Source organism: Castellaniella sp. (genome assembly GCF_036379515.1).
Taxonomy (GTDB): domain Bacteria; phylum Pseudomonadota; class Gammaproteobacteria; order Burkholderiales; family Burkholderiaceae_B; genus Castellaniella.
The window spans coordinates 1-55,298 of the sequence record NZ_DASVGN010000008.1 but is presented as its reverse complement, the minus strand read 5'-3'; the positions used below and the strand labels follow the sequence as shown (position 1 = coordinate 55,298).

The 55,298-nt window shown below is 61.5% G+C and carries 56 protein-coding genes (1 of these 56 running past the window's edge); 29 read left to right on the top strand and 27 right to left on the bottom strand.

The window, feature by feature from the left end:
- Both atpD and VF285_RS02300 read left to right on the top strand, forming a co-directional pair.
- On the top strand, nt 1-273 hold the end of the coding sequence (gene atpD, locus VF285_RS02305) for a F0F1 ATP synthase subunit beta (RefSeq protein ID WP_346951000.1). It extends 1,149 nt beyond the left edge of the window; the window shows 273 of its 1,422 coding nt (coding positions 1,150-1,422); the start codon falls outside the window, past its left edge; the stop codon is at nt 271-273.
- Between the two features lie 9 nt (nt 274-282).
- A complete protein-coding gene (locus VF285_RS02300; protein WP_346950999.1) occupies nt 283-708 on the top strand; it encodes a F0F1 ATP synthase subunit epsilon in 426 nt (141 codons plus the stop codon).
- Between the two features lie 99 nt (nt 709-807).
- On the opposite strand, the gene VF285_RS02295 is transcribed toward VF285_RS02300, so the two are convergent.
- The 4 genes from VF285_RS02295 to VF285_RS02280 are packed head-to-tail and all read right to left on the bottom strand — an operon-like array spanning nt 808 to nt 4,608.
- The gene (locus VF285_RS02295) at nt 808-2,160 is read right to left on the bottom strand and encodes an amino acid permease (protein ID WP_346950998.1); all 1,353 of its coding nucleotides are present in this window, start codon (nt 2,158-2,160) and stop codon (nt 808-810) included.
- Nucleotides 2,161-2,186: 26 nt separating this feature from the next.
- Nucleotides 2,187-2,981: an indole-3-glycerol phosphate synthase TrpC gene (gene trpC / locus VF285_RS02290; protein WP_346950997.1), complete on the bottom strand. Its 795-nt coding sequence runs from the start codon at nt 2,979-2,981 to the stop codon at nt 2,187-2,189.
- Nucleotides 2,978-4,012 carry an anthranilate phosphoribosyltransferase gene (gene trpD, locus VF285_RS02285; protein ID WP_346950996.1) on the bottom strand — a complete coding sequence of 345 codons (1,035 nt, stop codon included), beginning with the start codon at nt 4,010-4,012 and terminating at the stop codon, nt 2,978-2,980. The genes trpC and trpD overlap by 4 nt, the downstream gene beginning before the upstream one ends.
- Before the next feature lie 29 nt (nt 4,013-4,041).
- Nucleotides 4,042-4,608, bottom strand: coding sequence for an aminodeoxychorismate/anthranilate synthase component II (locus VF285_RS02280; protein WP_346950995.1), 567 nt, complete (start codon nt 4,606-4,608; stop codon nt 4,042-4,044).
- Between the two features lie 688 nt (nt 4,609-5,296).
- On the opposite strand from VF285_RS02280, the gene lldP reads away from it, so the two are divergent.
- The 3 genes from lldP to lldD are packed head-to-tail and all read left to right on the top strand — an operon-like array spanning nt 5,297 to nt 8,902.
- Nucleotides 5,297-6,982: an L-lactate permease gene (gene lldP, locus VF285_RS02275; RefSeq protein WP_346950994.1), complete on the top strand. Its 1,686-nt coding sequence runs from the start codon at nt 5,297-5,299 to the stop codon at nt 6,980-6,982.
- Between the two features lie 21 nt (nt 6,983-7,003).
- A complete protein-coding gene (gene lldR / locus VF285_RS02270; protein ID WP_346950993.1) occupies nt 7,004-7,762 on the top strand; it encodes a transcriptional regulator LldR in 759 nt (252 codons plus the stop codon).
- A 3-nt stretch (nt 7,763-7,765) separates the two neighbouring features.
- The gene (gene lldD, locus VF285_RS02265) at nt 7,766-8,902 is read left to right on the top strand and encodes an FMN-dependent L-lactate dehydrogenase LldD (protein ID WP_346950992.1); all 1,137 of its coding nucleotides are present in this window, start codon (nt 7,766-7,768) and stop codon (nt 8,900-8,902) included.
- Between the two features lie 49 nt (nt 8,903-8,951).
- Here the strand turns inward: lldD and trpE are convergent, their stop codons facing one another.
- From trpE to rpe, 3 genes are all read right to left on the bottom strand, one after another.
- On the bottom strand, nt 8,952-10,472 hold the full coding sequence (gene trpE, locus VF285_RS02260) for an anthranilate synthase component I (RefSeq protein ID WP_346950991.1): 1,521 nt from the start codon (nt 10,470-10,472) through the stop codon (nt 8,952-8,954).
- 178 nt (nt 10,473-10,650) lie between these two features.
- On the bottom strand, nt 10,651-11,337 hold the full coding sequence (locus tag VF285_RS02255; RefSeq protein ID WP_346950990.1) for a phosphoglycolate phosphatase: 687 nt from the start codon (nt 11,335-11,337) through the stop codon (nt 10,651-10,653).
- Nucleotides 11,338-11,351: 14 nt separating this feature from the next.
- Complete coding sequence (gene rpe, locus VF285_RS02250; protein WP_346950989.1) at nt 11,352-12,059, bottom strand: ribulose-phosphate 3-epimerase; 708 nt, start codon at nt 12,057-12,059, stop codon at nt 11,352-11,354.
- A gap of 73 nt (nt 12,060-12,132) precedes the next feature.
- On the opposite strand from rpe, the gene VF285_RS02245 reads away from it, so the two are divergent.
- From VF285_RS02245 to VF285_RS02235, 3 genes are all read left to right on the top strand, one after another.
- Entirely contained in the window at nt 12,133-13,401 is a 1,269-nt protein-coding gene (locus VF285_RS02245; RefSeq protein ID WP_346950988.1) for a murein transglycosylase A, read from the top strand.
- Between the two features lie 78 nt (nt 13,402-13,479).
- Complete coding sequence (locus tag VF285_RS02240; protein ID WP_346950987.1) at nt 13,480-14,667, top strand: FAD-dependent monooxygenase; 1,188 nt, start codon at nt 13,480-13,482, stop codon at nt 14,665-14,667.
- A gap of 59 nt (nt 14,668-14,726) precedes the next feature.
- Complete coding sequence (locus VF285_RS02235; protein WP_414648049.1) at nt 14,727-15,563, top strand: DsbC family protein; 837 nt, start codon at nt 14,727-14,729, stop codon at nt 15,561-15,563.
- A 60-nt stretch (nt 15,564-15,623) separates the two neighbouring features.
- Here the strand turns inward: VF285_RS02235 and VF285_RS02230 are convergent, their stop codons facing one another.
- The 5 genes from VF285_RS02230 to VF285_RS02210 form a co-directional block, all read right to left on the bottom strand.
- On the bottom strand, nt 15,624-16,778 hold the full coding sequence (locus tag VF285_RS02230; protein WP_414648048.1) for an ABC transporter substrate-binding protein: 1,155 nt from the start codon (nt 16,776-16,778) through the stop codon (nt 15,624-15,626).
- A 123-nt stretch (nt 16,779-16,901) separates the two neighbouring features.
- On the bottom strand, nt 16,902-18,683 hold the full coding sequence (locus VF285_RS02225) for a methyl-accepting chemotaxis protein (RefSeq protein WP_346950984.1): 1,782 nt from the start codon (nt 18,681-18,683) through the stop codon (nt 16,902-16,904).
- Between the two features lie 146 nt (nt 18,684-18,829).
- Nucleotides 18,830-19,846 (bottom strand): UDP-glucose 4-epimerase GalE, encoded by a 1,017-nt coding sequence (gene galE / locus VF285_RS02220; protein WP_346950983.1) that lies wholly within the window; start codon nt 19,844-19,846, stop codon nt 18,830-18,832.
- 58 nt (nt 19,847-19,904) lie between these two features.
- A complete protein-coding gene (locus tag VF285_RS02215) occupies nt 19,905-20,228 on the bottom strand; it encodes a high-potential iron-sulfur protein (protein WP_346950982.1) in 324 nt (107 codons plus the stop codon).
- 98 nt (nt 20,229-20,326) lie between these two features.
- Nucleotides 20,327-20,983: a thiopurine S-methyltransferase gene (locus tag VF285_RS02210; RefSeq protein WP_346950981.1), complete on the bottom strand. Its 657-nt coding sequence runs from the start codon at nt 20,981-20,983 to the stop codon at nt 20,327-20,329.
- Nucleotides 20,984-21,182: 199 nt separating this feature from the next.
- On the opposite strand from VF285_RS02210, the gene dapA reads away from it, so the two are divergent.
- From dapA to VF285_RS02175, 7 genes are all read left to right on the top strand, one after another.
- A complete protein-coding gene (gene dapA / locus VF285_RS02205) occupies nt 21,183-22,058 on the top strand; it encodes a 4-hydroxy-tetrahydrodipicolinate synthase (RefSeq protein ID WP_346950980.1) in 876 nt (291 codons plus the stop codon).
- 9 nt (nt 22,059-22,067) lie between these two features.
- On the top strand, nt 22,068-23,552 hold the full coding sequence (locus VF285_RS02200) for an aldehyde dehydrogenase (protein ID WP_346950979.1): 1,485 nt from the start codon (nt 22,068-22,070) through the stop codon (nt 23,550-23,552).
- A gap of 184 nt (nt 23,553-23,736) precedes the next feature.
- Nucleotides 23,737-25,101: an ABC transporter substrate-binding protein gene (locus VF285_RS02195; RefSeq protein ID WP_346950978.1), complete on the top strand. Its 1,365-nt coding sequence runs from the start codon at nt 23,737-23,739 to the stop codon at nt 25,099-25,101.
- A 49-nt stretch (nt 25,102-25,150) separates the two neighbouring features.
- Entirely contained in the window at nt 25,151-25,999 is an 849-nt protein-coding gene (locus VF285_RS02190; RefSeq protein WP_346950977.1) for a sugar ABC transporter permease, read from the top strand.
- The gene (locus VF285_RS02185) at nt 25,996-26,838 is read left to right on the top strand and encodes a carbohydrate ABC transporter permease (protein ID WP_346950976.1); all 843 of its coding nucleotides are present in this window, start codon (nt 25,996-25,998) and stop codon (nt 26,836-26,838) included. The genes VF285_RS02190 and VF285_RS02185 overlap by 4 nt, the downstream gene beginning before the upstream one ends.
- Before the next feature lie 72 nt (nt 26,839-26,910).
- Entirely contained in the window at nt 26,911-28,002 is a 1,092-nt protein-coding gene (locus VF285_RS02180) for a sn-glycerol-3-phosphate ABC transporter ATP-binding protein UgpC (RefSeq protein ID WP_346950975.1), read from the top strand.
- Nucleotides 27,999-29,171: an alpha-hydroxy acid oxidase gene (locus VF285_RS02175; protein ID WP_346950974.1), complete on the top strand. Its 1,173-nt coding sequence runs from the start codon at nt 27,999-28,001 to the stop codon at nt 29,169-29,171. Before VF285_RS02180 ends, VF285_RS02175 begins: the two co-directional genes overlap by 4 nt.
- A 17-nt stretch (nt 29,172-29,188) precedes the next feature.
- On the opposite strand, the gene VF285_RS02170 is transcribed toward VF285_RS02175, so the two are convergent.
- The 7 genes from VF285_RS02170 to VF285_RS02140 all read right to left on the bottom strand — a co-directional run bounded on the left by VF285_RS02170 (nt 29,189) and on the right by VF285_RS02140 (nt 35,818).
- Nucleotides 29,189-29,845 (bottom strand): GntR family transcriptional regulator, encoded by a 657-nt coding sequence (locus tag VF285_RS02170; RefSeq protein ID WP_346950973.1) that lies wholly within the window; start codon nt 29,843-29,845, stop codon nt 29,189-29,191.
- The gene (locus VF285_RS02165; RefSeq protein WP_346950972.1) at nt 29,842-30,780 is read right to left on the bottom strand and encodes a 4-hydroxyproline epimerase; all 939 of its coding nucleotides are present in this window, start codon (nt 30,778-30,780) and stop codon (nt 29,842-29,844) included. Before VF285_RS02165 ends, VF285_RS02170 begins: the two co-directional genes overlap by 4 nt.
- Nucleotides 30,777-32,045, bottom strand: a complete 1,269-nt coding sequence (locus tag VF285_RS02160; RefSeq protein ID WP_346950971.1) for an FAD-binding oxidoreductase — start codon at nt 32,043-32,045, stop codon at nt 30,777-30,779. The genes VF285_RS02165 and VF285_RS02160 overlap by 4 nt, the downstream gene beginning before the upstream one ends.
- Nucleotides 32,046-32,109: 64 nt before the next feature.
- Nucleotides 32,110-32,847 (bottom strand): flagellar brake protein, encoded by a 738-nt coding sequence (locus VF285_RS02155; protein ID WP_346950970.1) that lies wholly within the window; start codon nt 32,845-32,847, stop codon nt 32,110-32,112.
- A 111-nt stretch (nt 32,848-32,958) separates the two neighbouring features.
- The gene (locus tag VF285_RS02150; protein WP_346950969.1) at nt 32,959-34,395 is read right to left on the bottom strand and encodes an NAD(P)(+) transhydrogenase (Re/Si-specific) subunit beta; all 1,437 of its coding nucleotides are present in this window, start codon (nt 34,393-34,395) and stop codon (nt 32,959-32,961) included.
- The gene (locus VF285_RS02145) at nt 34,392-34,700 is read right to left on the bottom strand and encodes an NAD(P) transhydrogenase subunit alpha (protein WP_346951047.1); all 309 of its coding nucleotides are present in this window, start codon (nt 34,698-34,700) and stop codon (nt 34,392-34,394) included. Before VF285_RS02145 ends, VF285_RS02150 begins: the two co-directional genes overlap by 4 nt.
- Nucleotides 34,700-35,818 carry a Re/Si-specific NAD(P)(+) transhydrogenase subunit alpha gene (locus VF285_RS02140; RefSeq protein ID WP_346950968.1) on the bottom strand — a complete coding sequence of 373 codons (1,119 nt, stop codon included), beginning with the start codon at nt 35,816-35,818 and terminating at the stop codon, nt 34,700-34,702. Before VF285_RS02140 ends, VF285_RS02145 begins: the two co-directional genes overlap by 1 nt.
- Before the next feature lie 287 nt (nt 35,819-36,105).
- On the opposite strand from VF285_RS02140, the gene VF285_RS02135 reads away from it, so the two are divergent.
- A complete protein-coding gene (locus VF285_RS02135) occupies nt 36,106-38,676 on the top strand; it encodes an AsmA family protein (protein WP_346950967.1) in 2,571 nt (856 codons plus the stop codon).
- Nucleotides 38,677-38,690: 14 nt separating this feature from the next.
- Nucleotides 38,691-39,074: an MOSC N-terminal beta barrel domain-containing protein gene (locus VF285_RS02130; RefSeq protein WP_346950966.1), complete on the top strand. Its 384-nt coding sequence runs from the start codon at nt 38,691-38,693 to the stop codon at nt 39,072-39,074.
- A 52-nt stretch (nt 39,075-39,126) separates the two neighbouring features.
- On the opposite strand, the gene coaD is transcribed toward VF285_RS02130, so the two are convergent.
- Both coaD and rsmD read right to left on the bottom strand, forming a co-directional pair.
- Entirely contained in the window at nt 39,127-39,636 is a 510-nt protein-coding gene (coaD, locus tag VF285_RS02125; protein ID WP_346950965.1) for a pantetheine-phosphate adenylyltransferase, read from the bottom strand.
- The gene (gene rsmD / locus VF285_RS02120) at nt 39,633-40,238 is read right to left on the bottom strand and encodes a 16S rRNA (guanine(966)-N(2))-methyltransferase RsmD (protein ID WP_346950964.1); all 606 of its coding nucleotides are present in this window, start codon (nt 40,236-40,238) and stop codon (nt 39,633-39,635) included. Before rsmD ends, coaD begins: the two co-directional genes overlap by 4 nt.
- Before the next feature lie 85 nt (nt 40,239-40,323).
- On the opposite strand from rsmD, the gene ftsY reads away from it, so the two are divergent.
- The 7 genes from ftsY to VF285_RS02085 are packed head-to-tail and all read left to right on the top strand — an operon-like array spanning nt 40,324 to nt 45,895.
- The gene (gene ftsY / locus VF285_RS02115; protein ID WP_346950963.1) at nt 40,324-41,592 is read left to right on the top strand and encodes a signal recognition particle-docking protein FtsY; all 1,269 of its coding nucleotides are present in this window, start codon (nt 40,324-40,326) and stop codon (nt 41,590-41,592) included.
- 55 nt (nt 41,593-41,647) lie between these two features.
- Nucleotides 41,648-42,829 (top strand): bifunctional 3,4-dihydroxy-2-butanone-4-phosphate synthase/GTP cyclohydrolase II, encoded by a 1,182-nt coding sequence (gene ribBA, locus VF285_RS02110; protein ID WP_346951046.1) that lies wholly within the window; start codon nt 41,648-41,650, stop codon nt 42,827-42,829.
- Between the two features lie 14 nt (nt 42,830-42,843).
- Complete coding sequence (ribH, locus tag VF285_RS02105) at nt 42,844-43,368, top strand: 6,7-dimethyl-8-ribityllumazine synthase (RefSeq protein WP_346950962.1); 525 nt, start codon at nt 42,844-42,846, stop codon at nt 43,366-43,368.
- Nucleotides 43,361-43,846 (top strand): transcription antitermination factor NusB, encoded by a 486-nt coding sequence (nusB, locus tag VF285_RS02100; RefSeq protein WP_346950961.1) that lies wholly within the window; start codon nt 43,361-43,363, stop codon nt 43,844-43,846. Before ribH ends, nusB begins: the two co-directional genes overlap by 8 nt.
- A 20-nt stretch (nt 43,847-43,866) precedes the next feature.
- Nucleotides 43,867-44,871 (top strand): thiamine-phosphate kinase, encoded by a 1,005-nt coding sequence (thiL, locus tag VF285_RS02095; protein WP_346950960.1) that lies wholly within the window; start codon nt 43,867-43,869, stop codon nt 44,869-44,871.
- Nucleotides 44,868-45,386: a phosphatidylglycerophosphatase A gene (locus VF285_RS02090; protein ID WP_346950959.1), complete on the top strand. Its 519-nt coding sequence runs from the start codon at nt 44,868-44,870 to the stop codon at nt 45,384-45,386. The genes thiL and VF285_RS02090 overlap by 4 nt, the downstream gene beginning before the upstream one ends.
- Nucleotides 45,383-45,895, top strand: a complete 513-nt coding sequence (locus VF285_RS02085) for a CinA family protein (RefSeq protein ID WP_346950958.1) — start codon at nt 45,383-45,385, stop codon at nt 45,893-45,895. The genes VF285_RS02090 and VF285_RS02085 overlap by 4 nt, the downstream gene beginning before the upstream one ends.
- Nucleotides 45,896-45,958: 63 nt before the next feature.
- On the opposite strand, the gene pyrF is transcribed toward VF285_RS02085, so the two are convergent.
- A complete protein-coding gene (gene pyrF / locus VF285_RS02080; protein WP_346950957.1) occupies nt 45,959-46,780 on the bottom strand; it encodes an orotidine-5'-phosphate decarboxylase in 822 nt (273 codons plus the stop codon).
- A gap of 147 nt (nt 46,781-46,927) precedes the next feature.
- A complete protein-coding gene (locus VF285_RS02075) occupies nt 46,928-47,863 on the bottom strand; it encodes a LysR substrate-binding domain-containing protein (RefSeq protein ID WP_346950956.1) in 936 nt (311 codons plus the stop codon).
- A 130-nt stretch (nt 47,864-47,993) separates the two neighbouring features.
- On the opposite strand from VF285_RS02075, the gene VF285_RS02070 reads away from it, so the two are divergent.
- The 5 genes from VF285_RS02070 to VF285_RS02050 are packed head-to-tail and all read left to right on the top strand — an operon-like array spanning nt 47,994 to nt 52,448.
- Nucleotides 47,994-49,289: a hypothetical protein gene (locus tag VF285_RS02070; RefSeq protein WP_346950955.1), complete on the top strand. Its 1,296-nt coding sequence runs from the start codon at nt 47,994-47,996 to the stop codon at nt 49,287-49,289.
- A gap of 36 nt (nt 49,290-49,325) precedes the next feature.
- Nucleotides 49,326-50,264: a glutamate/aspartate ABC transporter substrate-binding protein gene (locus tag VF285_RS02065; RefSeq protein ID WP_346950954.1), complete on the top strand. Its 939-nt coding sequence runs from the start codon at nt 49,326-49,328 to the stop codon at nt 50,262-50,264.
- On the top strand, nt 50,261-50,998 hold the full coding sequence (locus VF285_RS02060) for an amino acid ABC transporter permease (protein ID WP_346950953.1): 738 nt from the start codon (nt 50,261-50,263) through the stop codon (nt 50,996-50,998). Before VF285_RS02065 ends, VF285_RS02060 begins: the two co-directional genes overlap by 4 nt.
- An 11-nt stretch (nt 50,999-51,009) precedes the next feature.
- Nucleotides 51,010-51,690, top strand: a complete 681-nt coding sequence (locus tag VF285_RS02055; protein ID WP_346950952.1) for an ABC transporter permease subunit — start codon at nt 51,010-51,012, stop codon at nt 51,688-51,690.
- A 32-nt stretch (nt 51,691-51,722) separates the two neighbouring features.
- The gene (locus VF285_RS02050; protein ID WP_346950951.1) at nt 51,723-52,448 is read left to right on the top strand and encodes an amino acid ABC transporter ATP-binding protein; all 726 of its coding nucleotides are present in this window, start codon (nt 51,723-51,725) and stop codon (nt 52,446-52,448) included.
- A 43-nt stretch (nt 52,449-52,491) separates the two neighbouring features.
- Here the strand turns inward: VF285_RS02050 and VF285_RS02045 are convergent, their stop codons facing one another.
- The 4 genes from VF285_RS02045 to VF285_RS02030 form a co-directional block, all read right to left on the bottom strand.
- A complete protein-coding gene (locus tag VF285_RS02045; protein WP_346950950.1) occupies nt 52,492-52,866 on the bottom strand; it encodes a diacylglycerol kinase in 375 nt (124 codons plus the stop codon).
- Nucleotides 52,867-53,025: 159 nt separating this feature from the next.
- Entirely contained in the window at nt 53,026-54,675 is a 1,650-nt protein-coding gene (gene groL / locus VF285_RS02040) for a chaperonin GroEL (protein ID WP_346950949.1), read from the bottom strand.
- Between the two features lie 33 nt (nt 54,676-54,708).
- A complete protein-coding gene (locus VF285_RS02035) occupies nt 54,709-54,996 on the bottom strand; it encodes a co-chaperone GroES (protein ID WP_346950948.1) in 288 nt (95 codons plus the stop codon).
- Between the two features lie 56 nt (nt 54,997-55,052).
- Nucleotides 55,053-55,298 (bottom strand): hypothetical protein (locus VF285_RS02030; protein ID WP_346950947.1); only part of this gene is annotated, 246 nt, incomplete at its 5' end.

Sequence of the window (55,298 nt, the reverse complement as noted above, 5' to 3'; positions counted from 1 at the left end):
CGCGACATTATCGCGATTCTGGGCATGGACGAGCTGTCTCCCGAAGACAAGCAGGCTGTGGCCCGTGCTCGCAAGATCCAGCGCTTCCTGTCGCAGCCGTTCCACGTGGCCGAAGTCTTCACGGGTTCGCCTGGCAAATACGTGCCGCTGTCGGAAACGCTGCGCGGCTTCAAGATGATCGTGGAAGGCGAGTGCGATGCACTCCCCGAGCAGGCGTTCTATATGGTCGGAACGATCGACGAGGCCTTCGAGAAGGCCAAGACGATCCAATAAGGAGACGACATGGCGACTCTGCAAATTGATGTGGTCAGCGCGGAGGCCTCGATCTTCAGTGGCGAGGCGACGTTTGTCGCCCTGCCGGGCGAATCGGGCGACCTTGGCATTCTGCCGGGGCATACGCCGCTGATTTCCCGGATTCGTCCGGGGACGCTGAAGGTGAAGCAGGCAGACGGCACGGAGCAGCACATTTTCGTGGCAGGCGGCATCCTCGAGGTTCAGCCGCATGCGGTGACGGTGTTGTCCGATACGGCAATCCGGGCTGAAGATCTGGATGAGGCCAAGGCAATCGCTGCGCGTGACCGGGCCGAAGAGGCTCTGCGCAACACGAAGGAAAAGGCGGACATCGCCGTGGTCGAAGCCGAGCTCGCGATGTTGGCAGCTCAGGCAGAAGCCGCGCGCAAGTTCAGTCACAAGCGGACTTCGCATTAGGTGGTCCTGGCTTGAGAAAAAGGCGCTCATTGGGGCGCCTTTTTCTTGCGCGGCGGCCAAGTCCTCTGCACCTCAACTGCAGGTTGCATAGGCGTGGGACTAGAATGCGTTGATCCTATTACCCCGCATTCGGTACCCCGCGTAAAGCACCACCACCCACGCCGGCAGCACGTACACTGCCGCCCGGGTGTCATCCAGCTGGGTCATCAGCGCCACCACCCCCAGCAGGAACGCGACACACAGATAATTGGCCCACGGGTACCACGGCGACGCAAAATGCAGGGCTGAACGCTCGTGCGCCTGCCGAAACCTCAAATGCACCAGTACGATCATCAGCCACGTCAGTGCTGCCGCGGCCGTGGCCACCGCCATCACCTGCATGAACGCGCCCTTGGGCACCAGAAAATTGATGATCACGATCCCCAACGTGCAGGCCGATGAAAACAGCACTCCCACCCAGGGCACGTGCCGCGCGCTCAGGCGCAGAAAGACGCGCGGCGCATTGCCTTGCTCGGCCAGGCTGTAGAGCATGCGGCCGTTACTGTACATGCCGCTGTTGTAAACCGAAATTGCAGCAGTGAGCACCACCAGATTCAGAATGTCGGGTGCCGCCGGGATGCCGAGCCGCGAAAAGATCAGCACGAAAGGCGAACCCTGTGTGCCGATCTCGTTCCAGGGGTACAGGATCACCAACACGGCCAGCGCCCCGATGTAGAAGATCAGGATGCGCCAGATCACCTGGTTGATCGCCCGCGGGATACTGTGGCGCGGATTGTCCGCTTCGCCTGCCGTGATACCGATCAGCTCGGTACCACCAAACGAAAACATCACCACCACCAGTGACAGCAGCAGACCATGAACCCCATTGGGCAAGAATCCACCGTGGGCCCACAGGTTGGAAAGCCCGGCTGCCTTGTGATCCACGCCGGCCACGATCAGGATCAGTCCAAGCAGAATCATCCCGATGATGGCCGCAATCTTGAGAAGCGCGAGCCAGAACTCGCTCTCGCCATAAGACCGTACGTTGAGCAGATTGAGCAGCGTGACCGCCACGAGGACGATCAGAGCACTGGCCCACGAGGGGAAATCGGGTAGCCAGTAGCTGACGTAGATGCCCACCACCGATAGTTCTGCCATGCTCACCAGCACGTACAGCAGCCAGTAATTCCAGCCTGACAGAAAACCTGCGAATCCGCCCCAGTATCGGTACGCGAAATAGCTGAAGGCGCCGGCGACCGGCTCTTCGGTGGACATCTCGCCCAGCATCCGCATGATGAGATAGATGGCCAGCCCGCCGATCAGGTAGGACAGGATGATGCCAGGCCCGACCAACTGAATGGAGGCCGCCGACCCATAGAACAGGCCGGTGCCGATCGCGCCGCCGAGCGCAATCATCTGGATGTGACGGTTCTTGAGGCTGCGCGAAAGCGCCTCGGGATGCGAGGAGGTCATGGATCTAGGTACAGGGAGGTAGGGACTCAACGGGCGAAGAACAGCTCGTGCAGGGCCACGCCAGGGTCTTTTGCGCGCATGAATGCCTCGCCTACCAGGAAGGCTTGCACCCCGTGCTCGCGCATGCGATCCGCATCAGCGGGTGCGAGAATGCCGCTTTCTGTGACCACGCGCTTGTCTGCAGGCAGCTCGGCCAGCATGGAGAGCGTGGTCTCGAGCCGGGTCTCGAAGGTGCGCAGGTTGCGGTTGTTGATGCCCAGAAGCGGTGTCTGCAAGGTGAGGGCCACGTCCAGTTCGCTGCGATCGTGAATCTCGACCAGTACGTCCATGCCCAGTTCCTGCGCGACCGCTTCGAGTTCTTGCAACTGCGGGCCCGTGAGTGCAGCGGCAATGAGCAGCACGCAATCGGCGCCCAGAGCCCGCGCGTGGATGACCTGGTAGGGGTCGATCATGAAATCTTTGCGCAGCACGGGCAGGCTGCAGGCTGCGCGCGCCTGGCGCAAGTGGTCGTACCCCCCCTGGAAGTACTGCACGTCGGTGAGCACTGACAGGCAGGTGGCACCGTGGCAAGCGTAGCTTGCCGCGATGTCGGCGGGATTGAAATCGGGGCGGATCACGCCCTTGGACGGTGATGCCTTCTTGATCTCGGCAATCACGGCAGGCTTGCCCTGTGCGATCTTGTCTTCGATGGCGCGTGCGAACCCCCGGATGTCCTTGCGGCTCTTGGCCTCGCGCAGCAGATCGGCTTCGCTGCGCATCTGGCGCGCGGCAATGATTTCGGTGCGCTTGGTTTCCAGAATGGTGCTGAGGATATCGGTCATTTTTTGAAGCTTTGTGTGTAGCGTCGGAATTGTTCGAGTTTTTCGTGGGCAGCGCCCGATGCGATCAGTTCGAAGGCCTGAGTGATGCCGGCCTGGATCGAGTCGGCGACATTGCCCGCGTAGAGCGCCAGTCCCGCGTTGAGCGCGACGATGTCGCGTGCGGTACCGGCCGTATTGCCCAGAGCGGCCAAGACGAGCTGAGCGGATTCTTCTCGGTTGGCCACCTTGATGCTGCGGTTCGACACCATGGCCATGCCGAAGTCTTCGGGGTGGATTTCGTATTCTCGCACCTCGCCGTCCTTGAGTTCGCCGATGAGCGTCGAGGCGCCCAGGGACGCTTCGTCCATGCCGTCCTTGCCGTGCACGATGAGCACGTGCCGCGAGCCCAGCCGTTGCAGCACCCGCACCTGGATACCCACCAGATCGGGGTGGAATACCCCCATGAGCTGGTTTTCAGCGCCCGCCGGATTGGTGAGTGGGCCCAGGATGTTGAACATGGTGCGCACGCCCAGTTCACGGCGCACCGCTGCCACGTTCTTCATGGCGCCGTGGTGGGCAGGCGCAAACATGAAGCCGATGTGGGTGGCTTCGATGGACTCGGCGACCTGCTCGGGGGTGGCCTGGATGTTTACGCCCAGCGCCTCGAGCACGTCGGCGCTGCCAGAAGACGAAGAGGCGCTGCGGTTGCCGTGCTTGGCGACTTTGACGCCGCCTGCGGCGGCCACGAACATCGCGGCGGTCGAAATATTGAAGGTGTGCGAACTGTCGCCCCCGGTACCGCACATGTCGAGCAGATCCTGTGGGTAGGGCGTGGTCACCCCCAAGGCGAATTCGCGCATGACCTGGGCGGCCGCCGTGATCTCGCCCACGGTTTCTTTTTTGACCCTCAGCCCCATCAGCAACGCGCTTGCGAGCTGCGGAGACATTTCGCCTCGCATCAGCATGCGCATCAGTTCGAGCATCTCGTCGTGGAAGATTTCGCGGTGCTCGATACAGCGCACCAGGGCTTCAGTCGGTGTGATCAACGGCATGACTTGGGTTCCTCGTTAAGGGGTCGGGTTCACAGTTCCAGGAAATTGCGCAGCAGCGCGTGGCCGTGTTCACTCAGGACTGACTCCGGGTGAAACTGCACGCCGTAGACGGGGAGTGTCTTGTGGGCGACACCCATGATCTCGCCGTCCGCCGTTTGCGCCGTCACGGTCAGGCATTCCGGCAGGCTTGCCCGTTCGATGGCCAGAGAGTGGTAGCGCGTGACGTTGAAGGGCGAGGGCAGGCCTTTGAAGACGTCGGTGCCCGTGTGGGTGACAGGTGAGACCTTGCCGTGCATCACTTGCTGCGCGCGCACGACTTTGCCACCGAAGGCGGCTCCGATGGCCTGGTGCCCCAGGCAGACGCCCAGAATGGGCTTGCGACCGGCGAAGGCGCGGATCAATTCGACCGTGATGCCTGCTTCTGCGGGTGTGCAGGGGCCTGGAGACAGGCAGATCTTGTCGATGTCCATGGCTTCAACTCCTGCGAGGTCGGTCTGATCGTTTCTGACGACCTGAACCTCGGCACCTAGTTCACCCAGGTATTGCACCAGGTTATAGGTGAACGAGTCGTAATTGTCGATCATCAGAAGTTTCATTCCGGGCTCCTGAACGCAGCAGGGCGAACGGCTGTGGCGCGCAGACGTGCCGCGCGTGCGGACTGCTGGAGTGCGCGCGATGCTCGGGTCGGCGAAGCGCCGTACGGGGGAATGAAACAGAATCCGGTCATGGTCTTCCTTGGTCAGGAGCCGCCGCACCGGAGACAGATTCTTGAGAACGTTTGCCTGCCAGAACGGCGGCAAAGTGTGCGATGAATCACGCAGAAGGGTGCCGCCCCTAAGAGAGGCGCCACCAAGACGATACGTGTGTGCTCGCGTGAAAATGCATGCAGGGATTCTACTGTGCGTTCGTGGTGTTGTCGAGAAGGGTAAATACTGACCTTGGTGCAGCCTTGGGGGGCAGGGGACAATGCCATCGAGGCGGAGGTTTTGGAGCGATTTATCGATTTAAATGGTATTACCATTTAGCAACTCTAGTTGAAATGGTCAAACCATACAAGATTGACGTTTAAAATCTCATTACACACGTAATTCGTTGAATTCAAATGAGCAATTTTATAGAAAGCATCGGTAGTAAGGGTAAGTACTAGGTATGATTGCTGTTGACCTCCCCATGAGGACATCCTTAAAATCCGCGCAACGTTGAATAGAACTATAACTGGTCAGTCCAATCTACAGGCGCTGTAGAGCGGGCTGGCCGCACTTTTACTGCTCGGAGCTTCAAAGGATGTCACCCATCTGGCAACAAAATTACGATCCAAGCGGCCACATCTGGTTGTCGGCCCTGGTTGCCTGCCTGCCCATCTTGGTCTTCTTCGTGTGCCTGACCGCCTTGCGCCTGAAGGGCTGGCTGGCCGGCACCTTGACGGTCCTGTCCGCACTGGCCGTGGCGTTGTTTTTCTACGGTATGCCGGTCGATCAGGCCCTGGCATCAGCGGTTTACGGTTTCTTCTATGGTTTGTGGCCTATTGCCTGGATCATCATCGGTGCGGTGTTCCTCTACAAAATCTCGGTGAAGACCGGGCAGTTCGACACTATTCGCGAGTCGGTCCTGAGCCTGACGGCAGACCAGAGACTGCAAATGCTGCTGGTGGGGTTTGCGTTCGGGTCCTTCCTGGAGGGGGCAGCGGGTTTTGGCGCGCCTGTGGCCATCACGGCGGCCCTGTTGGTAGGCTTGGGATTTCAGCCGCTGTATGCCGCTGGCCTGTGCCTGGTGGCCAATACAGCTCCCGTGGCCTTTGGTGCCTTGGGCATCCCCATTATTGTGGCCGGGCAGGTCACGGGCATCCCGGCATTCTCCATTGGCGAGATGGCGGGTCGCCAGTTGCCGTTCCTCACGATCTTCGTACTCTTCGTGATCATGGCGATCATGGATGGCTGGCGCGGTGTGAAAGAAACCTGGCCAGCCGTGGTCGTGGCGGGTGGCAGCTTTGCCGGCACCCAGTACCTGACGTCGAACTTCATCGGCCCCGAGCTGCCTGACATCACGTCGGCATTGGTCTCGCTGGTGGTCTTGTCCGCGTTCTTGAAAGTCTGGCGGCCGGCCTCGATTTTCCGCTTCTCATCCAGCGGCAAGGGGGCGGAACACCTGGCCCCCGATGCGCAAGAAGCGCAGGCTTCCGGGCGGCGCTTCACCACGGGCGAAATCGCGGCAGCCTGGTCGCCGTTCATCGTGCTCACCATCATGGTGACGGTGTGGTCGATTCCGCCCTTCAAGCATTTGTTTGCGGCGGGCGGCCCCCTGCAGGGCTGGATCGCCAGTCTTCCCGTGCCGTACCTCGATGGCCTGGTGCAAAAGATGCCGCCCATCGTGTCACAGGCGACTGCCTACGGTGCCGTCTACAAGTTCGATTGGTTTTCGGCGACCGGGTCAGCCATCTTTATTGCTGCCTTGGTCTCGATCGGTCTGGCTCGCTTGAAGGTGTCCACCGCGGCGGGGGTGTTTGCTGAAACCCTGAAGGAACTGGCCGTTCCGGTCTACACCATCGGCATGGTGCTGGCCTTTGCCTTCATTGCGAACTATTCTGGCTTGTCGGTCACGATCGCGCTTGCGTTGTCGTACTCGGGGCATGCTTTTACGTTCTTTTCGCCATTCCTGGGGTGGCTGGGTGTGTTCCTTACCGGGTCTGATACGTCGTCCAACGCGCTGTTTGCAGCCTTGCAGGCGGCCACGGCGCATCAGATCGGAGTGCCCGAGGTTCTCCTCGTGGCGGCCAACTCCACGGGTGGTGTGACTGGCAAGATGATTTCTCCGCAGTCGATTGCGATTGCCTGCGCTGCCGTGGGTCTGGTGGGGCGCGAATCGGATCTGTTGCGGTTCACGCTGAAATACAGCCTGCTGTTTGCCGCCATCGTGGGTGCGATGACCACCTTGCAGGCCTATGTATTGCCGTGGATGATCCCTGCGGTGTGAGATATTCAATCATGAGGTCGCATGCGCTTGTCTGATCGCCTTGCCGAGCAGTTGCTGGTCTTGATCGATGAACAAGGTCTGGCACCGGGTGCCCGTCTGCCGTCCGAACGGCAGCTGGCGCTTGACCTGGGGGCCTCTCGCCCCTCGATCCGAGAGGCTATCCAGCAACTGGCGAGCCGTGGCCTGCTCGAGAGCCAGCAAGGCGGCGGGACCTTCGTTCGGTCAAGTGCTGCGTCCCTGGCCGGAGGCTCCCGACGGCAACTGGTGCAGTCGCTCAACGAGCTTGTATCCGACGATCTCGAATATCGCTATGACGTGCTCGAGGCGCGTTACGCGCTCGAGGGTGGTACGGCCTGGCATGCTGCACTGCGTGCGACTCCCATGGATCGAAGCCGTATCCAGGACCGGTTCGACGACATGCTGCGCTTTCAGAGCAGTGACGATCCGGGGCAGTCGGCGAAGGCGGATGCGCAGTTTCATCTGGCGATCGCCGAGGCTTCGCATAATCTGGTGCTGATCCAGATGATGCGAGGAGTCTTCGAACTCCTGCGCGCCACCGTCACCGAAAATCGCCAGCGCATGTACACGCGCCGGTTCACGCTGGACCAGCTTACGGCCCAGCATAGGGCCCTGATGCAGGCCATTCTCGATGGAGACCCCGAGATGGCTCGGGCCACCGTCTGGCAGCATCTGGATTTCGTGCACCAAAGTGTGCGGGCATTGGATGAAGACGAGGCCCGTCGGGCGCGTTCGTCTCGCCTGCCTTCTTTTTATGACTGACTCATGATCATTTCTGCTTCCACGGATTACCGTGCGGCCGCCAAGCGCCGCATTCCTCCCTTCCTGTTCCATTACGCGGACGGCGGCGCCTATGCCGAATACACCTTGCAGCACAACGTCAGCGACCTGTCGGGGATTGCGCTGCGTCAGCGGGTGTTGCGGGACATGTCGTCTTTGGACTTGAGCACCCGGGTGTTTGGCGAATCGCTGGCGATGCCGGTGGCTCTGGGGCCGGTGGGCTTGTGTGGCATGTATGCGCGCCGGGGCGAAGTCCAGGCCGCGCGCGCTGCCGACAAGCACGGCATTCCGTTCACGATGTCGACGGTCTCCGTATGCCCGATCGAAGAGGTGGCGCCAGCCATCAGTCGGCCCATGTGGTTCCAGCTCTATGTCCTGAAAGATCGCGGCTTCATGAAGAGCGTGCTCGAGCGGGCGCAGGCAGCGGGCGTGTCCACGCTGGTTTTCACGGTGGACATGCCAGTCCCGGGGGCGCGCTATCGTGATGCACATGCGGGCATGAGCGGGCCGTATGCAAAGTGGCGTCGGTACTGGCAAGCGATGACGCATCCGTGCTGGTCCTGGGATGTCGGGCTATGGGGGCGTCCGCACGATCTCGGAAACGTGTCCCACTACCTGGGCAAGCCCACGGGGCTTGAAGACTACATCGGCTGGTTGGGCGCCAATTTCGATCCGTCGATTTCCTGGAAAGACCTGGAATGGATTCGCGATTTCTGGAAGGGGCCCATGGTGATCAAGGGAATTCTCGATCCGGACGATGCGCGCGACGCCGTGCGCTTTGGTGCCGACGGCATCATTGTGTCCAATCATGGCGGCCGTCAGCTCGACGGTGTGCTGTCTTCGGTCCGAGCCTTGCCGCCCATCGCGGACGCGGTGAAAGGGCAGCTGGCGCTGTTTGCCGATTCGGGCGTTCGCACGGGGCTGGACGTGGTGCGCATGCTGGCGCTGGGCGCGGACATGGTGCTCCTGGGCCGGGCTTTCCTGTTCGCGTTGGGAGTGGGCGGCGAGGCAGGGGTCTCGAACCTGTTGTCTCTGATCGAAAAAGAAATGCGTGTGGCCATGACACTCACGGGTGCCCGCACGATCGCCGACATTACGGCCGATTCGCTGGTTCGCGCGTAAGCACGCCTTCACGGGCCGCCATTGCGGCGGCTCGAGAAGGCAGCCGGCTTCAGATGGGCTCGTCCAGGCCGAACTGGACCTGTTCTGCGGCCCGTAGCAGGGCGCGCGCCTTGGCCTCGGTTTCCAGATATTCTTTCTCGGGATCCGAATCAGCCACGATGCCGGCCGCGGCCTGCACGTACAGCATGCCGTCGCGGATGATGCCGGTGCGGATCGCGATGGCCAGATCCATCTCGCCGCCGTAGCTCATGTAGCCGGCAGCGCCCCCGTATATGCCGCGCCGCACGGGTTCGAGCTCGTCGATGATTTCCATGGCGCGCACTTTGGGTGCGCCCGTGAGGGTTCCGGCCGGGAAAGTAGCCCGCAGCACGTCGATGTTGCTCATCCCGTCGTTGAGTTCACCGCGCACGTTGGACACCAGATGCATGACGTGCGAGTAGCGCTCGATGGTCATGGTGTCGGTGACTTCGACTGTGCCGGTCTTGGCGACGCGACCGATGTCGTTGCGCGCCAGGTCGATGAGCATGACGTGCTCGGCGCGCTCCTTGGGATCGGCGAGCAGTTCCTTTTCCAGACGCAGATCTTCTTCCTGGGTGGTACCGCGCTTGCGCGTACCGGCCAGTGGACGGATGGTCACGGTTTCGTGGGTCTTGCCCTCCAGGGTCTCGTGGTCCTTGCGCACCAGGATTTCCGGCGAAGCGCCCACGATGTGGAAGCTGTCGAAATTCCAGTAGTACATATAGGGCGACGGGTTGAGCGAGCGCAGCGCCCGATAGAGTGACAGCGGTGAATCACGGAAGGGCTTGGCAATCACTTGCCCCACTTGAACCTGCATCAGGTCGCCAGCGGCGATGTATTCCTTGGCCTTGTGTACGGCGGCCAGATAGTCTTCCTTCTTGAAGTCCCGCTCGGTAGGTGTCTGCATGCTGGCATAGGCGTAGGGGATCACCACCGGGGTGCGCAGCTTTTCGCGCAATGCCTTCAGGCGGCGGCGAGCCAGGGCATAGGCTTCAGGCTGCTGTGGGTCTGCGTAGACGATCAAGTAGGTGCGCCCGGCCAGATTGTCCACGATCACCAGTTCGTCCACGTGCATGAGCATGATGTCGGGGGTTCCGGGCTGCTGACTCGCAGGCAGCGGCTTGACGCAGGGGCCCAGGCGGGGTTCGATGTGGCGCACCGTGTCGTAGCCGAAGTAACCCGCCAGTCCCCCCGCAAAGCGCGGCATGCCGGGGCGCAGTGCCACCTTGAAGCGGGCCTGATAGGCCTCGATGAAGGCGAGCGGGTCGCCCTCGTGGGTTTCCACGACTTGCCCTTTGGTGACGACTTCCGTGGTGGTCCCTGTGGCGCGGATGAGCGTCTTGGCCGGCAATCCGATGAACGAATAGCGTCCGAACCGCTCGCCGCCGACGACGGATTCCAGCAGGCAGCTGTTGCGACCGGCCTCGGGACCGGCGTGCGCCAGCTTTAGGTAGATGGCCAGCGGCGTGTCCAGATCGGCGTACGTTTCCGCGATCAGCGGAATGCGGTTATAGCCTTGGGCGGCCAGTGCGTTGAATTCGATTTCTGTCATAGGGGTCTCTGGGTGGAAGAGGGGCCGGGACAGAATGAAAAACCCGGCCAGTCTGTGGTCCGGGTTTGGAGTGTGCGGTCAGACGATGTTGCGCGCCGACCAAGTGCTCATTGCCCGGATCAGGAATGCCACCAGCGCCAGTAGGCGCCAGAGGTGATCGGGTAATAGCGAAGCAGTTTCATGCGGGTTCGGTAGGCCTGGTCGCGCAGCCTGCCCATTGGGCGGCCTCGATAAGGGAGCCCACTATAGCATCCGCAGGGAGGCTCTGCACGGGGCGCCCTTCATTGTAGCCGTAAGGAAGCGCCAGCATGGGGATGCCGGCGGCCTGCGCAGCCAGTGCGTCGTTGATGGAATCGCCGATGAACAGGGCTTGGTCCGGGGGCACATCGAGCTGCTTGCAGGCGTACAGCACGGGCATGGGGTCGGGCTTCTTTTGTGTGCAGGTATCGCCGCACACGACCACATCGAAGAAGTCGACCAGTCCGTGATGGCGCAGAAGCGGACCAGTAAATTCGGTGCTTTTGTTGGTCACCACCGCCATCTGGCAGCCTGCTGCGCGGAACAGGTTCAAGCCTTCCAGGACCCCAGGGTACGGGTGGCTCTGTGTGCCGCTGAGTCGGCGGTAGTGCTGTGTGTAGCAGGCCAGGCCGCGTGCGACGAGTGCATCATCGGCTGTAGCGCCGTCGTGTTGCAGGGCACGAATCACCAGCTGCTCCGCGCCTTTGCCCACGTAAGTAGCCAGGATGTCCTGGGCAACAGGTGCCATCCCGAGATCGTGGCGCATGGCGTTGGCCGCGCCCGCCAGGTCGGGGATGGTGTTGAGCAGGGTGCCGTCCAGGTCGAACAAAATGGCGGAAAAACGCATGAGGACTCCAGTGTTCAGGCGCTGCGGCGGCGTGCGTCGCCTTGGGCGATCCCGGCCCGCAGCGCGGCAATGGTGGCAGTGTAGTCGGGTTGCCCGAAGATGGCCGAACCCGCCACGAAGGTGTCGGCCCCAGCCGCGCGGATGTCGGCAATGTTGTCGACCTTCACGCCACCGTCCACTTCCAGTGCAATGACCTGGCCGCCTTCTGCGGTCCAGCGGTCGATGCGGTGGCGTGCCTCGGCAATCTTGGCAAGTGTGTGCGGGATGAAGGATTGGCCGCCGAACCCGGGGTTGACGGACATGAGCAGGACCAGGTCCAGGCGTTCCATGACGTGGTCCAGCCAGTGAAGCGGCGTGGCGGGGTTGAGCACCAGCCCTGCGCGGCAGCCGTGGTCGCGGATCAACGCCAGAGTGCGGTCCACGTGGTGCGAGGCTTCCGGATGAAAGCTGATGACGTTGGCACCCGCTTTGGCAAAGGCGGGAACCAGTGCGTCGACGGGTTCTACCATCAGGTGCACATCGATGGGGGCTGTGGTGTGTGGACGCAGGGCGGCGCACACCATGGGCCCCATGGTCAGATTGGGCACGAAGTGGTTGTCCATCACGTCGAAGTGGATCCAATCGGCGCCAGCGGCCATGACCTGCGCGACTTCTTCTCCCAGGCGGGCAAAATCGGCAGACAGCAGACTGGGGGCAATGTGAGCAACGGGCAGGTCGGTCATGGCAAAAGCAGTTCTCGGTGTGTCATGATGTAGGATTGCGATCTGCTCGCATTTTAGTGCACCCTCTTTCAGCATGAAGAAGCTTTTGTGGTCTGCGGTGTTGCTTGCCGCCCTGAGCGCCTGCAGTACGGTTCCCGTCAAGGAGTCTGGTGCGCCAGGACCCGCAGCTGCGGTCCCCGAAGGGCCCCTGGTCGTTCCCGCGCTTTCTGCGCTCCCCGATACACCTGCGCGCGTGCTGCAGGGGCGGTATGCCCCCGTGGGCTGGCAGAACCTGCCAGGCTGGTCGGCCGACGACCTGTCCCACGTCTGGAAGGGCCTTCTGAACGATTGTCGGGGCCTGATGCGCCCGGCCGGGTCGTTGGCAAGCCCGGCGCGCGCCAATCCGCGTGCCTGGCAGCCGGTTTGCCAGGCGGCGGTGCAATCCGGCCTGGGTCCGGATGCCCCGGGTGACGTGGTTCGCCAGTTCCTGCAGGCTCAGCTGCGGCCGTGGCGCCTGGAGCTCGCCTCCGGCCGGCCAGCCAGTGGCATGGTCACGGGTTATTACGAACCCCTGATCCACGCTTCGCGCACGCGGGGCGGTGTCTATCAATGGCCGCTGTATGCGACGCCGGCGGATTTGCTCACGATTGACCTGGGATCGGTCTATCCCGAACTTGCGGGCAAGCGGGTGCGCGGCAAGCTCGAAGGCAAGCGCGTCGTGCCCTACGACACGCGGGCCGAGATCGCCGCAGATCCGGCACGCCAGCCTCCCGTCATCGTCTGGGCCAATGACCCGGTCGAGGCTTTTTTCCTGCAGATTCAAGGGTCTGGCCGTGCCATTTTGCCTGATGGTTCCGTGATTCGTCTGGCGTACGCCGATCACAACGGCCGGCCTTATGTGTCGATTGGGCAGTGGTTGGCCCGCCAGGGGGCGATGCCGCTGGCGCAGACTTCCATGCAGAACATCAAGCGGTGGGCACGCGCGCACCCTGATCGCGTGCAGCAGATGCTCAACGTGAACCCGGCCATGGTATTTTTCCGTGAAGAAGCCATCACGGACTCCGAGCTGGGGCCGAATGGGGCCTATGGCGTACCTCTGCAACCGCAGCGTGCGATTGCGGTGGATACGCGCTTTGTGCCGCTGGGCACCCCCGTCTATCTGGACACCCAGCGGCCAGGAGGAGGTCCTTTACGGCGCCTGGTGTACGCCCTGGATACCGGGGCGGCGATCCAGGGGGCCGGTCGGGCGGACTTCTACTGGGGGACCGGTCCCGAGGCCGGTGCGCTGGCGGGTCGCATGAAGCAGACGGGCGAAATGTGGCTGTTGTGGCCCACTGCTGCGGGCGCGCCTTCGGCCCGATGAACGCAGGGTGCTTGAACCTGCCATATGGCGTTGCAAATCCTGGCCGGTGGGGGCTGGGGTGCAGGTTAATATGAGCGCATGAAAACTCAGGAATCCATCCTCGTCGTCGGGACCGGTATTGTGGGTCTGGCCTGTGCGCTGGCGCTGGCGCGCCAGGGGCAAGAGGTCCGCCTGCTGGGGCCCCGGCAGGCGCTGGCCGATCCCGCAGAGGATGTGTATTGCCCCCGGGTGTACGCCTTGTCCGAGTCCAGTCGGGTGTTGCTGGATCGCCTGGGTGCCTGGCGCCTGCTGGATGCGCGGCGCATGTGTCCGGTCGAAGCCATGGAAATCTACGGAGACGCCGACGGTGCCGTCAATCTGTCTGCCTGGCAGGATGCGCGCTCGGCGATGGCCTGGATCGTTGAATCCAGCGCGATCGAGCGGGCGTTGCGACAGGCAGTTGACGTGTTTGGAGTGCCTTGGGTCGAAGACACGTTTGCGTCGCTGCAGACGGTGTCGGGTGGGGTTCAGGTGACGACGGTGGGCGGGCAGGCCTTGGCGGTCAGCCTGCTGGTCGGTGCCGATGGCGCACGATCTTCCGTGCGCCAGGCAGCCGCCATCGAGCACACCTATGTGCCGTATGGCCACATGGGTGTAGTGGCGCATCTCGATCTTGAGCGTCCTCACCAAAATCGCGCTTTCCAGTGGTTTACGGGCGACAGCGTATTTGCGGTGCTCCCCATGCCGGATACGGCGCAGGGCTCGCAAGGGTCGCTGGTCTGGTCGCTGCGCGAAGGCCGCGCTCGCGAATGGCTGGCAATGTCGTCCGAGGCGCAGCAATCTTTCCTGGCAATGCATGCGCAGGCCATCTGTGCGGGCCGCTTGGGCCATCTTGGCCTGCGGGCGCGTCCACAGGGGTTTTCGCTCAGTCTGGAGCGTAGTGCGCTGGTTGCATCTCACGTGGCCTTGGTCGGGGATGCGGCGCATCGCGTGCATCCGCTGGCGGGTCAGGGCTTGAATCTGGGACTGAGCGACGTGCAGGCGCTGGCCGATGTCATCGAGCAGCGCGAGTCGTTCCGCGCGCTGGGCGATGAACGTGTCCTGGCACGGTACCGTCGTTCGAGGGCCGAGCCTGTCTGGGCCATGGTGCTGGTCACCGATGGCCTGCAAAAATTGTTCGACGTGCCCTATGCACCGGTTGCTTGGGCGCGCAACGCTGGCATGCGGGTAGTGGATACGCTGCCATTTCTGAAACGCCGCCTGGTTCGGGCGGCTGCGGGCCGCTAGGCGGCTGTTTTTCTCGAGGTTCTTACATGCGGTTTTCTTTGATTCTGGCAGCGCTCTTGATGGGTGTCAGCGGTGCTGTGTGGGCGCAGCCGGCGGCCACTCCAGCCCCTGCGACCACCCCCGCCCCTGCGACCACCCCCGCCCCTGCGGCTGCCCCTGCTCCAAGCGCGGTTCCCGCGACAGAAACGACGCCTGCCGAGTCCATGTCTCCGGCTGCAAAAGCGGCTGACGATGCGGCGCTGCCCGCAGCGCAGACGCAGGCCATCACCAAGGCGTTTGAAGCTCAGTTTCCGGGCATTCACGTCGACGGGGTGAGATCCACGCCTGTGCCAGGTATCTTCGAGGTCCAGGTGGGGATGGATCTGCTGTATACCAACGCCACTGCCACTTACGTGTTTCAGGGGTCGCTCATCGATGCCAAGGCCAAGCGTGATCTGACGGCAGAACGGCTGGAAACCTTGCAACAGGTGGCATTCGACACCTTGCCGCTGAAAGACGCCATCAAGATCGTGAAGGGCGACGGATCACGCAAACTGGCGACCTTCGAAGACCCGAACTGCCCCTATTGCAAACAGCTGCACCAGACCATGCAAAGCGTGGACAACGTCACGGTCTACGTGTTCCTGTATCCCATCCTGGCGCCAGATTCCATGAGCAAGTCGCGCGACATCTGGTGTGCCAAAGACCCCGCCAAGGCATGGACCGACTGGATGGTCGACGGCAAGCCTGCCGCCAAGGCCGATTGCAAGACGCCGTTGCAGGCCAACCTGGCGTTGGGTCAGAAGCTGAACGTGCAGGGGACCCCGGCCTTGTTCTTTGCCAATGGCACGCGGGTCAATGGCGCGTTGCCTCTGGATTCCCTGAAGCAGAAGCTGGACGCCGAAGGCAAGAGCTGAGGCAGGCACGCTGCTGCCACGCGGCAGCGCAAAGGCCACCCTCGAGGGTGGCCTTGTTGTTTACTTGAGCAAAGTCCAGGCCCCGTTCTTCACGGTGATCATCTCGCGGCCGCGTTGGTCAAAGCCGCTGTGGTCTTCGGGGCTCATGTTGTAGACGCCCTGGGTAGCGACCAGTTCATGCGTCTGTTCCAGTGCGTCGCGCAGCGCGCTGCGAAACGCTGGTGTGCCTGGCTGTGCCTTTTTGGCGGCAATGGGAATGGCGTGTTGCAACAGCAGCCCTGCATCGTAGACGTTGGCACCGAACGTAGCGGGGCGTTCGTGATAGCGTGCTTCGTAGCGGTGGATGTAGTCTTCGGCGATGGCCCTGGAAGGATTGCTGTCCGAGATCTCGGGCAACACCAGCATCAGGCTGGCAGCCAGGATAGTACCGTTCACCGCCTTGCCGCCGAATTTCAGGAAGGCGGGCAGCGCCGCCCCGTGTGTCTGGTAGAACTGGCCCTTGTAGCCTTGTTGCACGAGCGTGGTTTCAGGAAGCGCGGCAGCGGCGCCGGTGCCGGCCACCAGGATCGCATCCGGGCGTGCGGCCAGGAGCTTCAGCGCCTGGCCCGTCACGGAGCTGTCGGTGCGCTGGTATCGTTCGGCCACAGTCAGCTTGAGGCCGTTTTCTTTGGCCAGCTTGCTGAACACCTGATACCAATCGTCGCCGTAGGCATCGGCAAAGCCTATGAACCCTACGGTGTGGATGCCACGCTTGACCATGTCCTTGACCAGAGCGTGCGCGATGATGCCCGTGTTCTGCGTGGTCTTGAACACCCATTTCTTTTGCGGCGTCATGGGGAGCACCACAGCTGCCGTGCCCACCGGCGCCAGCATGGGCGTGCCGGATTCGGCCACGAATTGCAGCACGCTCATGGCGTTGGGAGACCCGGTGGGTCCGATGATGGCATCGACGTGGTCGTCTGAAATGAGTTTCTTGAAGTCAGTGACGGTCTGTGTGGGGTCGCTGGCGTCGTCCAGCGAAATGTACTGGATGGTTTGGTCGCCTGCGCGAGCAGGCAGGAGCGGTACGGTGTTCTTCTGGGGAATGCCGACCAGTGCGGTAGGCCCCGTGGCGGAGGTCACCACCCCGATCTTGACCTGCGCCTGAGCGGCCAGCGGCTCTGCTGCGAGAGTGGCGGCAGCCAGCAGGGCTGCCAAAGGGGAAAGTCGCACGATGAGGTCTCCGGATTTTGAATTTTGGTGCGCGTCGGCCGTGACGATGACCCGGCGGACGCCAGCGGAAATTCTACCGGGATTTGCCAGACCCGACTGACCGGTGCGTCGGGCCTGACGATTGCATTAGAACTCGGTCCACTCTTCGTTGTCGTCCGCCGGATGGCTGGGTGCCTTCAGGGCTGGCCTGGCCTTGGGCTGCGGCTTTGCTGCAGCCTCGGCGCGGCGCGCGCGCTGAGGAGCTGGGCTGATGACTTTTTCGGGTGCGGCCGGCAAGCGTGGGGCTTGGGTGGGTGCCGATGCAGCCTGTGCGGATTCGCTACGCGGAGCCTCGGTCCTGTTGGTTTTGCTCGCCGAAGCGCTGACTGCGTCCTGGTCGATTCGGAAGCTTTCGACCAGATGGGCCAGTGCGTTGGCCTGTTCCTGAAGACTGCTGGCAGCCGCCGCAGACTCTTCGACCAGGCTCGCGTTTTGTCGCGTGACGTCGTCCATTTGCGTGACGGCGGTGTTGATCTCTTCGATCCCCGTGGTCTGCTCGCGGTTGGCGGCGCTGATTTCGCCCATGATGTCGGTCACGCGGTTGATGCCGTCCACGATGTCCTGCATGGTGGCGCCCGCATGGCTGGCCTGCTCGTTGCCCTTGCCGGTGGATTGCACCGAAGCGTCGATGAGGGTCTTGATCTCTTTGGCGGCCGAGGCGCTGCGCTGGGCCAGTGCGCGGACTTCAGAGGCAACCACGGCAAAGCCGCGCCCTTGTTCGCCGGCGCGGGCCGCCTCGACGGCGGCGTTCAGCGCCAGGATGTTGGTCTGGAAGGCGATGGAGTCGATGACGCTGATGATGTCGGCGACCTGTTGCGACTTCTGGTTGATCTCGCCCATGGTGGCGACGAGTTCAGCCACGATGGTGCCGCCGTCGGTGGCGGTCTTGGCTGCCGCTGAGGCCAGGGTGTTGGCCTGGTGGACGTTGTCTGCGTTCTGGCGCACGGTGGCGGTGATTTCTTCCATGGTGGCAGCCGTCTGCGCCAGGGAGCTTGCCTGTTGCTCGGTACGGGAGGACAGGTCCAGGTTGCCGGCCGTGATCTGCGCGGCAGCCGATGCAATGGAATCGGCCCCGGTGCGCACCTCGGTCACGGCACCGCGCAGATTGGTCGTCATGATGCCCAGCGCCCGCATGAGCTGGCCGACTTCGTCGTGGTGTTTTGCCTGGATGTCACGCGTGAGGTCGCGCTGCGAAATGGCATTGGCCGCCCCCAGCACGAAAGCCAGGGGGTGCGTGATGCCGCGTGTCGTGCGCCAAGCGAAGAGCGGGCCCAGGAGGAGTGCCAGCAAGGTGGCGATGGCCAGGACGATCAACCCCAGTTCGCTGTCTTTCACACCCTGTGCGAAGAGCTTGCTCACGTAGTCGTTTTGAAACGCGGAAAGCTTGTCGATTTCGCCGATGTACTGAGCGGTGATCTTGGGCATTTCCTGGTTGAAGAATTTGTCGGCTTTGTCGTAGTCACCGTTGTCCAGATCCTTGAAGGCCTGGGTGCGGCCGTCGACGTAGGTTTTCTGGGTTTTCAGGGCCTGATCGAAGAGCGCGATGGCCTGCGGATCCCGGATAGAGTCGCGGATTTCTTTCTGCAGGTGCAGTGACTTCTTCTCGGAGGCGTTCATGCCCTTCTTGAAGACGGTCAGAACGTCTGGGTTGGTCAGGTTTGCGGCGGCCAACGCCTGATTGGTGTTGACTTCCACCTGACGTGCCCACTGGAGCATCAGGTCATTGGCGTCTTGCCGGGATTGCAGGAACGTGGCGCTTTGCGCCGTGTCCAGCATGCGCCAGGCGCTGATGCCGGAAATGACCAGCAGCAATGCGATGATGAGTCCGAATCCCAGCGCAAGCCGGGTGCCGATTTTGAGGTTTTGCATGAATGCCCTCGGGCGATGGCTGAGAATCTCCGATTCGCACGGGCAGCCGGTCACTCGTGCGTCTCCAATCTTTTGTGTCAGATTGTACGGAGTGCCACTGATTTCAAAGGGCGCAAAAAGAGCCGGTTATTGCCTCTGTTTGTGGCTCAGGAGTCGTAGCCCCGGGGGTTCTGCGACTGCCAGCGCCAGGTGTCCGCCATCATCTGTGGCAGCCCGCGGCTCGCGTGCCAGCCCAGTTCGCGCTGCGCTTTGCCTGGATCGGCCCAACAGGCTGCGATGTCGCCGCTGCGGCGAGGCGCCAGTGTGTAAGGGATGGTGCGTCCGCTGGCGGCCTCGAAAGCGTGGATCATCTCCAGCACCGAGTAGCCCGTGCCGGTGCCAAGATTCCAGACGTGGGCCCCCGTGTGCTGCTGCAGATAATCCAGCGCCGCCAGATGGCCCTGGGCCAGGTCGACGACGTGGATGTAATCGCGTACCCCCGTGCCATCTGGCGTGGGGTAGTCGCTTCCAAAGACCGAGAGCTGCTCCAGTCTCCCCACCGCCACTTGGGCGACGTACGGCAGCAGGTTGTTGGGGATGCCCTGGGGGTCCTCCCCGATGCGGCCACTGGCGTGAGCGCCGACCGGGTTGAAATAGCGCAGCAGAGCGACGGACCAGCGGGGATCGGCGTGTGCCAGGTCTTGCAGGATCTGCTCGACCATGAGCTTGGACCCGCCGTAGGGATTGGTGGGGGTACCGGTGGGGCAGGTTTCGGCGATCGGAACTTGGTCGGGGTCGCCGTAGACTGTGGCTGAAGAGCTGAACACCAGCCGTCGAACTCCAGCGGCCTCCATGGCTTCGCACAGAGTGATGCTGCCCGCCACGTTGTTCTCGTAGTACCGCAGCGGCTCCCGCACGCTTTCGCCCACCGCCTTCAGGCCCGCAAAATGCACGACGGCGGTGATGGAAGTATGCGAGAAGAGGTGGTCCAGCAAGGCGCGATCACGGATGTCGCCTTGTACAAAACGAGCCGTGCGGCCGGTGAGTTCGCCGACGCGCCGCAGGGACTCTTGTGAGCTGTTGCTGAGGTTGTCCAGTATCAGAACGTCCTGCCCGCCGGACAGGAGTTCCAGAACCGTATGTGAACCGATGTAGCCGGCTCCGCCGGTGACCAGGAGTGTCATGAAGGTAGCATGTGCATTGAAATGCCCATGCTACCAGCATCACTGGCAGGCGGTCAGGTCAGGCCTTGGGTGTGTAGGCGCTGCACCAGCCCTTGTCGGAGACGTCCTGGCCCTGGAAGATCGGACAGGGACCCCAGGGCTCGCCTGGCTTGCCTTGATAGAGCTGACAGGTCGCGCAGTGCTCGCCTGGTTTGTACTTGGGCTCGGCCTTGGCATCGACGAGCGTGGCGTCGTGCTTGTAGCCCAGCTGCTTGGCAAGCGGGCTGTTTTCGTCCACGTGCTGCGCGGCCATAGCCTGACGTTGAACTGCCAGCGCAGAAACCACGCCTGCAGAAACCACGCTTGCACTTGAAATGAGAAAGTCACGTCTTGTGGTCTTCATAGAAGCTCCTTGTCATGAAAATCCTCGCGGCCTGAATTGGCTTTTTGAGGTCCATTATTCACTTCGCATCCCGCGCTGACAAGCCGGGCGCCCGTCCATCAGCGCACCGTGAGCCGGTAGACCTGGGTACTGAGCCGAGTCAGGCCTCGCGCCGCAAACTTGGGTTCTTTGTCCAGGATGTCGCGGGTTTCCAGGCATTCGACCAGGCAGCGATCCCGAAAGTGCCGCTGAACTTCTTCATCGGGTACGGAGAACGGCGGACCCTGCATCTGGTCTTGCGCATAGTCGATGGTCAGCAGCAGGGTTCGACAGCCTTGAGGCAAGCGGTGATAGACGCGTTCCACATAGCGCCCGCGCAGCTCCGGCGTCAGTGCGATGAGTGCGGCCCGGTCGTAGCACCCCTGAATGGAGGCCAGGGTCTCGGCTTTGAGTGTCATCACGTCGCCGCACAGGTACTGGATGGCACCGGCTTCGTACAGCGTGCCTTCCGGCGTCTGCTGGCGAGTCAGCTGCAGTTTGTGTTCATCGAAGAACTGCGCGATGGCGATGGGCGAGAGTTCTACCGCCAGGACCTTGTACCCCTGGCTGGCGATCCAGGCCACGTCCAGCGACTTGCCGGCCAGAGGCACCAGGACCTGTGATCCCGCCGGAATACGCAGCCCCGCCCAGTGTTTTTGCAGCAGCGGCATGACGCGCGTCTGGTGAAAGCCGGTCTGGCCATGCTCCCAGCGATCCAGCCAAAATTGAGTGTCCATGAGGGGGCTCCTTGCCGCAAACAATGTAGCTGTCAGTGTGGCAGAAAACAGCGCTGGCTGTCTGGACTCTGTGACCTCCTCCAGGGGGAATTCGGGGCCGTTCTGGCGTCCGCCCTTGAAGCTTGCTCTGTTGATATGTTGCAAATATATTTATTGAATATTAGACTGGGGCTTTCGCCTCGACAAGGCAGGAGATCTCATGAACATCGACGGAATCCTGGTTCCCATCGTGACGCCGTTTGCAGCAGATGGCAGCGTCAATCTGGCGGCCCTGCGCCAATTGGTCGAACATTTTGTCCAGTCCGGTGTCGCCGGGATCGTGGCCTGTGGCACCACCGGCGAATACTACGCGCTGGATGAATCCGAGCGCGAGCAGGTGTTGCGCACGATCGTGCAGACCGTGGCAGGGCGCGTGACGACGGTGGCCGGCATCAATGCCCTGGCTACCACGCAGTCGATTCGCTATGCCGAGCAGGCAAAGGCGCTGGGCTACGATGGCTTGATGTGTACGACGCCGCCTTATAGCTTGGCCAGTCAGGAGGGTATCCTGCTGCACTTTCGGACCCTGGCCGCATCCACGGCCCTGCCTATCGTCATGTACGACTTTCCGCAGCGCGTGGGCGTGCAGATTGCGGAAGAAACCGTGCTCGAGCTCGCCAAGATCCCGAATATCGTGGCGATCAAAGAAAGCAGCGGCAACTTCAACCGGGCGCTGTCGCTCGTTCAGGCCAGGATTCCAGATTTTCAGGTGATCTGCGGCGCAGACGACACCGCCGCCGATTTTCTCTTCTGGGGCGTGCGCAGCTGGATCAGCGGGGGCGCCAATGTCTTCCCGGCTGAACAGGTGGCGATGGTGAAGGCTGCTGCTGAAGGCCACTGGGATGAAGTCCGGCGTCTGATGAACGGCATGTACCCGGTCATTCAGGCCATGGAATCGGGTGACTACAACCAGAAAGCCAAGTTGGGTTGCCGCCGCCATGGGGTGGATGCGGGAACGGTGCGCGTGCCGCTGGCGCCACTGTCTGCCGAGGACGAACAGACGTTCCTCGCACAACTGAACGCCTATCGGAACTAGGGAGGCATCATGCCGCAGACCAAAGAACAGGTGTTTGCACAGGCCCGCGCAGGTCGTTTGTGGGCAGGCCATCTGATTCCCGGCCATGACACTCCGGGGACCGAGATCAACAATACGACCCCGATCGACAACAGCGTGATTGGTGCGATCGAGAGCGGGATCGCCGCGGATGTGGACTTGGCGGTGAAGGTGGCGCGTGCCACCTTCAAGTCCGGCGAATGGTCTGCACTGGCACCCGCCGAGCGCAAGCGCGTGATGCTCGCCTGGGCGGATCTGATGGAGGCCCATCTGGAAGAGCTGGCCGCGCTGGATTGCGTCGATGCGGGCAAGCCGATTTCCGAATGCCTCAACACGGATCTGCCGGCCACGGTCGACACGTTTCGCTGGTACGCCGAGGCGGTCGACAAATGTTTTGGCCGTGTGGCACCGACGGGCCCGGGTGCCATGGGTCTGATCGTGAAGGAGCCCATTGGGGTCGTCGGCACGGTCTTGCCCTGGAATTTTCCAGCGCAGATGTACGCCTGGAAGGTAGCACCGGCTTTGGCGGCCGGCAATTCGGTCATCGTCAAACCCGCTGAACTCACCTCGCTCAGCGCCTATCGCATGACGCAGCTTGCGTACGAAGCGGGCGTGCCCTTGGGAGCCTTGACACTGGTCACGGGGTTGGGTGAAGAAGTGGGCGAGGCGTTGGGACGGCACATGGACGTGGACGTGGTGTCTTTCACCGGGTCCACCGAAGTCGGCCGTTACTTCCTCAAGTATTCCGCCGAGAGCAACTTGAAAGAGATCGTGCTGGAATGCGGCGGCAAAAGCCCGCAGGTGATCTTTGACGATGCCGATCTGGACGGTGCCGTCGATCACGTGCTGGCCGCTGCCTTCTGGAACATGGGTGAGAACTGCAGCTGCGGTTCGCGGCTCATCGTGCAGTCCGGTATCAAAGATGCGTTGATTGCCCGTCTGCGGGATCGCCTGGCGAAATGGAAGGTGGGCTTGCCCACGGACGAGTCCGTGCAGATCGGTCCCATGGTCGAACGCGCCCATTTCGATAAGGTGCAGGGGTTTCTCCAGGGGGCCGTGGCAGAAGGTGCCCGTTTGGTGCATGGGGGACAGGTCCATTCCGAACTGGGCAGTGGCTGGTATGTAGAGCCCACCATTTTTGATCAGGTGACGGCCGGATCGCGCCTGTTTCAGGAGGAAGTCTTCGGCCCCATCCTGGCCGTGACGCCTTTCGAGACCGAAGAAGAGGCCGTTGAACTTGCGAACGACAGCCACTATGGGCTGGCGGCTTCGGTGTACACGCTGGACGTACGCCGCGCGCAGCGCGTGGCGCGAGCGATTCAGGCGGGAACCGTGTCGGTCAACGGGTTTTCGGAGGGCGACATCACCACACCGTTTGGTGGCTACAAGCAGTCTGGCTTTGGCGGGCGCGATAACGGCCTTGAAGCGCTGGATCAGTACCAGCAAACCAAGACAATCTGGTACGTGAATACCTGAAAGCAGGGCAAGCCCACCTTCGGGCTTAATTGGTCTGCAGGGCGTTGCCGCAGGGTCGGTAAATCCCGGATCGCGCAGTGACGCGACCCGTATCATAATGAGGGTGCTAAAAAGGTAGCGGGCTTTACTGGCCGCACAAAGCCAGCAGCAAATGTCGAGTCCGCGAAACAACCAAGGAGACTTCATGAAGACATCCGTTGGGTTTGCACTGCGCAAGTTGCTGTTGCCCGCTCTGTGTGCGTCCATTTTGGTACCGGTGGTGGCCCAGGCAGAGACTCTTACTGTCTGGTGGAACAAGGGCTACTACCCTGAAGAAGACGCCGCCATCAAGGACATCGTCCACCAGTGGGAGCAAAAGACCGGCAACAAGGTTCAGCTCACTTTCTACAGCACCGAAGATCTGCCGACCAAGCTGACCGCTGCGGTGAACGCGGGCAGCGTGCCAGACGTGGCCTACGAAGATGTCGGTGATTTTGCGCAGACCCCGCAACTGGCTTGGGATGGGCGCCTGACTGATCTGTCAGATGTTGTCGGCCCCGCCAAGAATCTCTATACCAAGACGGCTCTGCTCACGGCGCACCTATACAACAACAAGGACAAGAAGCGTAGCTACTATGCCGTGCCGATCAAGCAGCAGGCCATGCACGTCTTCTACTGGAAGTCCATGCTGGCGAAGGCCGGAAAGACCGAAAAGGACATTCCGCAGCAGTGGGATGGATACTGGAAGTTCTGGGAACAGGTTCAGGACACGCTGCGCGCCAAGGGCGAGCGCGTCTATTCCCTGGGTCTGACCGTTTCTTCGACGGGTACCGACAACTACTATCTGTTTAACCAGTTCATGCTGTCCTACGGGGCGCACATGGTGAACGAACAGGGCAAGCTCACGGTCGATGATCCCAAGGTCCGCGAAAGTGCGATCCAACTGATTACTTTTCTGGCGGATGTCTACAAAAAGGGCTATGTTCCTCCGGGGGCTGTCAACTGGGGGGATTCAGACAATAATTCCGCCTTCTATTCGCACCAGATCGTCATGACGTTCAACGCCAGCCTGTCGATTCCGGCAGGCAAGCAGGGTGATCCGAAGATCTACCATGACATTGTGACCATGCAGCCCCCTACCGGGCTGGATGGTAAACCCACGCCCAGTCTGGTGGCCGTCAAGTCTGCTATCGTCCCGGTTGGCGCCAAGCATACAAAACTGGCCAAGAGCTTCCTCAGCTTTCTGATCCAACCCAAGGAACTTGGCACCTATCTGCATGCGTCGCAGGGTCGCTGGCTGCCCGTGATGCCCAGTATCATCAAGGCTGATCCATTCTGGACCAACCCGGACAACCCGCACGTGCCGGTGGCTGTGAAGCAAGAGGTCCTGGAACCCACGGAACCCTGGCCGCAGGCACTTAACCCCGCCTATGCCTTCGTCAATTCGCAGCAGGTATGGGGGCGTGCGGTCGGTCAGGTTCTGGTCAATGGCATGAAACCGGAGGCAGCGGTAGACCAGGCCATTACTCAGATCAAGCAGATCTTCTCCAAATATCAGATTCATGAGTAATAGGGTCCCGCAGGTGAGACCCGGTATATCCAGGCCTGCATTGGCTGGAATGCCGGGTCGCGGCGGCTCGCACGAGATCTTCTGGAGTGCGATTTTCTCGGCCCCCTATGTGGTCGTATTTCTGCTTTTTGTCATTTACCCGGTCTGCTATGGCCTGTGGATGGGAAGTGATCTGGCGAGCTACGAAACACTCTTTAGCGACCCGATCTATTTCCGTACCGTGCTCAATACCTTGTTGCTGCTCATCGTCGGGGTCAACCTGAAGATGATCCTGGCGCTGCTGCTGGCCGAATTCTTCCTGACCGGACGACGCTGGATTCGTGCATTGTTCCTGGTATTCATCTTGCCGTGGGCTGTGCCGACGATTCCCGAGTTCATTTCGATTCACTGGATGCTGGACGCGCAGTGGGGGTTCATCAACAACTTCCTCTGGAACGTTTTCGGCATCATGGGCCCGCCGTGGCTCGCGCGGCCCGATCTGGCCATGGGGTCAGTAGTGGTGGCCTATGTATGGAAGTGGCTGCCGTTCTGGACGCTGATCCTCTTGGCGGGCCGCATGGCGATCCCGCGTGACCTCTACGAGGCGGCGGCCGTGGATGGCGCCACCGGCGTGAAGGCGTTCTTCCACATTACCATCCCCATGATGCGCAAGCTGTATGTGACCTGCACCTTGTTGTCAATGCTCTGGACGCTGGGGGACTACAACACGGTGCACTTCATCAGTGGCGGCGGCCCGGTGCTCTCTACGCATGTGCTGGCCACACTGGGCATACGGGATGCCTTCGAGATCGGCGACCCGTCTCTGGGGGTGGCTGTGGTGATCACGGCGCTGCCGCTGGTGATTCCTATCATGTTGCTGCTCATGCGGCAGTTTCGACGTGACCGGGCGGCAGCATGAACGTTCATTCTCGCAAGCGGAATGTTGTCCTGTGGCTCATTGGCGTCATCATATTCGTGTGGACGTTGATGCCGATCTACACCATGGTAGCGGTCGCGCTCACACCTGGCAGTGCGGTGTTCTCATCCGATCTGTGGCCGCACCACCCGACACTGGAAGGTTTCGTCAAGGTCTTCACGGAGGATCATTTTTATCTTGAGCACTTCTGGCGGCAGATGTGGAACAGCTTGTTCATTGGTGTCGTCACAGCGGCGGCGGTGCTTGCCATCGGGACCATGGCCAGCTTCGCGATCGGGCGTATTCGCGTGCGCGGCAGCGGGTTTCTGTCTAGCGCCGCACTGTTCACCTACGTGATCCCTATGTCTTTCCTGGCAATCCCGTTCTACCGCGTGATGCACGGCTACGGGCTGGCGGACACGCCTTGGGCAGTCATCCTGGTCGAGGTGACGTTTGCGACGCCCTACGCGATCTTCGTTTTTCTGCAGTATTCCGACAGCATCCCACGCGAGCTCGACGAGGCCGCCAAGATTGATGGGGCCAGCCTGGGTCAGATTTTCCTGAATGTGTATCTTCCGCTCATGGCGCCAGCCCTGGTGGCCGTGGGCACTTACGCGCTGCTGCTCGCCTGGAACGAATACCTGTTCGCATTCCTGTTGCTGTCGTCGGAAACCACCGTTACCGTGCCCGTGGCACTGGGCTTCTTCCTGAACAGCGACCAGGCGCCCTGGGATCTGCTCATGGCCGCAGCGGTGGTGTATTCGTTGCCGCCCATCGTGATCTATTACTTGTTTCGCAAGTACATGGCCGAGGGTCTCACCGTGGGTGGTATCAAGGGATGACCCCGCACGGGGCCTACAAGCAGGGTGCCGTCGGGCACACACCGGACAGAACCGATCAATGAGGAGCCGCCCGTGGCGATAGTCAGTGTGGAGCATGTGACGAAAAGCTATGGCAAGACGATTGCCGTGCATGAGTTTGATCTCGAAACCCAGGACGGAGAGTTTGTCGTACTAGTGGGGCCGTCAGGTTGCGGAAAGTCCACCACGCTGCGGATGTTGGCCGGGCTGGAAGATGTTTCGGGTGGCCGCATTCTGATCGACGGACGCGAAGTCCAGAACGTACCCTCCAAGGACCGAGATATCGCCATGGTGTTCCAGAGCTATGCGCTCTACCCGCATATGGACGTTTTCAGCAATATGGCATTTGGCCTGAAGATGCGCGGAACGCCCAAGTCCGAGATTCTTCGGCGTGTCCGTGATGCCGCCAGCATTCTGGACATCGAGCCTTTGCTGGAGCGCAAGCCACGTGAGCTGTCCGGTGGCCAGCGCCAGCGGGTGGCCCTGGGGCGGGCCATTGTGCGCGAGCCACAGGTATTTTTGATGGACGAGCCACTGTCCAACCTGGACGCCCAGTTGCGCGCTGGCATGCGGGCGGAGATCCTGAAATTGCACCAGCGCCTGGGCGTGACTGCCTTCTATGTCACACACGATCAGGTCGAGGCCATGACTATGGGTCAGCGCATCGTGGTGATGCGCGAGGGTTGGATCCAGCAGATCAGTACACCGCTGGGGCTATATGATCGTCCGGCCAATCGCTTCGTCGCGGGTTTCATTGGCAACCCGGCGATGAATTTCCTGAAGATGCGTGTGGATGCCGACGGCAAGCGACTGCAAGCGGCCTTTGGTGGAATCGGCCTCCCTGATCGGCTACTGGCCGCCGTGCAGTCCCATCGAGACCGTGAGGTCTGGGTTGGTGTTCGGCCTGAGGATCTGTCTGTTGCAGCGCAAGCCGATACCGATGTGTTGACTGGCACGGTCGAACTTATTGAACCTCTAGGCTCGGTGAGCGATGTCCGGGTCAACGTGGAGGGCGCCGTCGTTGTCGCGCAGATTAGTCGCGAAAGTGTGGTGCGCGTTGGTGAGACGCTCAGGCTTCGTGGCGATACGGCCCACCTGCATTTGTTTGACACTGAAAGCGATGTCAATTTGCTGGACCGACAATGAAGAGATGCCTATCCCCCTGGCGCAGCTACCGCCAGGCGCGCAACATCACGGAGCTTGCCGACGTTGCACGTCGGCGGGTGCCGAATTTCGTGTTCGAATACATCTATGGTGGTGCAGATGACGAGGTGAGCCTGGCTCACAACCGGGCGGCCTTTGATCGCTACCGTTTCACACCGCGCACCTTGACAGACGTGAGCGTGCGCGACATCAGTACGAAACTCTTTGGCCGCAAGTTGGACATGCCCGTGGTGATTGGGCCCACGGGCTTTAACGGGATGGTGACCAAGGACGGCGACTTGAAGCTCGCCCGCGCGGCGGCGGCGCACGGTATTCCATTCGTGCTCAGCACCGTATCCACCGTGGCGCTGGAAGACATTGTGCGTGTGCCAGGTGGCTGGGCCTGGATGCAGATTTATTTCTTTCGGGACCGCAAGTTCGTGCAAGATCTGGTCTCGCGTTGCGCGGCTGCGGGCTACGACACGATCGCTGTGACGACCGATAGTGCCATCTATGGCAACCGCGAATGGGACGCGCGTAACTATTCGGCGCCGTTGGTGCTTAACTGGCGCAACAAACTGGACGTAGCCTGCAAGCCGCGCTGGATGCTGGATGTGCTGGTTCCCGATGGGGTGCCCACCTTCAAGAATCTGGGCGACCTGTTGCCGCCAGGCGGCATTTCGCCGCAAGGGGCTGCCGCCGAAATTGGAAAACAGCACATGCCGTCGCTTAATTGGGACGATATCCGGTGGCTGCGCGACACGTGGAAGGGCAAGCTCATTTTGAAGGGCATTCTGTCAGTCGAAGAGGCCAGCGAGGCGGCGGAGTTGGGGGTGGATGGCGTGGTGCTCTCCAACCACGGAGGGCGCCAATTGGATCATGCAGTGTCACCCCTGGAGATCCTGCCCGAAGTGCGTGCCGCCGTGGGCGAGAACATGACTGTCATGCTGGATAGCGGATTCCGGCGTGGCACTGATATTCTGAAGGCGATTATCTTGGGCGCAGATGCCGTACTCCTGGGGCGCGCCACGCTTTTTGGTCTGGGGGCTGGTGGCGAGGCAGGCGTGAACCACGTGCTGGATCTGCTGCAGACAGATCTGCACCGTACGCTGGGTTTGTTGGGTTGCCGCAATTTAAACGAACTCAACAAGAGTCTGCTGAGGAGCGCCTAAGAGCGTATCGCCTTGCCCTAGTTTTCGATCACCGTACGGGTGAACTCCATCAGGTAATCCATGAGGGCATCCGCACCGGCGATTGCTTGCTCAGGGTCTCTGGCGTGAATGCCCTCGGCTTCCAGCAGGTGACAGTGCGCCCCGCGTTCCAGATCGCCCTCGTGCTGGAAGGCATACCAGAAGCGGCGGCACTGGATGATCATGGGTACGATGGCCTGCACGGCGTAGGGATTGCGGCTGGCCTCGTGGTTGACGCGATCCAGGGCTTGGTCAGCCTGCATGTACGCAGCCAGGTCTTTTCGTTTCGCGGCGCTGACCATGTCGCGCGCGTGCTGCAGGATGCTGGTACTTTGCGTAGGGCTTGCCCGCCGGGCTGATGACCCGGCGATCAGGCGCTCCAGTACGCGGCGGGTGTCGATGAGAATCAGGTGTTCCGCAATGCGGATTTCGCTCACACGCAGGCCCCGGCGGGGCTGTTGCTCAATCAGGCCGCTGGCCACCAGACGCATCAGGGCCTCGCGGATGGGGGTGCGCCCCAGTCCGGTCATCTCGATGAGATCGCTCTCCACGATGGGCTGGTTGGGCTCCAGCCGCAGCGTGGCGATCATCTGCTCGATCTGGTCGTAGGCTGCTTCAGTTGCGCGCACTTTGGGCGTTTGTGCAGTGGCGGTCATGATGGATCTATCCCCCATTGGAAGGGGTCGTCGTCCTGGAGAATGAGCGTGGATTCGGCACTCACGTGGGCCTGTCCGCGAATTGTGGGGATGATGCAGCCATCGGTATCAGGTTCATAGCTGCCCTGAAAGCAGGTGCCCAGCGTACCGGCCTGCTTCCAGATGGCCCCTGGAGCCAGCTTGCCGTCTGCCGCGAGGCAGGCCAGCTTGGCGCTGGTGCCCGTCCCGCAAGGCGAACGGTCGTACGCCTTGCCGGGGCACAGGACGAAGTTGCGGCTGTCTGCCTCGGCGTCGTGGCCGAAGAGCTCCACGTGGTCGATCCGTCCGCCATCGCGGCCGGTGATTCCCTGGTCTTCCAGCGCCTGCACGATGGCGGACGTGTATTCCGTCAGCGCCGCCCGATCGGCACCGGGTACGATCAGCTCAGGTGCATTGACCAGGAAGAACCAATTGCCTCCCCAGGCGATGTCGCCGCAGACGGCGCCGTGCCCGGGCACCTGGACTGTGACGTCCTTTCGATGGCGATAAGACGGCACGTTGCGCACGCTGACGGAGCCGTCGTCGTGCAAGGTGGCCGTCACGGTGCCGACGGGTGTCTCGATCCGGTGGTCCCCAGGCTGGATGCGGCCCAGGTAGCCCAACGAGACCAGCAGGCCGATCGTGCCGTGGCCGCACATGCCCAGGTAGCCGGTGTTGTTGAAGAAAATGACGCCCGCCGTGGCTGATGGGTCTTCAGGGGGGCATAGCAGGGCCCCCACCATGACGTCGCTGCCACGCGGCTCCAGGATGATGGCCTTGCGCCAGTCATCGCAGTGTTGTGCGAAATAGGCACGCCGTTGCGCCATGGTGCCACGCCCGAGATCGGGGAGCCCGTCCAGCACCAGCCGCGTCGGCTCACCACCCGTGTGGGAATCCAGTATTGAAATGCGTTTCATGGAGAATCCTTGAACAACGAAAACCGCCCGGGGCGGTAAGGGTGCAGCGGGATGGCGGGCGTCTGGCCGGTCACCATGTCGCGCACCAGGCGGGCCGTGGCGGCCGATTGGGTCAGACCCAGGTGGCCGTGGCCGAAGGCGTAGATGAAGGCAAGATGACGTCGCGCCGGGCCAATCACAGGCAACGAGTCGGGCAGGCTGGGTCGAAAGCCCATCCAGGCGTGGCCGTTTTCGGTGCGCAGGGCCGGCAGAAAGGCCTTGGCCTTGTCCAGCATGACCGTGGAGCGGCGGTAGTCCGGGGCGCGCTTGAGTCCAGCCAGCTCTACGGCACCGCCCACCCGGATGCCGCAGGTCAGCGGGGAAACGACGAATCCGTGGTCGGGGAAGGTGATCTGGCGGTGCAGATCCAAAGCATCCGGTGCAAGTGTGGTGTTGTAGCCGCGCTCGGTTTCGAGCGGGATGACGTCGCCCAGTGGTCGCGTCAGCTGGTGGGACCAGGCGCCGGCGGCCACCACGACGTGCTGCGCTTCGACCAAAGTGCCGTCGGCCAGGTGGATACGTCCGCCCGAGGGTGTGGGTGACAGATGCACGACTTTGCCGCGCAATTGCCGCGTTCCCTGCGACAGAGCGTGGCGCGCCACGTCTTGCGTATAGCGATAGGGATCGTCGATGTTGCGCCAGCTGTCCAGGTAAATGCCGTGCGTGAAGCGTGCGGAGAGCCCAGGCTGGAACTCCGCCAGCGCGGCGCCTTGCAGCACCTGGCTCTGGATGCCGTAGTGTGCGCGCTGGCGTGTGACTTCCTGCGCCGTCGCAAAGCGTTCGGCCCCTTCGTAGACCTCGAGGACGCCTTCGGTGTGCAGATGCCGGTCCAGGCCTGTGCGGGCCATCATGGACAGCAGTTCGGTTTGAGCCAATTGAATCAGGCTGACTTGCGACTGGATGTTCGCGCGGTATCGGTCGGGCCAGCTGGCGCGCCAGAGTCGCAGCAACCAGGGCGCGATCTGAGGCAGGTAGGCCGGGGGCAGACTGAGCGGACCCAAGGGGTCGCGCATCCAGTGAAGCGCCTTCCGAATGATGCGAGGTGAAGCCAGCGGGAGGATCTCGGCGAAGGCCAGGCCGCCCGCGTTACCCTGGCTTGCACCGGACGCGATGTCTTCGCGTTCGATGAGCATGACGTCCAGCCCCGCTTCTTGCAGGTAAAGTGCGCAACTGGCGCCGATGATGCCGCCGCCAATGACGGCAACCTGGCAGGAAGTGGTGGCCATGGATTCCTTCGTCGAATGTTCCGACCATGATTCCACAGCACGACTAAATATGCAATTGATATATTTACTCGATTCCCCAGCGCCGGGCCATGGCAGCCCGTTCCAGGCTGCTCACGTATTGCTGGATCGTGATCTGCCGATTGGCTGGCAGATTGAAGAAGCGGCACGCCGCCGCATGCAGGGTTTTGCCGTTTCCCTGGATGAGCTGCGAGTGACGCAATAGCCTCAGGCTGACGGGGATGGGTGCAAAATCAGGAAGATCGAGGCTGCATTGGCTGAAGATCGTCCCGACCGGGGATTGCTCGAGGATATTGTCATCGTCGGCAAGCTTGACCCCTCCTGTGCTGAGGTCCATCAGGCGGAAGCGCGCCGGTCGTTTAGACAGCGAGGCGTCGTCGATCGTGCTGGTGGCAGCGGCGCTGTTCGGGATGTCGATGCGGAAGGACTCGCGCCGCTGCATGCGCCGGAGTTGCGGGGGCTGCGCCATTGAGAATGCCGGCCTGCCACCGTGAAAGGCTGGCGCCAGACGCCCGGTGAATTCGATCAGCACACGGTCCAGCATGCCTTGCAGGCGCACCAGTGGCGCGCGCAGCAGGCGGTCGTTGATGTCTTGGTCCGAGGCGTTGTCCAGCAGGATCGTGCCGAATTTCCGGTCGACGTCCAGCAGTGTCGAGATGATGGACACCGCGTGGTGCGGGACGTCCAGCCGCACCAGAACCCGCTTGCTGAGCAAGTTGTTGACGATGGCCTGGATTTCCAACGGCTGTGAAACTACGTAGGGATCGTCTTCCTCGATGGCCATGACGGATGAAATGTAATATTTTTTTGCAGTGCCAAAGTGTAATCGATTCCCAGGCGGGGCGGAGCAACCGCGCATGAAAGCGTGGTGCTCCGGTCACGCCGTGTGTCAGGCCTATTCCAGCGCCTTTACCATGTCTTCGAGCACTTTCTTGGCATCACCAAATACCATCATGGTCTTGTCCATGTAGAACAGCTCGTTCTCGAGCCCCGCATAGCCCGTGGCCATGGAGCGCTTGTTCACGATGACCGTACGCGCCTTGTAGGCTTCGAGAATGGGCATGCCCGAAATCGGCGAGTGCGGATCGTTCTTGGCAGCAGGGTTGACCACGTCGTTGGCGCCCATGACCAGCACTACGTCGGTCTGGCCGAATTCGCCGTTGATGTCGTCCATCTCGAAGACCTGATCGTATGGCACCTCGGCTTCGGCGAGCAGCACGTTCATGTGACCGGGCATGCGGCCAGCAACGGGGTGGATGGCGTATTTCACCGTGACGCCTTTTTCACCCAGCTTGGCGGCGAGCTCTTTCAGCGCGTGCTGGGCGCGTGCTACGGCCAGGCCGTACCCCGGGACAATGACCAGCGATTCTGCGTTACTCATGAGGAAGGCCGCATCTTCGGGGCTGCCTGATTTGACGCTGCGCTGCGTGCCGTCCTGAGTGCTGGTGGCCGAGGGCTCGGCACCAAAGCCCCCCAGGATCACGTTGAAGAACGACCGGTTCATCGCCTTGCACATGATGTACGAGAGAATCGCGCCCGACGAGCCCACCAGTGAGCCGGCAATGATGAGCATGGGATTCTCGAGCGAAAAGCCGATGCCGGCTGCCGCCCATCCTGAGTAGCTGTTGAGCATCGAGATCACCACCGGCATGTCGGCGCCGCCGATCGGGATGATGATGAGTACGCCCAGTGCAAACGCAATGGCCGTCATGAGCACGTAGGGCAGCCAGGACTGCGTGGCCATGAACCATAGGCCGCAGGCAATCATGACGATGGCCAGGATCAGGTTCAGCACGTGCTGTCCGGCGAAGATTACTGGCGCGCCTCGAAACAGCCGGAACTTGTATTTGCCGGAGAGCTTTCCGAAGGCAATGACCGATCCCGAGAATGTGATGGCACCCACGAAGGTGCCGATGAAGAGCTCGAGACGATTGCCGGTGGGAATGGGCGTGCCGGGCGCGGCGATGCCGAAGGCATGAGGTTCGGCCACGACAGCCACCGCGATGGCGACTGCTGCGAGACCGATCATGCTGTGCATGAAGGCGATGAGCTCTGGCATTTTGGTCATCTCGACCTTGCGCGCGAGCAATGTGCCCACGCTACCGCCGATGAGCAGGCCCAGCACGATGCGACCCAAACCCAGCCCCGTGGCGCCTTCGCGTGCCAGCCCGATGATGAGGGCCGCCGTCGTCAGGATGGCGATGGCCATCCCCACCATGCCGAAAAGATTCCCACGGCGCGATGTCATCGGGTGTGACAGCCCCTTGAGCGCCTGGATGAAGCAGACCGAGGCGACCAGATACAGCAGAATGACCAGGTTGGCGGAAATCATGCATGGTCTCCTTTGCGATCCTTTTTCTTGAACATCTGCAGCATGCGCTGCGTGACCAGAAAGCCACCGAACACGTTGACTGCCGCCAGCGCCACGGCAAGAGTCCCCATGGTTTGTGCCAGGCCTCCGTCAGTGAGGGCCGCCGCCAGCATGGCCCCCACGATGACGATGGCCGAGATGGCGTTGGTGACCGCCATCAGCGGCGTGTGCAGGGCGGGGGTTACGTTCCAGACCACGTGAAAACCGACGTACACGGCCAGGACGAAAATGATGATGTTGATGAGTGTGGGATTGACGGCTTCCATCATGTTTTCCTCAGGACCTGCCCGTCTTTGCAGACCAGGCACGCTTTGACAATGTCGTCATCTGCGGGCAGGGCCAGCGCGCCCTGTGCATCGATGATGAGTTTGAGAAAATCCAGCACGTTGCGCGCATAGAGTGCAGAGGCATCGGTGGGTAGCAGCGCTGGCAGGTTCGTGAGCCCCACCAGCGTGACCCCCTGATGGTCGGTTACTTTGCCCTCCACGGACAGCGGACAGTTGCCGCCGCGTTCGACGGCCAAGTCCACCAGGACAGAGCCAGGTTTCATGGCGTCTACGGTCTCGGGCTGGATGAGGACGGGGGCAGGCCGCCCCGGGATGAGGGCTGTCGTGATGACGATGTCGGCCTGCTTGCAACGTTCGGCTACGAGCCGCGCTTGCCGCGCCATCCAGGCGGCCGGCATCGGGCGTGCGTAGCCTCCGGTCCCTTGGGCGATTTCGCGCTCTTCGTCGGTCTCGAAGGGCACGTCGATGAATTTGCCCCCCAGGGATTCCACTTGCTCGCGGGCGGCAGGGCGTACATCGGATGCCTCGACGACGGCACCGAGCCGGCGCGCCGTGGCAATGGCCTGCAGCCCCGCGACCCCCGCGCCCAGCACCACGACGCGCGCGGCCTTCAGCGTGCCAGCGGCCGTCATGAGCATGGGGAAAATGCGCCCGTAATAGTGGGCAGCCAACAAGACCGCCTTGTAGCCCGCCAGATTCGCTTGTGACGAGAGCACGTCCAGGCCTTGGGCGCGCGTAGTGCGCGGCGCGGCTTCCAGCGCAAAGGCCGTCAGTCCGGCGTCCGCCAGCGCCTGCAGGCCCGAGGCGTCGAAGGGGTCCAGCATGCCCAGCACTGCACTGCCGGGTGCCATATGGCCGAGCTCGGTCGCCGTAGGCCGGCGCACTTTCAGGACCAGCGGACACCGCAGTACTGAGGCGGTATCGGCCAGACTGGCCCCAGCCTGTTCATAGTCTGCGTCGGGAAAACGGGCGGCCGTGCCTGCTTCGCGTTCCACCAGGACGGTGTGCCCCGCCTTGACGAGTTTTTTCACTGTTTCTGGGGTGGCTGCCACTCGGGTCTCACCCGGCAGGGTTTCACGCGGAACGCCTATATGCATGGCGATCTCCGGGACAATGACACAACCAGCACACGGCGCATGGAGGCTCCTTGAGGTGAGGTGGGGCGACGTCAAACCATCCTGATACTTTTTGTATAACAGAAATTGGCGACAGCGGGTGGTTCGGGCGTCCCGTTTTTGCGTTCCGGGAATGGTCTATATTCGCAACAGAATGCTGCATCTGCGGCAATTGGAGCCACGACGCACTTTGTCATGGGTTAGCATTCGGGTTATTGCCCGCGCAGGCGCTCCTGCTGCGAGCCGCCGATTTCAATGCAGGATCCAACATGAATGTCTGGTTGAAGCGGATATTGTTCGGTCTGGTTGTCGCGCTCATCATCGCGGTGGTCGGGTTGGCAATTTTCCTGTTGACCTTCAATCCCAATGCGTACAAATCCAAGCTCGAAGACCTGGTCTATGCGCGCTATGGGCGCACGTTGACGATTCAAGGGGACATCGAGCTTTCGCTCTTCCCGCGGATCGGGCTCTCCGTCAAGGACGTGTCGCTCTCTGACCGGGGCAGCAAGGACCTGTTCGTGTCCGTCGATGGCGCCCGCTTTGCCGTGGCCATCTGGCCGTTGCTGTCCAACCAGCTGGTGGTGGATCACGTCTCGATCTCGGGGCTGAAGGCCTGGGTGGTGCGCGATGCCAAGGGGCACTTCAACTTTGATGATCTGCTGGGGGATCGGCGTGCGCTGGCGCATCCCATCCCGCAGGCGCATGCCCTTACGGGTGCGGTGGCTGCACCTTTGGTAGCGGGCGGTTCGGATTCCGATCTGAATATCGACATTGCAGGGCTGGAGCTCAAGGGCGGGCAGATTCACTATCAGGATTTGCGTGATGGTCTGAACACGACCTTGACCGACATCGAGGCCAATACGGGGCGCGTCACGTATGATCAGCCGTTCGACGTAGCGCTCAAGGCGGTTTTCAAGGGCGATGACCCCATTCAGGACGCCAAGCTCAACGCGCAGGCACTGTTCCGTCTGAACCCGGGCGGGCGCGGGTATTCGGCTCAAAAGATCAACGTGCAGATTACTGGACGGCTGGGGAACCTGAACAAGGCGCAGGCCACGCTCAAGGGCAATCTGTCGTATGACGGCCGTGCGCATCGTTTCTCGGCGGCCAATCTCGACCTCGCCGTCGCGGGCGACATCGTGGGGGCCCACCCCATTCAGGGCCTGCAGGCCAGCCTGTCGGCCGGCCAGCTGCATCTGGATGCGCGCAATGCCGAGCTGAAGATCTCGAAGCTCTCGTTGCGGGCGACCGGAAAGGATCAAGGGAGCGCACTGGATGTCGCGCTGGATGCCCCCGCCTTGTCGATTTCTCCGGATTCCGCTCAAGGTGATCCGGTCACGGGCACCTTCAAGTGGACGGGTGACGACACCCTGGCGGCTTCGCTCAAGTTCGAGGGCCTGTCAGGCAATGCGAGCGAATGGCAGTTCAAGTCGGTGGGGCTGGATGGCAATCTGACTCAAGGCAAGCGCCTGTTGCGGTTGAAACTGACGTCGCCACTGATCTGGAACCATGCCTTGCGCAAGGGCGCCCTCACTGCAATCAAGGGGGATGTCGCCGTGCAGGATCAGGCGTTGCCTCAGGGCGGCTATGAGGCTCCCATGATCGGCAGCGTCCACATGGATCTGATTCAGGACGTGCTCGAAGCCGATCTCAATGCGGTGGTCGACGGTGGACAGGCTGCATTCAAGGCCAAGGCAACTCACCTCGACAAGCCACATGTAGACTTTTCCCTGAGTACCGAAAAGCTGGATCTGAATCGCTGGTTGCCCGTGGCAGCTCCCGTGGTGGCGGTGGCCGACCAGAAGAAACCTGCGGCGGCCAAGTCCGACGACAAGCCCAAACCCAAGGCCGAGGCCGTCGTGGCACCCGCCGCGCCGGCGGGGCTGACGCGGCTGGACTGGTCCTTTCTGAAGGGGCTGGACGCTCAAGGGACCGTGAAAATCGGCGACCTGCGCGTGCGAGACGTGCAGCTTACTCGCGTGCAGGCTCAGGTGGCAGCCCAGAAGGGGGTGCTCTCGGTTTCGAACTTGGCAGCCCAGCTCTATCAGGGAACGTTGTCGGGGAACATGAGCGCAGCCATGGATCAGGCCCTGACGTTGAAGCTGTCGCTGGACAAGGTGGCGGTGGCACCCTTGATACAGGCACTGGCCGCGCGTGGCGTGCTCTCTGGACAGGGGAGTGCGCATCTGGACCTTCAGGCCCAGGGGGCCTCATTGCCGGCGCTTGAAAAATCCTTGTCGGGGCAGGCGTCCTGGCAGATTCGCGATGGTGCCGTTTACGGTGTAGATGCCGGGCAGACGCTGTCTGACGTGGCCTCCGCACTGGGCAATGTTCTCAAAGGGCGCCTGGATGCAGTGCCGTCCCCGTTTCGCAAAGGAAGCAGCACGGCGTTCAGCAGTCTCGATGGCCGCATCGACCTGAAAGGTGGGGCCGGTACCGTGACACGTCTGGACATGATATCGCCCCTCGTCCATGTGGCGGTGGGCAAGCCCGCACAGCTCAGCATCCCGGACCGCAGCCTGGACGTCGTGCTGCAGGTCAAGGTGGCGGTGCGTCCTCCGCGGGCGCTTGCGGGCGACTTGGGATCGCTGTTGGGCGCTACCATTCCAGTCCGGGTGTCGGGCGCCTGGAGCAACCCGAAATACGACGTTCAATGGAGCGACATGCATAATCAGACGGTGCAGCGGGCGCTCCAGTCGGGCCTGATGCAGTTGCTGTCGGGCAAAGACCTGATCGAACAGGCTTTGCCGGTGCCGGACTCTGGCGCGCGCACCACCCCCTCGGGCAGTGACCCGGTTCAGCGCCTGGGCAATGCCATCAAGGGCCTGCTGGGCCAATAACCAAGGAGACTCGTGTGACTGAACTGTTTCATCCCATTGCCGGTTCTGCAGGCCTGGATCTGGAAGACGCCCGCGCTTACGATAAGCGCTGGCTCCTGGTGGACGATGACAACGTCTGGCTGGGTGGTGCACAGGCGCCTCGCCTGGGTGAACTCGACCTGTCGCTGCGCTTCGGGTATCTGGTGATTCGTGCACCGGGCATGTTGCGTCTGGATATCCCGCTGGACGTGATCGAAGACGACGAAAGTGTCGAGCGTGTCGCGAAGGTGGGTGAGCAGTCCGTGAAGGTGGTCGATGAAGGCGACCTGGCCGCCGCCTGGTTTGCCGAATGGCTACAGAAGCCGTGCCGGCTGATGAAGGTTCATCCCGACGCAGATGCCGTCGTGTGGGCCGCCTAGTGTCCCGTTTGGCTGGTTTGTGCGCTTCTGTTCGGATTAGCCAAACGGGGCACTAGCTTTCGGTGTCTTTGGAGGTTTCTCTCAGGGCCTTCGCCTTGGTGTGCAACCAGCGTTCGACCGACGGGAAGACGAACTTGCTGACGTCGCCCCCCAGAATCGCGATTTCGCGCACGATGGTGCCAGAAATGAACTGGTATTGGTCCGACGGCGTCATGAACAGCGTTTCGACTTCAGGGAGCAGGTGCCGGTTCATGCCGGCCATCTGAAATTCGTATTCGAAGTCCGACACGGCGCGCAGCCCGCGCACGATGACGCGAGCGCTTTGTTCGCGCACGAAATCCTTGAGCAGGCCGCTGAAGCTGCGCACCCGCACGTTGGGATAGTGGCCCAGGACCTCTTCAGCGATTTCGAGTCGTTCGTCCAGCGTGAAAAAAGGGCGCTTGTTCTGGCTTTGAGCAACCCCCACAACCACCTGGTCGAACAAGTTCGCAGCCCGACGCACGAGGTCTTCGTGCCCCCGCGTCAAAGGATCGAACGTTCCTGGATAGACGGCGGTTATCATGCGGTCTCCCTGTTGTGCATGAGGCCATTATTCATGTTTTCTTGCGCCGCAGCAAACAAAAACAGATGGTAGTGCACCTGGCCTGCCCGACCCTGGCGCAGGAGCTGCCAGCCTTCGGGTGCTGCTGCGGAGGCGTCTGCTTCAAGATAGAGTAGCCCCCCGTGCTGCAGGGCCCTGGGCAGCAAGGGCCATAGCCGCGCCATCCAGGGGTCTCCAAAGGGGGGGTCGAGCAGGATGAGGTCATAAGTGGCGCGCGCCTGGGCCTGAAGGTAGGCGAGCGCATCGCCCGCATGCACGTCGACGGCTGGAGCTTGTAGCCGCGATTGCAGCGCTCTCAGTGCCGATAGCGCGGCGGGGGCTCGCTCGACCAGCTGCACTCGCCCGGCACCCCGCGAGGCCGCTTCGAAGCCCAGTGCGCCCGTGCCTGCGAACAGATCCAGTACCTGGCGGTCCTGAAAATCGGCGCCCCAGAAGTGGGTCAGCCAGTTGAAGAGTGTCTCGCGTACGCGGTCGGGCGTTGGACGCAGATGGTCCCCTTCCGGCACGGGAATGACTGTGCGGCGGTAGTGACCGCCTACAATACGAATCTGATGTTTTTTCATGCGCGGCCCGTGCTCGCCGAATCTGTCTCGAGACGGTGCGGTGGGCGGTGGCGAGCGTTGATCTGGACCGTTCAGTGTAAAGCCTATGTTCAGTTTTTTTAAGCGCAAGAAGCCTGCCCCTTTGCCCGAAGCCCTGGCGCTGACGCCCGACATGGCCGAGGACGTGGCGCCCGTTGCTCCCACCGAGTTGCCCGAGGGCCTGGTGCCTGCTCCCGCGCTCGATGAGCCGGTCGTGGGCGTTGAAACCACGGTACCTCCTGAACAGGGAGACGCAGCGCCTTTGGCTGCAGAGGATGCGTCGGCCAATGTCGAACCAGTCGAGGACTTCCCCGGCCGGGTGCAGCCGCCCGATGCCTGGTCCGATCGGCCGGACATGCCAGCGGTGGACCCGCTGGCTCAGCTCGATCGGTCGGACTCGCCGGATGACGGAAGCGGCACTTCATGGGTTGCACGGTTGCGCCGTGGTCTGTCGCGCACGGGCCAGAATCTGGGCAGCCTGTTCGTGGGCGTCAAGGTAGACGAAACCCTGTTCGACGAGCTCGAGACGGCGCTCATCATGGCGGATGCGGGGGTAGAAGCGTCGCAGAGACTGATTTCCGAGCTGCGTGTCCGCGTGCGGCGCGAGCGCATCAACGAGCCCGAAGCCGTGCGTGCCGCGTTGCAGAGCATTTTGGCCGATCACCTGAAGGTGCTCGAGAAGCCCTTCATGGTGGGCGAGGTGGCGCCCATGGTCGTGATGATTGCCGGCGTCAATGGCGCGGGCAAGACCACGTCCATTGGCAAGCTGGCTCATGCCCTGCGCGAACGCGACGCGTCCGTGCTGCTTGCAGCGGGTGACACCTTTCGCGCCGCTGCGCGTGAACAGCTGGTGGCCTGGGGGACGCGCAATGGGGTCACGGTGATCGCCCAGGAAGGCGGCGACCCGGCGGCGGTCGCTTTCGATGCGGTGAATGCAGGTCGCGCGCGCGGCGTGGACGTGGTCCTGGTCGATACGGCGGGTCGCCTGCCCACCCAGCTTCATCTCATGGAAGAACTCAAGAAGATCCGGCGGGTGATTGCCAAGGCGGATGCGGCCGCGCCACATGAAGTGTTGCTGGTGGTCGATGGCAATACGGGCCAGAACGCACTGGCGCAGATCCGAGCCTTTGATGCCGCGCTGGGGTTGACGGGCCTGATCGTCACCAAGCTCGATGGCACGGCCAAAGGCGGCACGCTGGCGGCCGTGGCGGCGGGCAGCCAGGGGGTCAGGCCCATTCCGGTCTACTGGATCGGGGTAGGCGAAGGCATGCAGGACCTGCAGCCCTTCGTGGCGGCCGAATTTGCCGAAGCGCTGCTGGGGCGACACGGGGTGTGAGGCCCGTGGACTAGAATCCTTACTGTGAAACTCTGGGATGACTTCTGACATGAATATGGATGCCCGTGCTGACCTCGAGGCAGCGCAATCCCTGGAGATCTCTCCAGTGCAGGAAATCGTGGCCGAACTGCGGGCCGGCCGCATGGTGATCCTGTGCGACGAAGAAGACCGCGAAAACGAAGGCGACCTGATGATGGCCGCAGACTTCGTGACGCCGGATGCCATCAATTTCATGGTGACTCATGCGCGTGGTCTGGTCTGTGTCACCCTGACGCACGAGCGCTGTGAGCAATTGCAGCTGCCGCTTATGTCCAACCGCAACGGGTCTCATTATGGGACCAATTTCACCATTTCGATCGAGGCAGCCGAGGGGGTGACCACCGGCATTTCGGCGGTCGACCGCGCCCGTACGATCCGCGCGGCCGTGGCGCCCAATGCCCGTGCTGAAGACGTGGTCCAGCCGGGGCATATTTTTCCGGTGCGTGCCGTGCCGGGAGGGGTGCTGGTGCGTGCGGGTCATACCGAGGCAGGTTGCGACCTGGCCCGTATGGCGGGCCTTACGCCGGCCACCGCCATCTGCGAAATCCTCAAGCCAGACGGCACCATGGCACGGCTGCCCGATCTGAAGCTCTTCGCGCGCGAGCACGGGCTGAAGATCGGCACCATTGCCGACCTGATTCAATACCGCAGCGAACACGAGTCCATCGTCGAGCGGGTCTTCGAGCGCTCGGCCGTCGAAACGCCCTGGGGCGAATTTCGTGCGGTGGCTTATCGCGACCATGCCTCGAATGCACCGCACTTGGCGCTGGTGCACGGCGAGATCCGTCCGGATGCAGAAACATTGGTGCGCGTCCATGAACCCACCAGCGTGCTGGATGTGCTGACTGAAGGCGCGACACGCCACAGCTGGTCTGTGCCCCGGGCGCTACAGGCCATTTCGGCGGCGGAAAGCGGCGTGTTGGTGCTGCTCAATTGCCAAGGCGATTCCGAGCTGCTCTTTGCGCAGTTCGAGGCGTGGGGGGAAACGATGCAGGGCGGGCCGGCCCCCGCGCCCGCACTGGGAGGTGAGCGCCATGGGCTGCGCACTTTTGGCATCGGTGCGCAGATCTTGCGCGATCTGGGCGTGCGTCACGCTCGATTGCTGGCACAGCCGCGCAAAATGCCCAGCATGGCCGGCTTTGGCCTCACCATTACGGGTTACCATAACGAACCCGGCGTCGTAGACGCCACCACCTGAACAGGGACTCGACCATGAACCCTTATGTGATGACCCCGGATATGAACGGGGAAGGCCTGCACATCGGCATCGTGCGCGCCCGGTTCAACGCCGAAATCGGCGAGGCCGAACTGCAAACCTGCCTGGACGAGCTCGCTGCTCTGGGCGTCGATGAACGCGACGTCATGGTCGTGTCCGTGCCCGGCGCCCTGGAACTTGGCGTCACGTTGGCGCAAATGGCCGAAACTTTTGAATTCGACGCCTTGATCGCCCTGGGTGCCGTCATTCGCGGCGAAACCTACCACTTTGAAACAGTGAGCAACGAATCCGCCTCTGCCATCAGTCGCGTTGCGCTTGAAACCGGTATCCCGGTCGCTAATGGGGTGCTCACCGCCTACACCGAAGAGCAGGCGCAGGTGCGTGCGGCGGACAAAGGGCGCGACTGCGCCCGCGTTGCCGTCGAAATGGCCAATTTGGTGGCCGCGCTCGAACCCGAATCCGACGACGATGACGACGACGAAGACGGTGACCATTTCGAGGAAGAGGGCACTGATGAGTGATCCACGGCCTGGGCGCGCAGGCCGCGCCAATGCCCGCAGTGCGCGCCGCATGGCGCGCGAGTTTGCTTTGCAGGGGGTGTATGCCTGGTTGCTGCAAGGTGGCACCGATGTCTCCGAACTCGGGGCGATCGATGCGCACGTGCGCGACAGCGAAGATTTTGCCCAGGCGGACCAAAGCTGGTATCACACTGTGCTCGAAGGCGCCGTCATGCAAGCACCCGCTTTGCGCGAACGCTTCGTGCCCTACATCGATCGCCCATTGGCGGAGCTTTCTCCCGTAGAACATGCGGTGTTGCTGATTGGCAGTTACGAGCTGGTTCAGCACCTCGAGGTTCCCTATCGCGTCGCCATCAACGAAGCGGTCGAACTCGCCAAATCGTTTGGCGGCACCGATGGCTATCGCTTCGTCAATGGCGTGCTCGACAAGCTGGCCACCGAAGTCCGTGCCACCGAGGTTCAGGCCGCAGTACATCACTGAGAAGTCCCGGGTTGGGTGACATGCCTGCCAAGAGCGAATTCGAGCTGATCGATCATTATTTCAATCGACCCGCACCGGCCGGCATGCTTGGAGTGGGTGATGATTGTGCTTTGCTCACTGTCCGTGCGGGCTGCGAGTTGGCCGTGAGCACCGACATGCTCATTGAAAGCCGGCATTTCCTACCCGGGGTGGACCCCCAGTCCCTGGGCCACAAGGCGTTGGCCGTCAACCTTTCCGATCTGGCCGCCATGGGGGCCCGCCCGCTGGCCTGCACGTTGGCGTTGGGCTTGCCTCATATTGATGAGCGTTGGCTCGAAGGCTTCTCAAAGGGATTTCATGCGCTGGCGGCTGACGCGGGCTGCCCCTTGCTGGGTGGCGACACCACGTGCAGCCCTCACGGCATCGTCCTGAGCATCACGGTCATGGGAGAGCTGCGGCCGGCCCATGCCTTGCGTCGCAGTGGTGCCCGCGAAGGCGATGACATCTGGGTGTCGGGCACGTTGGGCGCTGCCTACGTGGCTCTGCTGTTGCTTCAAGGGCGTCTGCCTGCCGATCCTGCCCGCCTTCGAGCCAGCCAGCCAGCCATGGATTGGCCGCAGCCCCGCCTGGCGCTGGGGCAGGCACTGGGAGGGGTGGCGCATGCCGCCATCGACATTTCGGATGGCCTCTTGCAGGACCTCGGCCACATTCTTGAGCAGAGCCACTGCGCGGCCCGACTCTCGCTCGATGCCTTGCCGGCGCATCCCACTCTCGAAGGTCTGGAGCCTCGGGTACGCCAGGAAGCGCTTTTGGGCGGCGGCGACGTCTACGAACTGTGCTTTACGGCGCAGCCGCTGCGGCGTGAGCAAATTCAGGCATTGGGGCACCGGCTTGGTATTCCGCTCGCTCGCATCGGCACCATTACCCGAGGTTCAGGGATTCGCGTCTTTGACGCACGGGGCAATGATGTTCCGGTCACGCTGCGCGGCTTCGATCACTTTGCTGCCCAATCGCCAGCGCCAGATACCTCCAGAGGTTCTACATGACCCCACCTAGCAAAGAACTGCCCGGCTCCCAGCGTCCCACGCTTGCCTGGATGCTGGCTCGTCCAGAGCGGATCATCGGTTTTGGCCTGGGTTCTGGGCTGATTCACCCGGCGCCTGGTACCTGGGGGACGCTCATGGGCTGGCTGCTGTGGTGGCTGCTGCTCGGGCGTTTGTCGGATGGGTGGATCGCGTTCATCTTGCTGGTCTCGTTTGCGGGGGGCTGCTGGGTATCGCAACGCTGCGGTGATGCGCTGGGCGTCGCTGATTACGGCGGCATCAACTGGGACGAGATCGTTGCGATCTGGCTTGTCCTGTGGCTGCTTCCGTCCGGATTCTGGATGCAACTGGTGGGCGTAGTGCTGTTTCGGGTCTTCGACATCATCAAGCCTCCGCCAATCAGCTGGCTGGATCGTCACTGCAAGAGCGGTTTTGGCGTCATGATCGACGACATCGTGGCTGCACTTTATGCTCTACTGGTGGCTGCCATCCTGATTCGACTGGGGGTTCTGCCATGATCGACCGTGAATTGCGTGCCTTGGCGGGTGAGTTCGGTGCTGCATTGAGGGTGGTCGGGTGGCTGTGTGCCACGGCCGAGTCCTGCACGGGTGGCCTGCTGGCGGGTGCCATCACCTCGTGCCCGGGTTCCAGCCAGTGGTTCGAACGTGGCTTCGTCACCTATAGCAACGCAGCCAAGATGGAGCATCTTCGGGTGGCCACCGCTACGCTGGAGCGCCATGGTGCCGTCAGCGAAGAGGTCGCCATGGAAATGTCGGCCGGGGTTCTGGCCGCAGTCCCGCAGGTGCGCCTGGTACTGTCCACGACGGGCATTGCCGGCCCAGGGGGCGCAGTACCTGGCAAACCCGTCGGCATGGTGTGCTTCGGGGTGGCGCGGCGTGCAGGCTCGGGCATCGTCACCCGCGCGCTCACTCAGGTCTTCGAGGGCGACCGCGAGGCCGTTCGCCTGGCGGCCGTGCGCCATGCCCTGATGCTGGGCCTGGAAGACCTCAAGAAGCATCGGGCATAGCGTCCAGCCAGCGGGCTGTGCAGGCGTTTTGGCTGTGTTCGTGCGCGGCTAGTGTGCCGCGACTTATCGGCTCAACGCGGCGCGGATTGCGTCTCGTGTCTGTTGCGCGACGCCGGCAGCGGCCTGGGTCCAATCGGCGCCCTGGCTGGCGTACAGCACAGCCCTTGAAGAATTGATCATCATCCCGGTGCCGTCGCTCGCGCGACCCGCGCGGACAGTGGCGGGAATGTCGCCTCCTTGAGCACCGATTCCCGGAATCAGCAGTGGCAGGTCGCCCACTCGGGCCCGTACCTGAGCCAGTTCGTCCGGAACGGTGGCACCTACCACCAGTGCACATTGCCCGTGGGCGTTCCACCGATGAGCCACACGGTCTGCCACGTGCAGGTAGAGCGGATTTCCATCGGCGAGCCGTAAATCCTGTAAATCAGCTCCGCCCGGGTTCGAGGTTCGGCACAGGACGACCACGCCGCGGTCGGTGTAATCCAGATAGGGCTGCAGCGAATCCTGGCCCATGTAGGGGTTGACCGTGACCGCATCGGCCTCGTAGCGTTCGAAGGCTTCGCGGGCATATTGCGTCGCCGTGCTGCCGATATCGCCTCGCTTGGCGTCCAGCACGATGGGCAGATGCGGATAGCGGCCGCGGATGTAGCGGCAGATGTCCAGCAGCTGGTCCTCCGCTCGCAGCGCGGCAAAATAGGCAATCTGCGGCTTGAAACCGCAAACGTAGGGAGCGGTGGCGTCCACGATCCCTTCGCAGAAGACACGCACCGCATCCGGCTTCCCGGCCAGTTCGGCGGGGAAGCGTTGCAGGTTCGGGTCCAGGCCCACCATCAGCAGAGAATCCTGACTGGCCCAGGCGTGGCGTAGTTTGTCGATGAAGGTCATGGGAGCCGTGAAGAGTGGTCGCAAGCGAAATGGGTTGTTGCCCGCATTGTAAAGGGGCGGTGGTGCCCGTGCCCGCTGTGCGCGCTTCGACTGCTGCACTCGAGCGAACAGGCCAGGAAATGTGCCTCTGGCAGGGGGTTCGTCGAGTCAGGCTTGGGTCGTCAGGATTTCAATGAATCGCTGGGTCAGCATCGAAGGAGCCAGAGCCACCGAGCGTGCGAGTGAGACATTCACCGGGATTTCTGGATATAGGGGCCGTACGGCAAGTTGCCCGGCGAATGTTTTGGCAACGAAGGGATTGACGACGCCGATGCCGGCGCCTGCTGCAACCATGGCGCAGATGGTCAGTGATGAGTTGGTCTCTATCATGATGCCGGTCTGCCCATGACGCCTTTGCAGCAGCGATCGCATGGCCACCATGATGTCGTCGTTGTCGTCCAGCAAGACGAGTCGGTGGTGCTGCAGGTCGTCCAGGTCCACGGTCTGTCGTTTGGCCAGGAGGTGGTTCAGCGGCAGCACGCAGACTGCGTGGGTCTGTTGCAGTGGTGTGGAGATGACGTCGCTGTCCTCGATGTGGCCCGTAGTCAGCACGAAGTCGACCAGGCCCTGGCTCAGGTAATCCCGGAGCTGCGGGGTTCCGAAGGTCTGCAGGTTCACGTAGACCTCGGGGTTCTGTCGGATGAATTGTGTCATCACCTCGGGCAATAGCCCTGCGGCCAGCGTAGGAGTGCTGCCGATGCGCAGCACTCCGGTGCCGAATTTGCGCAGGAGATGAACGGCGGTCTCGATCTTTTCGAGCCCTTCGAAGTGGCGCCGCACGGATTCGTACAGCTTGCGGCCCTCTCGAGTCGGGCGCAGCCGCCCGTTGTACAGGTCAAAGAGTTCCAGGCCGGTCGCGGCGCGCAGTTCGGTCAGACGGCGGCTGATGGACGGCTGCGTCGTGTTCAGAATCTGGGCGGCACGCGTGGTGGTACCAGCTTCCATGACGGTCTTGAACGCCTGGATCTGCTGAAAATTGAGTGGTCTGGCCATGGTGGTGGGTGTGGGGGGCAAGCCAAAATCTGGGAGATCAGAAGAGTTCAATGGTATATCGATTACGAATAGCCTGCGTGGAAAATAGAATTATCTGCTATTGAATGCGATCCCTATAATCTTTTCACCTTCTCTGAAAACTCGTGCCGTATCAAGGATGTCCACTCTTTTGTCTCCCGCTATGACAACTCACGCCACACCGGACTCACCCTTCCCCATCCACCGATTGGGCCAAGGCGCAGCACACCATTTCTTTGGGTATTACGACAAGACGGTGTGGGACAAGTCCGATCGCTTCGTCCTGGCGAATCAGGTGGGTATGATGACAGCCGACCTGACCCCCGACATGCAGGCAGAGGTGGGGTTCTTCGATACCCAGGCCGACGACCGTTTTCATGTGTGTGGCACCACGCGAGCGTGGAACTGGCAGATGGGTTGCCAGTTGCAGTGGTTGGATGGGCGGCCAGGACGTCAGCTTATCTATAACGTGCGCCGCAATGCACCGGGTAGCCTGTATCCAGGGTTTGGTGCGGCCATTCATGATGTGGATTCCGGACAGACGCGGTATCTGGACAACCCCATTTATCTGGCAGCTCCCAACAGCCAGTATGCACTCACGGTGGATTACAGCCGCCTGTATGTCACGCATGAAACGATTGGGTATTGTGAGCCGCGAGGCCGGCGCACGGATTTGCCCTTATACCCAGAAGACGATGGCATTCATTCGATCGATCTGGAGACGGGCGCGACACGGTTGTTGGTGAGCTATGCCGATCTCAGGCGCTTTCATCCCAGAGCCTCTATGGAACGAGCCTTGCATTGGGTGAGTCATATCGAAATCAACCCGTCGTCCACGCGGGTGTTGTTCCTGCATCGCTGGACTGAGCGCGTCGAAGACGAGACCTGCTTCCTGCATCGCCTGATCACCATGGACCCTGATGGCCAGAACATGCGTTTGCTGGAATGCTCCGATCATCCATTGCCACAGCTTGCCGACGGTTTCGATCCCAAGGCGGTAGGTACCTACGATTACGAGAAGTCGGAATATCAGATTTCGCACCCACTGTGGCGTGACGATCACCATATCATCGTCTGGAGCCCCCACGCGGGCAGCATCCACTATCACCTGTACGAGGACGCAGACGTGTCGAACGTGCAGGTGATCGGTGACGGAGTCCTGACCGAAAATGGGCACATGACGTTCTCGCCCGTCAACACGCGCTGGCTGTTGACAGACACTTATCCGGACCCGGTAACCAATGAGCGCATTCTGATTCTTTATGACTGCGAGAAGCAGGTTCGGCATGACCTGGGCAGCTTCTACACCGACCCGGGCCTGCGCAAGGAGAACCGCTGTGATCTGCACCCGCGCTGGAGCCGGGATGGCCAGAGAATTTGCATCGATTCGGTCCACGAACACGAGCGGCAGATGTACGTCATCGACGTCAGCTCGCTCGTCGGTTCAGCCGTGTGCTGACCGGTATTACCCCTTAATAAGGCAAGGAGACAAAGCATGACCCATACCGCTCGATTCCCACGTTCCTGGATGCGCCTGGCCTGTGTGACGGCGCTTTCCACGCTGACGATTACGACCATGGGGCTTGCCCATGGCGCCGACCTGGACGGCACGCTGCAGAAAATCAAGCACGACGGCGTAGTCGTGGTCGGCTTTCGCGAAGCGTCCATTCCATTCTCCTATTACAACGACGCCAAGCAGCCAATCGGCTACTCCATCGATTTCTCCAATCGCATTCTTGAGCGCATCCGCCAGACCTTGAACCTGCCGAATCTGCAGGTTCGCTGGCTGCCCATCACGTCGCAGAATCGGATCTCGCTGCTGCAGAACGGTACCTTTGATTTCGAATGCACGACGACCACGCACAATGCCTCCCGTGCGCAGCAGGTGGATTTCTCGGACAGTCTGTTCATCATTGGCACGCGCCTGTTGACCAAGAAAGATTCAGGAATCAAGGATTTTGCTGATCTGAAGGGTCAGAACGTCGTCGTGGGGGCTGGAACAACTTCCGAGATCATCCTGCGCAAGCTCAATGTCGAAAAGAAAATGGGCATGCGCATCATCAGCGCCAAAGACCATTCCGAATCTTTCCTCACGCTGTCGTCTGGGCGAGCAAAAGCCATGATGATGGATGATGCACTGCTGGCAGGCGAACGGGCCAAGACCCGTGATCCGCAAGACTACGTCATTACCGGGACGCCCCAGTCTTACGAGGCCTACGGCTGCATGATCCGCAAGGGCGACAGCCAGATGAAGCAACTGGTCGATGACGTCATCTCGCAGACTGAGACGTCGGGCGCGGGTGAGGCCATCTACAAGAAATGGTTCATGAGCCCGATTCCGCCCAAGCAGCTCAATCTGGATTTCCCCATGTCTGAGGCGATGCAGCATCTGTTTGCGCACCCGAACGACGAGATCAATCCTGAAGCGCAATGAATTATCACTGGCACTGGGCGGTCCTGCTGCAGCCGGTTGCAACAGGTGAAGGCTCGACATACCTGGGGTGGATCTGGCACGGGTTCCTGGTCACCGCAGCGCTCACCTTGCTGTCGTGGTTGTTGGCGCTTGCACTGGGCACCGTATTTGGCGTGATGCGGACCTTGCCGGGGCGGATCCCCCGCATAGTGGGCACTGCCTATGTTTCCGTGTTTCGCAACATACCGCTCATCGTGCAGTTTTTCATCTGGTATTTTGTCGTGCCAGAGATGCTACCGACCGCCTTGGGGGATGCCATCAAAGGGGCTGACCCGGTCTTGCAGTTTTTCGTGACGTCGGTTCTGGCGCTCGGGTTTTATACCGGCTCCCGGATTTGCGAACAGCTGCGTGCCGGCATCCAGGCCTTGTCGCGGGGGCAGGTCCAGGCGGGTCTGTCCGTGGCCTTTACCTTGTTTCAGACGTACCGCTACGTGATTCTGCCGCAGGTGTTTCGCCGCATTCTTCCACCCCTGACTTCAGAGTTTCTCATCATTTCGAAGAACTCTGCAGTGGCCTCGACGATCGGGCTGCTGGAGCTCAGTGGTCAAGCGCGGCAGCTGGTGGATTACACCGCCCAGCCGTACGAATCCTTCATTCTCGTGACCCTGGCCTATGTGGTGCTGAACTTCATGATCATTGGCATCATGAGTGTGATCCGCCGCCGGCTGGCGCGTCCAGGCCTGATGGGCGAATAGGAGCTTGCGCGATGCTGCATTTTGATTTTTCTGCTATTTGGGACGCGCGGCTCATCCTGGCGACAGGCGCCTGGATCACGCTGAAAATCACCTTGGTGGCCATCGCCAGCGGCGTGGCTTTCGGGACCGTGCTGGCAATGTGCATGGTGTCCCATCTGAAGGTCTTGCAGTCCTTTGCGCGCAGCTATATCACGTTGTTTCGTGCAATTCCGCTGGTCATGTTGCTGTTGTGGTTCTTCCTGATCGTGCCCCAGGTGCTGAAGGCAGTCTTCGACCTGTCGCCCAGCATCGACATCCGGCTTGTTTCGGCCATGGTGGCGTTTGCGATGCTGGAATCTGCCTTCTTTGCCGAGATCATTCGCGCCGGGATTCTCGGCTTGTCTGCCGGGCAGTTCAATGCGGCTCGAGCGCTGGGCATGAGTACATTGCAGGCGTTTCGCTACATCATCCTGCCACAGGCCTTCAAAGCCATGCTGCCCATCCTGTTGACTCAGTGCATCGTCATTTTTCAGGACACGTCGCTCGTCTACGTGATTGCTCTGGGCGATTTCTTCAGCAATGCCGTGCGTATCGGTGAGCGCGATGGCACGGTGGTCCAGATGCTGCTGTTCGCAGGCCTGATCTATTGGGTCATTTGCGCAAGTCTGAGTGGCCTCATCAAACTGCTCCAGTTGCGTGCGCACCGAGTCTGATATCGATGCCGATCTTGAACAGGAATCAAACGATGATTGAGCTGAAGAACATCTCGAAGTGGTACGGAAAATTCCGAGCCCTGACCGATTGCAGCGTGACGGTCAACGCCGGTGAGGTCGTTGTGTTTTGCGGGCCCTCAGGTTCTGGGAAGTCCACCTTGATCAAGCTGATCAACGGGCTGGAAGTCTTTCAGGAGGGCGATCTTCTGTACAAGGGGCAATCCATTCGTGCCGGAGCAACCAGGCTGTCCGATCTGCGCAGGCGCATCGGCATGGTGTTTCAGCACTTCGAGCTGTTTCCGCATCTGTCGGTGCTGCAGAATCTGACCATTGCGCAAGAGAAAGTCCTCAAGCGCAAGTCAAAAGAGGCAGAAAAAAAGGCGCTGTTGCTATTGGATCGTGTGGGGCTCAGTGCCCATTCTCACAAGTATCCCGCGCAGTTGTCGGGCGGCCAGCAGCAGCGTGTGGCCATTGCCCGTTCTCTGTGCATGGACCCGGAGGTCATGCTGTTCGACGAACCTACGTCGGCGCTGGATCCTGAGATGATCAATGAGGTGCTGGCCGTGATGATCGAGCTTGCTCAGGACGGGATGACCATGGCCTGCGTCACCCACGAAATGGGGTTCGCAAGGAAGGTCGCCGACAAAGTGGTGTTCATGGATTCAGGCGCGATCGTCGAGACGAATTCGGCCGAAGAGTTCTTCACGAATCCCAAGTCGGAGCGCGCCCGCGACTTTCTGGCGAAGATCCTGCATTAGGATTCCATCATGCTGGGCCTGTGCAGACCTGCCAGGTAAAGGATCAGGCCGCCAGCACAGCCAGCCACGTACCCGTTGCGAGCAGCAAAGTCAGTAGCACGGCGGCGCTGCCGATGTCTTTGGCACGGCCCAGCAGCGGGTTGTGTTCCGTGCTGATGGCATCTGCCAGCGCCTCGATGGCGGAATTGAGCAGCTCCACGATGAGCACCAGCACCAGCACGCCCGCGAGCAAAAGGCGTTCCTGCGCAGTGTGGCCCAGCCAGAGGCCCAGCGGAATCAGGATGATGGCCAGTGCAGTCTCTTGGCGGAACGCCGCCTCGTGACGCCAGGCCGCGCCCAAGCCCTGCAGTGAATACACCAGCGCACGCGCAATGCGCGCGAGCCCGCCAGTGCTTTTGTATGGAGAAGGTTCGGTCATGGTTGCCGGGCGACGTGCATCGTGGCGGCTATTGTAAAGGACTGGGGCGCCTGCTCATGAAATGAAGAATCCCTGCCGGAGTCGATCCGGCAGGGATTCCTTGAAGCAAAAGCTGCGAGCTGGCAGCCCGGGGAGGCCACCAGCTTGGTGCGCACGGGCTTAGAAGCCGCCCATGCCACCCATGCCGCCCATGCCACCCATGTCAGGCATGGCTGGTGCCGGCTTGTCTTCCACGATTTCCGCGACAGCGGCTTCGGTGGTCAACAGCAGGCTGGCAACGGAAGCGGCGTTTTGCAGCGCCGTGCGGGTCACCTTGGTCGGGTCGATCACGCCTTGCTCGACCAGATCGCCGTATTGGCCGGTAGCGGCGTTGAAGCCGTAGTTGCCGGTACCGCCGTTTTCAACCGCGTTCACGATCACGCTGGCTTCGTAGCCTGCGTTGTTGACGATGGTGCGCAGCGGCGCTTCGATGGCACGCAGGATCAGCTTGATGCCAGCGTCCTGGTCGGTGTTGTCACCCTTGACCTTGGCCATGGCCATCTTGGCACGGACCAGCGCCACACCGCCGCCAGGGACGATGCCTTCTTCCACTGCAGCGCGCGTGGCGTGCAGTGCGTCTTCGACGCGGGCCTTCTTTTCCTTCATTTCGACTTCGGTCGCAGCGCCAACCTTGATCACTGCCACACCGCCGGCCAGCTTGGCCACGCGTTCTTGCAGCTTTTCACGGTCGTAGTCAGAAGTGGCTTCTTCGATTTGCGTGCGGATTTGCTTGACACGCGCTTCGATGTTCTTGGCCTCGCCAGCACCGTCGATGATGGTGGTGTTTTCCTTGGCGACTTCAATGCGCTTGGCTTGGCCCAGCAGTTCCAGCGTGGCCTTTTCCAGCGACAGACCGGTTTCTTCGGAGATCACCGTGCCGCCCGTCAGGATGGCGATGTCTTCGAGCATGGCTTTGCGACGGTCACCAAAGCCAGGAGCCTTCACGGCAGTGGTCTTCAGGATGCCACGGATGTTGTTCACAACCAGGGTGGCCAGGGCTTCGCCTTCCACGTCTTCGGCCACGATCAGCAGCGGACGGCTGGATTTGGCAACTTGCTCAAGCACCGGCAGAAGATCACGGATGTTGCTGATCTTCTTGTCGAAAATCAGGATGTACGGATCTTCCAGGACGGAAACTTGCTTGTCTTGGTTGTTGATGAAGTAGGGCGACAGGTAGCCGCGGTCGAATTGCATGCCTTCGACCACGTCCAGTTCGTTTTCCAGCGACTTGCCGTCTTCGACGGTGATGACGCCTTCCTTGCCGACCTTGTCCATCGCGTTGGCGATGATCTCACCGACCGACACATCGCTGTTGGCCGAGATCGACCCGACTTGAGCGATGGCCTTGCTGGTGGTGCAGGGCTTGGACAGCTTGTGCAGCTCATCCACAGCGACGGCGACGGCCTTGTCGATGCCGCGCTTCAGATCCATGGGGCTGATGCCGGCGGCCACGTACTTCAGGCCTTCTTCGACGATCGATTGAGCCAACACGGTGGCGGTCGTGGTGCCGTCACCCGCGTTGTCGGAGGTCTTGGAGGCGACTTCCTTCACGAGTTGGGCGCCGATGTTTTCGAATTTGTCTTTCAGTTCGATTTCTTTGGCGACGGAGACACCGTCCTTGGTCACCGTGGGGGCGCCGAAGGAGCGATCCAGCACCACGTTGCGGCCCTTGGGGCCCATCGTCGTTTTGACGGCATTGGCCAGGATGTTGACGCCGCGAACGATACGAGCGCGGGCGTCGTCACCAAAATAGACTTGCTTTGCAGCCATGTTGAAATTCCTTGGTTTGAGCGGTGCTGTGGATTACTGGACAACGGCGAAGATTTCTTCCTCGCGGATTACGAGGACTTCGTCGCCATCAACCTTGACGGATTGGCCGGCATATTTGCCGAACAGGACCTTGTCGCCGACTTTCAGATCCATCGGGATCAGCTTGCCGTCTTCAGTCTTCTTGCCCGGGCCAACGGCCAGGACTTCACCTTGATCGGGCTTTTCGGCAGCGCTGTCGGGGATGACGATGCCCGAAGCAGTGGTGCGCTCGTTGTCCAGACGCTTGATGATCACGCGATCATGCAAAGGACGCAGTGCCATGGAGGAACTCCTGTACTTAGAGAATTGGATAGATGTGGCGTTGGTGTTGTTAGCACTCAACCCCCTCGAGTGCTAATTATAAGGACGATTCCGCCGAATTCAAGGGGGGCCTTCATCATCGGCGGCTGTCGGACGATGTTGTCGAACGCCACTGAGTTGTCGAACGCCACTGAGGTTTGAACTTCTGTCGAACGCCACTGAGTTTTGAACTTCCGCCGCTCAGTTTTGAACTCCAGAAAACACTTGAATCCAGTATCGGCGCTGGTTTCAGGCCAAAAAAGACGTTGAGGTGTGATCTGAAA

What these genes read in the sequence shown, in the direction of transcription:
- VF285_RS02245 (WP_346950988.1), top strand. Translation starts at nt 12,133, where the DNA reads ATGAAGAAGCTTTTGTGGTCTGCGGTGTTGCTTGCCGCCCTGAGCGCC.
- VF285_RS02170 (WP_346950973.1), bottom strand. Translation starts at nt 29,845, where the DNA reads ATGACCGCCACTGCACAAACGCCCAAAGTGCGCGCAACTGAAGCAGCC.
- VF285_RS02140 (WP_346950968.1), bottom strand. Translation starts at nt 35,818, where the DNA reads ATGCATATAGGCGTTCCGCGTGAAACCCTGCCGGGTGAGACCCGAGTG.
- VF285_RS02050 (WP_346950951.1), top strand. Translation starts at nt 51,723, where the DNA reads ATGATTGAGCTGAAGAACATCTCGAAGTGGTACGGAAAATTCCGAGCC.
- trpE (WP_346950991.1), bottom strand. Translation starts at nt 10,472, where the DNA reads ATGACAGAAATCGAATTCAACGCACTGGCCGCCCAAGGCTATAACCGC.
- VF285_RS02165 (WP_346950972.1), bottom strand. Translation starts at nt 30,780, where the DNA reads ATGAAACGCATTTCAATACTGGATTCCCACACGGGTGGTGAGCCGACG.
- VF285_RS02215 (WP_346950982.1), bottom strand. Translation starts at nt 20,228, where the DNA reads ATGAAGACCACAAGACGTGACTTTCTCATTTCAAGTGCAAGCGTGGTT.
- VF285_RS02195 (WP_346950978.1), top strand. Translation starts at nt 23,737, where the DNA reads ATGAAGACATCCGTTGGGTTTGCACTGCGCAAGTTGCTGTTGCCCGCT.
- VF285_RS02185 (WP_346950976.1), top strand. Translation starts at nt 25,996, where the DNA reads ATGAACGTTCATTCTCGCAAGCGGAATGTTGTCCTGTGGCTCATTGGC.
- VF285_RS02235 (WP_414648049.1), top strand. Translation starts at nt 14,727, where the DNA reads ATGGGTGTCAGCGGTGCTGTGTGGGCGCAGCCGGCGGCCACTCCAGCC.
- ribBA (WP_346951046.1), top strand. Translation starts at nt 41,648, where the DNA reads ATGGATGCCCGTGCTGACCTCGAGGCAGCGCAATCCCTGGAGATCTCT.
- lldD (WP_346950992.1), top strand. Translation starts at nt 7,766, where the DNA reads ATGATCATTTCTGCTTCCACGGATTACCGTGCGGCCGCCAAGCGCCGC.
- thiL (WP_346950960.1), top strand. Translation starts at nt 43,867, where the DNA reads ATGCCTGCCAAGAGCGAATTCGAGCTGATCGATCATTATTTCAATCGA.
- VF285_RS02035 (WP_346950948.1), bottom strand. Translation starts at nt 54,996, where the DNA reads ATGGCACTGCGTCCTTTGCATGATCGCGTGATCATCAAGCGTCTGGAC.
- VF285_RS02070 (WP_346950955.1), top strand. Translation starts at nt 47,994, where the DNA reads ATGACAACTCACGCCACACCGGACTCACCCTTCCCCATCCACCGATTG.
- VF285_RS02200 (WP_346950979.1), top strand. Translation starts at nt 22,068, where the DNA reads ATGCCGCAGACCAAAGAACAGGTGTTTGCACAGGCCCGCGCAGGTCGT.
- VF285_RS02065 (WP_346950954.1), top strand. Translation starts at nt 49,326, where the DNA reads ATGACCCATACCGCTCGATTCCCACGTTCCTGGATGCGCCTGGCCTGT.
- VF285_RS02090 (WP_346950959.1), top strand. Translation starts at nt 44,868, where the DNA reads ATGACCCCACCTAGCAAAGAACTGCCCGGCTCCCAGCGTCCCACGCTT.
- VF285_RS02190 (WP_346950977.1), top strand. Translation starts at nt 25,151, where the DNA reads ATGCCGGGTCGCGGCGGCTCGCACGAGATCTTCTGGAGTGCGATTTTC.
- ftsY (WP_346950963.1), top strand. Translation starts at nt 40,324, where the DNA reads ATGTTCAGTTTTTTTAAGCGCAAGAAGCCTGCCCCTTTGCCCGAAGCC.
- VF285_RS02150 (WP_346950969.1), bottom strand. Translation starts at nt 34,395, where the DNA reads ATGATTTCCGCCAACCTGGTCATTCTGCTGTATCTGGTCGCCTCGGTC.
- groL (WP_346950949.1), bottom strand. Translation starts at nt 54,675, where the DNA reads ATGGCTGCAAAGCAAGTCTATTTTGGTGACGACGCCCGCGCTCGTATC.
- VF285_RS02210 (WP_346950981.1), bottom strand. Translation starts at nt 20,983, where the DNA reads ATGGACACTCAATTTTGGCTGGATCGCTGGGAGCATGGCCAGACCGGC.
- VF285_RS02145 (WP_346951047.1), bottom strand. Translation starts at nt 34,700, where the DNA reads ATGGAAGCCGTCAATCCCACACTCATCAACATCATCATTTTCGTCCTG.
- VF285_RS02060 (WP_346950953.1), top strand. Translation starts at nt 50,261, where the DNA reads ATGAATTATCACTGGCACTGGGCGGTCCTGCTGCAGCCGGTTGCAACA.
- rpe (WP_346950989.1), bottom strand. Translation starts at nt 12,059, where the DNA reads ATGACCGACCTGCCCGTTGCTCACATTGCCCCCAGTCTGCTGTCTGCC.
- lldP (WP_346950994.1), top strand. Translation starts at nt 5,297, where the DNA reads ATGTCACCCATCTGGCAACAAAATTACGATCCAAGCGGCCACATCTGG.
- VF285_RS02085 (WP_346950958.1), top strand. Translation starts at nt 45,383, where the DNA reads ATGATCGACCGTGAATTGCGTGCCTTGGCGGGTGAGTTCGGTGCTGCA.
- VF285_RS02160 (WP_346950971.1), bottom strand. Translation starts at nt 32,045, where the DNA reads ATGGCCACCACTTCCTGCCAGGTTGCCGTCATTGGCGGCGGCATCATC.
- VF285_RS02240 (WP_346950987.1), top strand. Translation starts at nt 13,480, where the DNA reads ATGAAAACTCAGGAATCCATCCTCGTCGTCGGGACCGGTATTGTGGGT.
- coaD (WP_346950965.1), bottom strand. Translation starts at nt 39,636, where the DNA reads ATGATAACCGCCGTCTATCCAGGAACGTTCGATCCTTTGACGCGGGGG.
- VF285_RS02225 (WP_346950984.1), bottom strand. Translation starts at nt 18,683, where the DNA reads ATGCAAAACCTCAAAATCGGCACCCGGCTTGCGCTGGGATTCGGACTC.
- ribH (WP_346950962.1), top strand. Translation starts at nt 42,844, where the DNA reads ATGAACCCTTATGTGATGACCCCGGATATGAACGGGGAAGGCCTGCAC.
- lldR (WP_346950993.1), top strand. Translation starts at nt 7,004, where the DNA reads ATGCGCTTGTCTGATCGCCTTGCCGAGCAGTTGCTGGTCTTGATCGAT.
- VF285_RS02175 (WP_346950974.1), top strand. Translation starts at nt 27,999, where the DNA reads ATGAAGAGATGCCTATCCCCCTGGCGCAGCTACCGCCAGGCGCGCAAC.
- VF285_RS02300 (WP_346950999.1), top strand. Translation starts at nt 283, where the DNA reads ATGGCGACTCTGCAAATTGATGTGGTCAGCGCGGAGGCCTCGATCTTC.
- VF285_RS02155 (WP_346950970.1), bottom strand. Translation starts at nt 32,847, where the DNA reads ATGGCCATCGAGGAAGACGATCCCTACGTAGTTTCACAGCCGTTGGAA.
- VF285_RS02135 (WP_346950967.1), top strand. Translation starts at nt 36,106, where the DNA reads ATGAATGTCTGGTTGAAGCGGATATTGTTCGGTCTGGTTGTCGCGCTC.
- galE (WP_346950983.1), bottom strand. Translation starts at nt 19,846, where the DNA reads ATGACACTCCTGGTCACCGGCGGAGCCGGCTACATCGGTTCACATACG.
- VF285_RS02045 (WP_346950950.1), bottom strand. Translation starts at nt 52,866, where the DNA reads ATGACCGAACCTTCTCCATACAAAAGCACTGGCGGGCTCGCGCGCATT.
- VF285_RS02055 (WP_346950952.1), top strand. Translation starts at nt 51,010, where the DNA reads ATGCTGCATTTTGATTTTTCTGCTATTTGGGACGCGCGGCTCATCCTG.
- dapA (WP_346950980.1), top strand. Translation starts at nt 21,183, where the DNA reads ATGAACATCGACGGAATCCTGGTTCCCATCGTGACGCCGTTTGCAGCA.
- VF285_RS02280 (WP_346950995.1), bottom strand. Translation starts at nt 4,608, where the DNA reads ATGAAACTTCTGATGATCGACAATTACGACTCGTTCACCTATAACCTG.
- nusB (WP_346950961.1), top strand. Translation starts at nt 43,361, where the DNA reads ATGAGTGATCCACGGCCTGGGCGCGCAGGCCGCGCCAATGCCCGCAGT.
- trpC (WP_346950997.1), bottom strand. Translation starts at nt 2,981, where the DNA reads ATGACCGATATCCTCAGCACCATTCTGGAAACCAAGCGCACCGAAATC.
- VF285_RS02295 (WP_346950998.1), bottom strand. Translation starts at nt 2,160, where the DNA reads ATGACCTCCTCGCATCCCGAGGCGCTTTCGCGCAGCCTCAAGAACCGT.
- pyrF (WP_346950957.1), bottom strand. Translation starts at nt 46,780, where the DNA reads ATGACCTTCATCGACAAACTACGCCACGCCTGGGCCAGTCAGGATTCT.
- trpD (WP_346950996.1), bottom strand. Translation starts at nt 4,012, where the DNA reads ATGCCGTTGATCACACCGACTGAAGCCCTGGTGCGCTGTATCGAGCAC.
- VF285_RS02255 (WP_346950990.1), bottom strand. Translation starts at nt 11,337, where the DNA reads ATGCGTTTTTCCGCCATTTTGTTCGACCTGGACGGCACCCTGCTCAAC.
- rsmD (WP_346950964.1), bottom strand. Translation starts at nt 40,238, where the DNA reads ATGAAAAAACATCAGATTCGTATTGTAGGCGGTCACTACCGCCGCACA.